Source organism: Bradyrhizobium diversitatis (assembly GCF_016031635.1).
In the GTDB taxonomy this organism is placed as follows: Bacteria; Pseudomonadota; Alphaproteobacteria; order Rhizobiales; family Xanthobacteraceae; genus Bradyrhizobium; species Bradyrhizobium diversitatis.
Genome location: NZ_JACEGD010000033.1, coordinates 1 through 57671, shown reverse-complemented (window position 1 = coordinate 57671; position 57671 = coordinate 1). Strand labels below are relative to the sequence as shown.

Genomic DNA, 57671 nt, shown 5'->3' with positions numbered 1-57671 from the left:
AAGAAGGTCGCGCCATAGACATTGCCGGCGAAGGAGAACGCCGCGTGGCTGTACTCATAGGCCTGCACGCAGGTGAAGAGCGCACCGAGCACGACGGTGAGGATCAGGCCGTATTTCAGGCCCTGGCGGTCGTTCTCGAGCAGCGCATGGTGCGCCCAGGTCACGGTGGTGCCGGAAGTGAGCAGGATCAGCGTGTTCAGGAGCGGCAGATGCCAGGGATCGAACGTCTCGATGCCCTTCGGCGGCCAGGTGCCGGGAACAGAGCAGGCGCCGGGCTGCGTGCCGAGGCCGCAGCCGAACACAGCATCGCGGGTGGCATGGACGGCGTCGGCCGGAAACAGCGCGGCATTGAAATAGGCCCAGAACCAGGCGACGAAGAACATCACCTCCGAGGCGATGAACAGGATCATGCCGTAACGGTGGTGCAGCTGCACGACCCGGGTGTGGTCGCCCTTGTACTGGGCTTCCTTGATCACATCGCCCCACCAGCTCGCCATGGTGTAGAGCACGCCCACGGTGCCGACGCCGAACACGATCGGCGCGGCCGAGAACATGTGGTGCATCCAGGCGATCGCGCCGACCGCCATGATGAAGGCCGAGAGCGAGCCGACGGCCGGCCAGGGAGAGGGATCGACCAGGTGATAGTCGTGATGCTTGGTGTGCGCCGTAGCCATTCCGTCTCTCTCCTCAATCCCGTGCCTGTCAGGCACTTATCCCCTTGTTTCCAACCGCCTGACCGTGAGCCTGGCGGTCAAAGATTTCCCTTGCGTTTGTTGTCCTCGCTGGCGGCGAGCGGCTTCACCACGGGATCGCGCACCGGATAGAACGTGTAGGACAGCGTGATCGAGCTCAGCCCGTCATTCTCGTGGTCGTCGACGATCGAGGGATCGACGTAGAACACGACCGGCATCTCGCGCTTCTCGCCGGGCGCCATGGTCTGCTCGGTGAAGCAGAAGCAGTTGATCTTCTGGAAATAGGAGCCGACCGTCAGCGGCGCGACGTTGTAGGCGGCCTGGCCCGCGGTGGTGCGCGCGGCCTGGTTGGTCACGGTGTAGAAGACGGTCACGACTTGGCCGATATTGACCTCGATCTCGCTCTGCTCCGGCTCGAACTTCCAGGGCAGGCCGGGCGCGACGTTGGAATCAAAGCGCACCGAAATCCTCCGCGAGATCGGGCCGGTGGCCGGCGCGGAGGTCGCGACCTGCGTCGTGCCGTTGAAGCCCGTGGCACGGCAGAACCAGTTGTAGAACGGCACCGCCGCGTAGGACGCACCGACCATCAGCGCGACCACGCCGCCGCAGATCGAGGCGACCAGCGCGTCGCGGCCAAGGCCACTGAAACCAAGGCCACTGAAACCAAGGCCACTGAAACCAAGGCCACCGAGACGACGCTTCGTGTCCGTCCGGTTCTGATCCCGCGATATGGTCGGCTCGTGATCCATGTTACCTACATCGGCCGCACTAGCACTGCCGGTCCCTTGACCATAGTGACGGCGAAGAACAGCACCACGAGCACGCCGAGCGCGAGCGCGATTGCGATCGAACGCTGACGACGGCTCCTCCGCTGCGCCTCTGTGAGGACGATTCCATCTGGCTCGGGTTTGTCAGCCATTCCTGCCTCATGCGCCCCCAACCATCGGAGCAAGCGCCCGGTACACGACCTCGGCCAGCAGGGTCGCGAACAGCGCGAACAGATACAGGATCGAGAAGGCAAACAGCTTGCGGGTCGCGCGCAGCGACTGGCTGCGTTCGCGACGCATATAGACGTTGATCGCGAGCACCAGCATGCCGGCGCCGAGGATCAGCGAGACGATGCCGTAGACGGCATCGAAATAGCCGAGCGCCCAGGGCGCCGCGGCGACCGCGATCAACACGATGGTGTAGAGCAGGATCTGGAGACGGGTCGCGTCGGGGCCGGCGACGTTGGGCAGCATCGGAACGCCGGCGCGCGCGTAGTCGTCGGAGCGAAACAGTGCCAGCGCCCAGAAATGCGGCGGGGTCCAGAAGAAGATGATGGCGAACAGCAGCAGCGGCTCGACGTCGACCGTGCCCGTTACCGCAGCCCAGGCTACCACCGGTGGCAGCGCGCCGGCGGCGCCGCCGATCACGATGTTCTGCGCGGTCCAGCGCTTGAGGCACATCGTATAGATCACGACGTAGAAGAAGATGGTGAAGGCAAGCAGGCTGCCTGCGATCCAGTTGACGAGAATGCCGAGCGTCATCACCGAGAAGAAGGCGAGCGTCATGCCGAACGCCATGGCTTCGGGACGGGTGATACGGCCGCGCGGGATCGGCCGGTTCGCGGTGCGCGACATCTTGGCGTCGATGTCGCCTTCGAGCGCCATGTTGAGGGCCCCGGAGGCGCCCGCACCGACCGCGATGCAGAGCAGCGAGGTGATCGCCAGCACGGGATGGAAATGCCCGGGCGCCATCGCCATCCCGACCAGCGCGGTGAAGATGACCAGCGACATCACCCGGGGCTTGAGCAGCGCGATGTAATCGCCGACCTCCGCTTCGGAGATGCGGGGATTGATGTCGATGGCGTTCTGGTCGAGGACGGACACTTAGATCTACTCGCTTCGTTATAGCACCGCGGCGCCCGTCACGGGCGCCGCGGAAGATTGCTTACTGCACGCGGGGCAGCACTTCGAACTGGTGGAAGGGCGGCGGCGAGGACAGCGTCCACTCCAGCGTGGTCGCGCCGGCACCCCAGGGGTTGTTGCCCGCCGGTACCTTGCGGGCGAAAGCGTCGATCACGCAGTAGAGGAAGATCAGCACGCCGAAGCCGGAGATGTAGGAGCCGAGCGACGAGATCAGATTCCAGCCCGCGAAGGCGTCGGGATAATCGACGTAGCGGCGCGGCATGCCCGACAGGCCGAGGAAGTGCTGCGGGAAGAACACCAGGTTGACGCCGATGAAGGTGACCCAGAAGTGCGCTTTGGCGAGCCCTTCATTGTACATGTAGCCCGACATCTTCGGGAACCAGTAGTACCAGCCCGCGAAGATCGCGAACACCGCGCCGAGCGACAGCACGTAATGGAAGTGCGCGACGACGTAGTAGGTCTCCTGCAGCACGCGATCGACACCCGCGTTCGCCAGCACGACGCCGGTGACGCCGCCGATCGTGAACAGGAAGATGAAGCCCACCGCCCAGATCATCGGCGCCCGGAATTCGATCGAGCCGCCCCACATCGTGGCGATCCAGGAGAAGATCTTCACCCCGGTCGGAACCGCGATGACCATCGTCGCCGCGACGAAGTAGGCCTGCGTCGCCGAGGACATGCCGACCGTGTACATGTGGTGCGCCCACACCACGAAGCCGATGCCGCCGATCGCGACCATGGCGTAGGCCATGCCGAGATAGCCGAACACGGGCTTGCGCGAGAAGGTCGAGACGATCTGGCTGATCATGCCGAAGCCGGGCAGGATCAGGATGTACACCTCGGGGTGACCGAAGAACCAGAACAGATGCTGGAACAGCACGGGGTCGCCGCCGCCGTCGGGGGCGAAGAACGTCGTGCCGAAATTGCGGTCGGTGAGCAGCATGGTGATCGCACCGGCGAGAACGGGCAGCGACAACAGCAGCAGGAACACCGTCACCAGGATCGACCACACGAACAGCGGCATCTTGTGCAGGGTCATGCCCGGCGCGCGCATGTTGAAGATGGTGGTGATGAAGTTGATGGCACCGAGGATCGACGAGGCGCCCGCCAGATGCAGCGACAGGATCGCGAAGTCGACGGCCGGGCCCGGATGGCCGGAGCTCGACAGCGGCACGTACATGGTCCAGCCGGCGCCGACGCCGTTGGCGCCCGGCTCGCCCTCGACGAAGGTCGACATCAGGAGCAGCGCGAAGGACGCCGGCAGCAGCCAGAACGAGATGTTGTTCATCCGCGGGAACGCCATGTCGGGGGCGCCGATCATTAGCGGCACGAACCAGTTGCCGAAGCCGCCGATCATCGCGGGCATGACCATGAAGAAGATCATGATCAGGCCGTGGGAGGTCACGAACACATTGTAGGTGTGCGTCTCGTGGAAGATCTGCACGCCCGGGTACATCAGCTCGGCGCGGATCGCGATCGACATCAGGGCGCCGATGACGCCGGCGATGACCGCGAAGACGAGGTACATCGTGCCGATGTCCTTGTGGTTGGTCGAGTAGACGTAGCGCCGCCACCCGGTCGGATGGGCGTGCTCGTCATGTCCGTGGTCTTGCGCGTGATCGCCGTGTGCCGCTGCGCTCGTTGCCATTTTCAAATCCTGCCTTGCGTCCCATTCGGACCTTTGGAGGTCCCGCCCTTTTATCGCTTTTAGTCCCTCAAGCCGTCACCCGACGCTTACTGCGTCGGGCCGGCCGCGGAGGCGTAGGTGCTGGTGCCGCCGCTCGCAAATTTCTTCTTGGCCGCCTCGACCCAGGAGGCGAACTCCTGGTCGTTGACCACGCGGATGGCAATCGGCATGAAGGCATGATCCTTGCCGCACAATTCCGAGCACTGGCCGTAATACATGCCGGTCTTGGTGGCCTTGAACCAGGTCTCGTTCAGCCGGCCCGGAATGGCGTCGATCTTGACGCCGAAAGCCGGCAGCGCGAAGGCGTGGATGACGTCCGCGCCCGTGGTCTGGACCCGAATCACCTTGTTGACCGGCACCACCATCTCGTTGTCGACGCCGAGCAGGCGGGGCTGCTTGTCCTGGGCCATCAGCGAGTCGAACTCGAACTTGCCGTTGTCGGGATAGGCGTAGGACCAGTACCACTGCTTGCCCGTCGCCTTGACGGTCAGGTCCGCCTTCGGAATGTCGAGCTGGAGGAACAGAAGCCGGAACGACGGCACCGAGATGCCGACCAGGATCAGCACCGGAACCAGCGTCCAGGCCACCTCGATCAGCGTGTTGTGAGTGGTCCGCGACGGCACCGGATTGGCCTTCGCGTTGAACTTGATGACCACGATCACCAGCAGCGCCAGAACGAACAGCGTGATCAGGGTGATCAGCACGAACAGGAAATTGTGGAACCAGACGATATTGTCCATCACCGGGGAACCGGACTGCTGCAGCGTCCACTCCCAAGGCGCCGGCTGCCCGAGCTCGGCGAACGCCGCACCACCCGTCCCCAGCGTGACGCCAGCCGCCACCAAGGCGATGGTGGCCAATCCCAGCAATTGCCGGCCCACCCGACCCATCGACATCCTCATGCCGTTCGCGCTCCCCTTACGAAATCACCCCAAGTGCATTCCCCTGCTTCCGGGAAACGCTTATTCGATCCGCCAGTCCGACAAACCGCCACGCAAGAATACCTCTAAGAGGAATTGGGGCCAGATCGCTAGAACGCGAAATCAAGCCTCTCAAACCATAATTCTTGATCTATCGCAATGCAGTCTTGAGCTCGGTCTGTCAGCCATCACCGGCAAGATATTTCCCAGCAACATCAAACAAAAATACCGTTTGCCGGGATGCCGCGGCTTGACAGCGGAATTGCCCGCGGTAGGCACTGGCGGATGGCCGCGCAGGAGCCTGATTCGTGCCGGCGGCGGCGGCGCGAGGCGGCGCGGAATTTGCTTGGGAAGCGCCTTCAAGACGCCGTCATTCCCGTATCAGTCCGCCAGATTGGCCTGCCAGCGCGAGCGACCCAGGCGAGCAGAGGGACCGACCCGATGGGGCTTTCGAGATCGATGGCAAAACCGGCTAGCGGCCTCCTGGCGCTGACCGCCCTCCTGACCGCGATCGTCCTCCTGGCGCTCCCCGGCCTCGCCCATGCGCAGGGCGCGGTGCGCTCCGTCCATGGCGACTGGCAGATCCGCTGCGATACCCCGCCCGGCGCCCAGACCGAGCAATGCGCGCTGATCCAGAGCGTGGTGGCGGAAGACCGCTCCAATGCCGGCCTGACCGTGATCGTGCTGAAAACCGCAGACCAGAAGAGCCGCCTGATGCGCGTGGTGGCGCCGCTGGGTGTGCTGCTGCCCTCCGGCCTCGGCCTCAAGCTCGACAACCAGGACGTCGGCCGCGCCGGTTTCGTCAGATGCCTGCCCAACGGCTGCGTGGCGGAAGTGGTGATGGACGACAAGCTGCTGGGCCAGCTGCGGAACGCCAAGACCGCGACCTTCATCATCTTCGAGACCCCGGAAGAAGGCATCGGCTTCCCGCTCAGCCTGAACGGGCTCGGCGAGGGCTACGACAAGCTGCCGTAGCGGCGGATAGGGCACCGGTGAGCGATCCTATTGTTTCCGTAATGTGAGGCTTGGCGCCTCGCGGAACCGGTCCGAAACCATTATCTTGCCTCACAGCCCCCCGATAATGGACGGACGCATGACCAACCCTGCAACAACCTCCTTGCTCGACCGTGCCAATCTCGACCGCGACCAGGTTCGCCACGAGGTCGCGCGCGGGCTTTCGGGTGCCGACGATGGCGAATTGTTCCTGGAATACAGCCAGACCGAAGCGCTGATGTTCGACAATGGGCGGCTGAAGCAGGCGACCTACGACACCTCGCAAGGCTTTGGCCTACGCGCCGTCAAGGACGATGCGGTTGGCTACGCCCATTCCTCCGACGTGTCGCTGCCGGCGCTGATTCGCGCCGCCGACGCGGTCGCCGCCGTGCGCGGCGGCTACTCCGGCAGCTTCGCGGCGCCGCCGGCGCATACCAACGTGCGGCTTTATAGTGACGACAATCCGCTCGATGCGCCCGGCTTCGAGACCAAGGTCAAGCTGCTCGCCGAGATCGACGCTTACCTGCGCGACAAGGATCCGCGAGTGCGGCAGGTCAGCGTCAGCCTTGGCGCGACCTGGCAGGTCGTCGAGATCCTGCGGCCCGACGGCGAGAGCTATCGCGACATCCGTCCGCTGGTGCGCGTCAACATTTCCGTCGTCGCCGGCCAGGGTGACCGCCAGGAGAGCGGCAGCAAGGGCTATGGCGGCCGTGCCGGCTATGCCGAGTTCATCGAGAGTAGATCCTGGCGCGAGGCCGCCGACGGCGCGCTGCGCGAGGCGCTGGTCAATCTGGAATCGATTCCAGCGCCGGCCGGCGAGATGGACGTCGTGCTGGGCGCCGGCTGGCCCGGCGTGATGCTGCATGAAGCCGTCGGCCATGGCCTGGAGGGCGATTTCAACCGCAAGAAGACCTCCGCCTTTGCCGGCCTGATGGGCCAGCAGGTCGCGGCCAAGGGCGTCACGGTCGTCGACGACGGCACCATCGCCTCGCGGCGCGGCTCGCTGTCGATCGACGACGAGGGCACGCCGACCAACCGCACCGTGCTGATCGAGGATGGCATCCTCGTCGGCTACATGCAGGACCGCCAGAACGCGCGGCTGATGAACATGAAGCCGACCGGAAACGGCCGTCGTCAGGGCTACGCCCATGTGCCGATGCCGCGCATGACCAACACCTACATGCTCGCGGGCGACCGCGATCCCGCCGAGATCCTCGCCTCGGTCAAGAACGGCGTGTTTGCCGCGAATTTCGGTGGCGGCCAGGTCGACATCACCTCGGGCAAGTACGTGTTCCAGTGCACCGAGGCCTACAAGATCGAGAACGGCAAGATCGGCGCACCGCTGAAGGGCGCCATGCTGATCGGCAACGGGCCGACCGACCTGCATCGCATCCGCATGGTCGGCAACGACCTTGCGCTCGATACCGGCATCGGGACCTGCGGCAAGAACGGTCAGGGCGTGCCGGTCGGCGTCGGCCAGCCATCGCTGCTGATGGAACGCATCACGGTGGGTGGAACGGGCGCATGAGCGTGGAAGACAAAGTGACTGTCACCCCCAAGCGGAAAAGCAGCGGCTGGGGTGGGCAACTCGTGCAGCTCGCCGGCATCGTCGCCGCGGTCTTCATCGCCAAGGGCGCGCTCGCCGAGCCGTTCTACGTGCCGTCGGGCTCGATGGAGCCGACGCTGCTGATCGGCGATGCGCTGCTCGCCTCGAAATTCCCCTATGGCTACGGCACCTCGTCGCTGCCGATTCAGATCAGCCTGCCCGAGAGCGGCCGGGTGTTCGCGGAGACGCCAAAGCTCGGCGACGTCGTCGTGTTCCGCTGGCCCGGCGACCGCTCGCAGGCCTGGGTCAAACGCGTCGTGGGGCTGCCCGGCGATCGCATCCAGATGCGGCAGGGCCAGCTCTTCATCAACGACCGCCCGGCCGAGCTGAAGCCCGACGGCGTCGGCGCGGCCGAGGACGACCGTGGCGGCAGCGAGCCTGCCTATCGCTATGTCGAGACGCTGCCGAACGGCGTCTCGCATTTGATCTTCAAGATGCGCGACAACGGCCCGCTCGACAACACGCCTGAAGTGACGGTGCCGGCCGGGCATCTCTTCGTGCTCGGCGACAACCGCGACAATTCCGCCGACAGCCGCGTGCCGCTGCGCGCCGGCGGCGTCGGCCTGTTGCCGATCGACAATCTGATCGGCCGTGCCGATGCCGTGCTTGGCTCCTGGGATCTCGGCATGCGCGGTCAGCCGGTGTGGACCTGGCTGTCCGGGTTCAGGCTGGCAAGGTTCTTCACCGCCGTGCATTGAGCGGAGGTCTCTCCCCTTCACGATGAACCGTGACGAATTCCTCACGCTTGCCCTGAGAAATCCCGTCAACGCTGCGATTGCCGACACCCTCGCGCAGCCTGCGCTGCCGGATGCCTGGCTGGTCGCGGGTTGCCTGGTGCAGACGGTGTGGAACGTGCTCACCGGCCGTGCGATCGGTCACGGCATCGCCGACTACGACGTGTTCTACTTCGATCCCGATACGTCGTGGGAGGCGGAAGACGCAGTGATCCGCAGGCTGCATGCGCGGCTCGCGCATCTCGGCGCCAAGATCGAGATCCGCAACCAGGCGCGGGTGCATCTGTGGTACCCTGGCAAGCATGGCCTGCCCTATCCGCCGCTGACGCGCTCGACGGACGGCATCGACCGTTTCCTCACCGAGAATACACAGCTGGGTATCCGACCCGCCGGTGGAAATTTCGACGTCTATGCGCCCCACGGGTTCGATGACGTCGCAAGGCTGATCGTAAGGCCCAACCGGGCGCCGAACTTTTCCGCCGCCAATTACGAGACGAAGGCCGCGCGATGGAAGGCACTGTGGCCCGAGCTCACGGTGATTGCGGCGGATGCATAAGCCCCACGTGTCCCGGACAAGACGCATCGTGAAACGATGCGGCGCCGAGCCGGGACCCATGCGCAACAGAATGCAGTGTGGCATGGGCTCCGGCTCTGCAGCGCAGCGCTGAAGGAGCGCCGCCATAGCGCGTCGAAGACGCGCGTAAACGCGCTGATGGCGCCGGGGCACCAGTACGAATATTACCGCACCACGCCCGACGTGAATCCGGCCTTGCGGCGCGGCGGCTTGATCTCCTTCTTCAGGAAACAGCGCGCCTCGCGCCCGGTGTAGCCGGGGCGGGCATAGGTGAAGGCACGGCATTTGTTGTCGGCGGTGCAGGCGGCCTTGCAGGCCTCCACGCTTTCGCCGTCCTTGAGCTCGAAATTGCGCAAATCACCACCCGGGCGGTCGATCGACGTCTCGACGCCCTCGACCCGCGGCTCGATCACGCCGGCGCCGCGCACCCCGGAGATGCAGCAACTTCCCGGCACGCGCGGCGGCACGGTGTTCTTCAGCCAGCAGACCGCCGAGCCGCCTTCGACGTCGGGATAGCTGAAGCTCCAGGAGCGGCAGCGGCGGTCGCGCTCGCACAGCAGCGCGCAATCCTCGGGATCGCCCGACGTGACCGGCGTGCTGAAATAGTCGCCGCCGGGGCGATCGAACGCCGTCTGGGCAGGCGCCGGCACGCTCGCGAATGCAAGCGAAAACAGCGTCACACATGCCGCGACGCTGGCCATGACGGCCCCGGACAGGCGGCCCTTCCTCATCGGAACAGCTTTCGAGTTATTGACGACGCTCAGGTTTTTTCGGCCGGCCATTTGATCGCCGCAAACCTGTATGGGCGATGAACGGCTCAAATCCCGATCGTTGGCCTAAAGCATGATCCGGAAAAGTGTGACGCGGTTTTCCGAGAAGATCATGCGCAAACAAGCTCTAGAATGCATACTCCGCGTAGACCGGTTCCACCGAGCCCTTCCAGGGACCGTTGAACTTCTCCAGCATCTCCTCCGCCGGCGTCCGGCCGGAATCGATGATGCGATCGAGCGGCTCGAGGTGTCGGGTCTCGTCGCGGCCAAGCTGGTCGATCCGGCCGCGCCGACGCAGGCCGGCATGTGCCAGAACGAGGCACTCCTTGGCGATCTCGAACAGATAGCGATCCTTGATTCGGGCCTTGAAGCCGAAGCGCGGCACGTCATCGCGCAGGGCCTGACGCTCATGCGCGGTCCAGAGCTTCACCATGTCCCAGGCGGCGTCGAGCGAAACGTCGTCGTAGAGCAGCCCGACCCAGAACGCCGGCAGCGCCGGCAAGCGGCCCCACGGACCGCCGTCGGAGCCGCGCATCTCAAGATAGCGCTTGAGCCGCACTTCCGGGAAGATCGTCGAAAGATGGTTGGCCCAGTCCGACAGCGTCGGACGCTCGCCGGGAAGATTGTTGTTGCGGCCCTCGAAGAACGCGCGGAACGAGGAGCCCGACACGTCGATGTATTCCTCGCCGCGCTTGACGAAATACATGGGCACGTCGAGTGCGTAGTCGACATAGCGTTCGAATCCCATGCCGTCCTCGAAGGCCCACGGCATCATGCCCGCGCGCGCGTTGTCGGTGTCGCGCCAGATCTCGGAGCGGAAGGAGAGAAAGCCATTCGGCTTGCCCTCGGTGAACGGCGAATTGGCGAACAGCGCCGTCGCGACCGGCTGGAGCGCGAGCGAGACGCGCAGCTTCTTGACCATGTCGGCTTCGGAGGAGAAGTCGAGATTGGTCTGAACGGTGCAGGTCCGGTACATCATGTCGAGGCCGTACTGACCGACCTTCGGCATGTAATTGGTCATGATCTTGTAGCGGCCCTTGGGCATCACCGGGATATCCGCGCGCGACCAGGACGGCGTCATGCCGAGCCCGAGGAAGCCGATGCCGAGCGGCGTTGCGATCTCGCGCACCTGTGCCAGATGCGCCATCAACTCGCCCTGGGTCTGGTGCACGTTCTCGACCGGCGCGCCGGACAGCTCGAACTGTCCGCCGGGCTCGAGCGAGATCGCGCCGCCACCGGTGACGTCGTAGAGGCCGATGATGTTGCCCCTCTCCATGATCGGCTCCCAGCCGAGCAAGAGCTTCATGCCTTCGAGCAGCGCACCGATGCCGCGCGCGCCCTCGTAAGGCACCGGACGGTGGCCGTCGAGCGTGAACGGCGTCTTCTCGTGCTCGGTGCCCATGCGGAATTCGGACGGGTCCTTGCAGCCGGCCTCGAACCACGCGACGAGTTCGTCGCGTGACTGCAGCGGCGTCATATCGATCTGGTCTCGCGCCATATCAAACTCTAATCAAAAGGCGCTTCGACCGAACGCGCGCGGTGACAGGGATGGCCCGCGAACCCACCGGTTGCGCGGACGAGCGGTTTGCCGCGCGATCATCGCGACGGCATGCTTTCGTTGACGCCCGCGGGCGGCAGTTTCACCTCGCCGCACGAGCAGCCCAGGCGATCGAGCAGATTGCTGAGCTTGACGGCGTCGGCATCGGACAGTTTCGAGCCGACATATTTCTCGATCGCAGCCGAATAGGCGCCCCACATCCGCTTCTGCAACTCGCGGCCGGCTTCCGTGATCTCGACGAACTGGCCGCGCTTGTCGATCTTGCATTCGCGCCGCGAGGCAAGGCCCTCGTCGACCAGGCGGTCGATCAGCCGCGAGGTGGAATATTGCGGGATCAGCATCTGCCGCTCGAGTTCGACCGGCCGCAGCTCGCCCGAGGGCGCCCGCGACAATTCGAGCAGCGCATCATACCAGGCCAGCGGTGGGAAGCCGGCCTTCTTCAAGTCCTGCTCGACGCAATCGAGCACGCGGCTCTGCACCCGCATCAAGCGGATCCAGGCAGCCGTTGCCTCGGTCGATGGTTTGCGTTTCATGGTCCCGCTCAAGTTCGTCGCCCGTCTCTTACTCCATTTGATGCACCTGCATCAATCTTGACTATTTCAAGCAGGTGCATGTAGTTGCTCTTTCGGCCGAACCAAGCATCAGGCGGAATTCCGCGAAACCGCAGGATTCGACCGGTGCCTGCTCGCCGTCCCCCCATGGCCCACCGGTCAGCCGGCCTGCCCTATGAGATGGTCGAGGTCGAATCGGCGCCAAGAAGCTCGAAAATGGGCGAGGACTATCTGAAGCTGACCCCTGGGGGCCAGGCCCTGCGCCGGGCCTCGACAGCGGCGAGATCGTGACCGAAGGCCCGGCGATTGTCCAGAAGATCGCCGTCAGGCTTCGGCCGAGGCGCTCGCGCCGGCCCGCGACAGGTCCGAGCACCACAAGCTGAAATTCCTCACCTCCGAGCTGCGCAGGAGCTTTGGTCCGCCGTTCGCACAGGGCAGGCGAAGCGACGAAGACCGGGATCGATGATCCGGCGCTGTGCTTGCGCCATTCACCGAATCCGAAGATCCGCGATGCACTGACTTCAATTTTACGAGCATTGTCAGGGTTAACAATAACTCTGCGTTGTGCACTCCGCGGCCGTCACTATCCTTGTGAGAGCACTCCACTTGGCTCAGCTTCAGCGCGAGAACACGACGCAGATCACTGGACCGGGAAGCTATTGTGACGGCTGTACTCCTTCTCCTGCTCGCGAGCGCAATCACTGGCCTTGCGACGGGGCTCATCTTCCGAGTCTGGACTCTGCTGCTGGTCTCGCCGGCGACCGCGATCGTTACAGCAACAGTCCTTCAGAGCTCGGGCTTTGGATTTTGGACGGGCGTTCCGATCGTCGTCGGCTGCCTGATTGCCGGCCAGCTCGCCTATTTGGCGGCGACGTTCTACCTGTACAGGGGCGAGCTCTCAATGCAGGACGACATCGACGGCGAGCCAGGCGAGCACGGCCATCGCGATATCGAGAAGGAGAACGAGTAGGACCAGGCCGAACCACGAGGGAATTTTTCTGCGCCGCCGGAGGAGCCCGCGGCGTTGCCACGACCGACCCAGCAGCAGCAGGGGGGCGTATCTTACCGCAACGCCGGCTGCGCTGTCTTGAGACACGGTGGGGATCATTGCGGGACACCTTCGATGCCAATGGGCCATCCGCGGGAAACATCAGCAAGAGCGGTGCCAGGGCGGAGCGCGGCTGCAGCAGGATTTTGGCGTGGATGATCCAGCCTTTTTCATCGTGAACCAAGTGATCGGCGACGGACCGGCCGACCGAATATCGGTGCAGCTACGCCAAGACGAAGCGCGGCGCAGACATCGCTTTCACCAACCAGAATGGCTGGCGTTTCGAAGTGCGCATCGACCGCGGCGACGAAGGCAGCTGGACGGCCAGTCTCGCCGGCGAGACCGTATCGGGGCGCGCATTCTCGCCGTTCGGCGACGGACAATAAAAAGGCCGGATCAATGATCCGGCCTCTTGGCTTTGCGTGCCCGGATTTCGCTCGCGCTCCATCCGGGCTGCAGGTCTCTCTCAGGCCGCCGCCTTCTTCGGCGCGAAGCGGCCGTAGAAGGTCTCGTCCTTCGCCGCCATCTCCTCGAGCAGCTTCGGCGGGGTGAAGCGCGAGCCGTATTTCGCCTCGAGCTTGCGGCAGAGCTCGACGAACTTCTTCGTACCCATGAAGTCGATGTAGGACAGCGTGCCGCCGGTGAAAGGCGCGAAACCGAAACCGAGGATCGAGCCGACATCCGCCTCGCGCGGATCGGTGATGACGTGGTCCTCCACCGTGCGCGCCGCTTCCACCGCCTGCACCACCAGGAAGCGCTGCTTCAGCTCCTCGATGTCGAGCGTATCAGGGTCGAGCTGCTTCGGCTGCAGCGCTGACAAGCCCGGCCACAGGCTCTTCTGGCCTTTGCCCTTCTCGGGGTAATCGTAGAAGCCCTTGCTGTTCTTGCGGCCGAGGCGGCCCTGCTTCTCGACCATCTCCACCATCAGCTTCTTCTGATCGGGATTGATGGCGTTGGGGCCGAGATCGGCCTCCGTCGCCTTCATGATCTTGAGGCCGAGGTCGAGCGCGACTTCGTCCGACAACGAGAGCGGGCCGACCGGCATGCCGGCCATCTTGGCGCAGTTCTCGATCATCGCCGGCGGCACGCCCTCCAGGAACATCTCGTTGCCTTCGGCGACGTAGCGGCCGACGCAGCGGTTGGCGAAGAAGCCGCGAGAGTCGTTCACGACAATCGGCGTCTTGCCGATCTGCCGGACGTAGTCGAGCGCTGTCGCGAGCGCGACATCGCCGGTGTTCTTGCCGAGGATGATCTCGACCAGCATCATCTTCTCGACCGGCGAGAAGAAGTGGATGCCGATGAACTTGCCCTGGTCCTTGAAGCCCTCGGCCAGCGAGGTGATCGGCAGCGTCGAGGTGTTCGAGGCGAAGATCACGTCCGGCTTCAGATATTGCTGCGCCTTGGCGAAGGTGTCCGCCTTCACCTTGCGGTCCTCGAACACGGCCTCGATGACGAGGTCGACGTCCTTCAGCGCGGCATAGTCCGCGGTCGGCGTGATGCGCGCGAGCAGCGCTTCGGCATCGGTGGGCTTGGCGCGACCCTTCTTGATCTGCTCCTCGATCACCTTCTGCGCATGCGCCTTGCCCTTGTCGGCGCTCTCCTGGTCGCGGTCGATCAGGATGACGTCGAGGCCGGCGCGGGCCGAGACGTAGCCGACGCTGGCGCCCATGAAGCCGGCGCCGATCACCGCGATCTTCTTCACCTTGGTCGGCGGCACGTCCTTGGGACGGCGCGCGCCCTTGTTGAGCTCCTGCATCGACAGGAACAGGCTGCGGATCATCGCCGCCGCTTCCTTCGAGCGCAGCACCGAGGCGAAGTAGCGCGACTCGACGCGCAGCGCGGCGTCGATCGGCAGCTGCAGGCCCTCATAGACGCAGCTCATGATGGCGCGCGCGGCCGGATAATTGTCGTAGGTCTCGCGGCGGTAGATGGCGTTGCCGGCCGGGAACATCATCATGCCGGCCTTGGAGAACACCGGACCGCCCGGAAGCTTGAAGCCTTTCTCGTCCCAGGGCGCGACGGCCTTGCCGCCGCCCTTGATCCAGTCCTTGGCGGCCTTGACGAGATCGGCAGCGGGAACGACGGCGTGAATCAAATTCAGCGCCTTGGCCTTCTCGACCGTAACAGGATCGCCCTTGAGCAGGATCGTCATCGCATCCTGCGGCGGCACCAGGCGCGGCACGCGCTGCGTGCCGCCGGCGCCGGGGAAAAGGCCGACCTTGACCTCGGGCAGGCCGAGGCGCGTCTTGGGATTCTCGGCCGCAACGCGATAATGGCAGCACAGCGTGATCTCGAAACCGCCGCCGAGCGCGAGGCCGTTGATCGCGGCCGCCCACGGCTTGCCCGACGTCTCGATCGAACGCAGCACCAGCGAGAAGCGGCGGCTCTGCTCGAACAGCATCTGGTTCGCCGCGGTCTCGCCCTGTTCCTTGAAGACCTTCGCATAGGCCTGGTTCATGCCTTCGAGCATCGACAGGTCGGCGCCCGCACAGAACGCCTCTTTCGCGGAGGTGATGACGACGCCCTTCACCGCGGCATCCGCCGTGGTCGCCTTGACGATCGCCTCGAGCTCGTTGGTCGAGGTTTCGTCGAGCACGTTCATCGACCGGCCCGGGATGTCCCAGGTGACGAGCGCGATGCCGTCTGCGTCGGTCTCAACCTTGAAGTTCTTGTACGACATGTTGGTTGCTCCTCGGTGCCGCAGCCGATCCCAGGCGCGGCGGTTGACTCTGAATTCGTAGGGTGGGTTAGCGAAGCGTAACCCACCACGGTCTTTCGCTGCGGGGACAGAAGAGGTGGGTTACGCCTGCGGCTAACCCACCCTACGAACCTACACCCGCTCGATGATGGTCGCGGTGCCCATGCCGCCGCCGATGCACAGCGTGACCAGGGCGGTCGACTTGTTGGTGCGCTCGAGTTCGTCGAGCACGGTGCCGAGGATCATCGCGCCGGTCGCGCCAAGCGGATGGCCGAGCGCGATGGCGCCGCCATTGACGTTGATCTTGGCGCTGTCGATGTCGAAGGCCTGGATGTAGCGCAGCACGACGGAGGCGAAAGCCTCGTTGAGCTCGAACAGGTCGATGTCCGACTTCTTCATGCCCGAGCGCGCAAACAGCTTCTCGGTGACGTCGACCGGACCGGTCAGCATCATCGCCGGCTCCGAGCCGATATTGGCGAAGGCGCGGATTTTTGCGCGCGGCTTCATGCCGTACTTCGCGCCCGCTTCCTTGCTGCCGAGCAGCACGGCGCCGGCTCCGTCGACGATGCCCGACGAATTGCCGGCGTGGTGCACGTAGTTGACGCGCTCGATCTCGGGATGCGACTGCACCGCGACACCGTCAAAGCCACCCATCTGCGCCATCATGGTGAACGACGGCTGCAGCTGCGCCAGCGACTGCATCGTGGTCGAGGGACGCATGTGCTCGTCCTTGGCGAGGATGGTGAGGCCGTTGATGTCCTTCACCGGCACCACCGACTTGTTGAAGCGGCCCTCGTCCCAGGCCTTGCCCGCGCGCTGCTGGCTCTGCACCGCGTAGGCGTCGACGTCGTCGCGCGAGAAGCCGTATTTGGTCGCGATCAGATCGGCTGACACGCCCTGCGGCATGAAATAGGCCGGCACCGCGATCGAGGGGTCCACCGGCCAGGCGCCGCCGGAGGCGCCGATGCCGACGCGGCTCATCGATTCGGCGCCGCCGCCGATCACGAGCTCATGCTGGCCGGACATGATCTGCGCCGCAGCGAAGTTCACGGCGTCGAGGCCGGAGGCGCAGAAGCGGCTGATCTGCACGCCGGGAACGGCTTCTCCGAGGCCGGCCTTCAGCGCAGCAAAGCGCGCGATGTCGGATCCGGCTTCACCGACCGGATCGACCACGCCGAGGATGACGTCGTCGACTGAATCTTCCGGAAGGTTGTTGCGGTCCTTCAGCGCCTTCAGCGGCACGGTGGCCAGCGCGAGCGCCGTGACCTCGTGCAGCGCACCGTCCGGCTTGCCGCGGCCGCGCGGGGTGCGAACGTGGTCGTAGATGAATGCCTCAGGCATGACGCCCTCCTGGTGTGTTGTTCGATACGATTGGGAGCAGGCAGCGGAACGCAGGCTCAGAACGCTTCCGCCGGCAATTCCATGATGGTGGCGCAACCGGCCTGGATACGCGCCAGATTGGCGGCCGTCTCCGGCAGCATCCGCTCCATGAAGAAGCGGCCGGTGACGAGCTTGGTCGAGAGATAGGGCGTCGCCCCGCTCTCGGCAATCTTGGCATTCGTCACCTTCGCCATCTTCGCCCACATATAGCCGAGCGCGACGAAGCCGAAGAGATGCAGGTAGTCGGTGGCGGCCGCGCCGGCATTGTCCGGCTTTGCCATCGCGTTCTGCATCAGCCAGGTGGTGGCCTGCTGGAGATGGCCGAGCGAGGTGGAGAGCGGCGTGATGAAGGGCTTGAGCCCCTCGTCGCCGCCATTCTCCTTGGCGAAGGCCATCACCTCGCCGAAGAAGGCCATGATGGCGCGGCCGCCGTCGCGCGGCAGCTTGCGGCCGACGAGGTCGAGCGCCTGGATGCCGTTGGCGCCTTCATAGATCATGGCGATACGCGCATCGCGCACGAACTGCTCCATGCCCTGCTCGGCGATGTAGCCGTGGCCGCCATACATCTGCTGCGCCTGCACCGCGTTGGCGAAGCCGTAGTCGGTGAGGAAGCCCTTCAGCACCGGCGTCATCAGGCCCATATGGTCGTCCGCGGCCTGGCGGTCCTTGGGATCCTCGGAGCGGTGGGCGACGTCGCTCTTCAGCGCGGTCCAGATCACGAAGGCGCGCGCGGCCTCGTTGAAGGCGCGGATCGACAGCAGCGTGCGGCGCACGTCGGGATGCACGATGATCGGATCGGCCGGCTTGTCCGGCGCTTTCGCGCCGGTGAGCGCGCGGCCCTGGATGCGCTCGCGGGCATAGGCGACGGCGTTCTGATACGCCACCTCGGACTGCGCGAGGCCCTGCACGGCGACGCCGAGCCTAGCCTCGTTCATCATCACGAACATGCCCTGCATGCCCTTGTTCTCTTCGCCGATCAGCCAGCCGGTGGCGTTGTCGTAGTTCATCACGCAGGTGGAATTGCCGTGGATGCCCATCTTGTGCTCGATCGAGCCGCAGACGACGCCGTTGCGGGCGCCCACCGAGCCGTCGGCGTTCACCAGGAATTTCGGCACCACGAACAGCGACACGCCCTTGATGCCGGCCGGCGCGCCCTCGATGCGGGCGAGCACGAGGTGGATGATGTTGTCGGCGAGATCGTGCTCGCCGGCCGAGATGAAGATCTTGGTGCCGGTGATCCTGAAGCTGCCGTCCGCCTGGCGCACCGCCTTGGTGCGGAGCATGCCGAGGTCGGTGCCGCAATGCGGCTCGGTGAGGTTCATGGTGCCGGTCCATTCGCCGGCAACCATCTTCGGGACGTAGGTCTTCTTCTGCTCGGGCGTGCCGTGCACCAGCAGGGCGGCGGTCGCGCCCATGGTGAGACCGCCATACATCGAGAACGCCATGTTGGCGGAAATCTGGAATTCGTTGACCGCCTGGCTCAGCGTCACCGGCAGGCCCTGGCCGCCATATTCGGTCGGCGCCGACAGGCCGAGCCAGCCGCCCTCGACCACCTGCTTGAACGCTTCCTTGAAGCCTTTCGGCGTGGTGACGCTGCCGTCCTCGGCGCGCTTGCAGCCTTCGAGATCGCCGATGCGATTGAGCGGCTGCAGCACCTCTTCGGCGAGCTTGGCGGCTTCGCCGAGGATCGCCTCGCGCACGTCGCTCGACGCATCGGAGAAGCCCGGCAGATTGTCGTAGCGGTCAATCTGGAAGACGTCGTTGAGCAGGAAGTTCACGTCTTCGACGGGGGCTTTATAGATCGGCATGGGGTTCTCCCGGCATAGCCTCGAGGGGATGATGTTGCGCTTATGATTGGGCGGCGGCCAGCTGCTCCGCCATCAGGCGGTGCAGCATGTTGATCGCCTTGAGCGGACGCACCATCACCTTGAAGTGCGTGATGCGTCCCTCACCGTCGAAGCTGATGATATCGACGCCGTTGATCTCGATGCCGTCGATCATGGCCTTGAATTCGAGCACGGCGCCGTTGTCGCTGCGCCATTCACCGACATAGGTGAAGCCGGGGCCGCCGAGCACCTTCTCGGCGCTGGCGAGGTATTTGAAGGTGATGTCGCGGCCGCGCTGCGGCGTGTGCACCACGGGGCTTTCGAACACGGCGTCGGGGTGCAGGAGGTCCCAGAGCGCGGCGCGGTCATGAGACTTCATGTAGGCGTACCAGGAATCGAGGCCGGTCATTTTCAGGTGCCTCCCTAGGCCAAGGGCAAAAGTGCGAAAACAACCCCATGCACAGTAGCAGTCGGGTTGATTCTGCTGGATTTTTTCAGTCGGGACTTGTCTCGACTGCTCACTGCCTCATATGCACATTGACGCATATGCGCCGATGCGCATAAAGTCAAGCCACAAGGTCGAGAACAGGAGACCGGTCATGGCACTGGGCGACGCAATCCTCGCATGCCTGACGGAACGTCCGATGACGGGCTATGAGCTCGCCAAGACGTTCGATTCCTCGATCGGCTTCTTCTGGAAGGCCGACCACCAGCAGATCTACCGCGAACTCTCCAAGCTGCGCGACCGCGGCTACATCCAGGGCCGCGAGGTCGTCCAATCGGGCAAGCCCAACAAGCTGGTTTATACGCTCACTCCGGAGGGCCGAACAGCGCTGCGGCACTGGGCCGCGCGGCCCAGTACGCCGGCCTCGACCAAGGACGACCTCCTGGTCCGCCTCCACGCGCTCGACAGCATCGACATCGAGCCGCTTCGCGCCGATTTGATGGCTCGGCTCGAGCACCACCGCGACCGCCACGCCAATTACGAGCGCATCCTGAAGAAGCGTTTTCCGGACGGCACGGCAGAAGGCAAGCTCGACCTCGGCAACCTGCTCCTGCTCCGCCTGGGGGCCCGGCACGAGCAGATGGTGGCCGATTTCTGCGAGGAGGCACTGGAGGCGCTGTCGGCGATGAGCGGCAAGGCCACGGTGGTGCCGCTGGAGGATAGCAAGCGCGAGGGGAAGGGCTGAGGCTGCCGAGCCCGACCAAGAATTGGCGCCCCGCCCTTGAATATCATTCCGACACTTGTCATATTTTGAGCGACAAGTGGCGAGACTGATGCTGATGGACGAACTTGCTCAATCCCCTGAAATTGCCCGGCTGGCGGCCGTCACACGGCTTCTCGGGGGAACCTCCACCTTTCGGAAGATGCCCAAGAGCCCACTAGAGGCTCACGAAATTCTCGTGAGTGGCCTCCCATCCAAGGCGCTGGTGTATCTGGTCGCAAATTTCGCATTTCTCCGCTGGGACGATTCTTTCGCCAAGGCGATCGGAATGAGCCATAGAACCTACCAGCGGCACACGGCTGAAAATATCCGGCAGCTCAGCCCTGAACAGAGCGGGCGCGCGTGGAAGCTCGCCGAAATTTTGGCGAAAGCCACTTCGGTCTTCGGATCGAAGGAGGAGGCTGAGCAGTGGCTGGAGCGCCCGGCCATTGGCCTCGATCAACGCAGGCCGATTGATCTGTTAGCCACACCTGCCGGTGTTGAACTCGTCGAGGATTTTCTCGCACGCCTTGAGTATGGCGTTTACGCGTGACACCGCTCCCCGCATCGCTCGGCGGCTCCGAGCTGGTGGCCTGGCGTCTGGATCAATCCAAATATGCTGCGACCTGGGACAGTGGAGAGGGCGCGTTTCTCGTCGGAGGCCGCTGGAACAGCAAAGGAGTTCGCACGGTTTACTGTTCGATTGATCCCGCGACGGCGATTCTGGAGGTCGCCGTTCATAAGGGATTTCGCGCGTTGGACATGGTGTCCCATGTGATCACGGCCGCAGCGATCGATCCAGCGGGTGTATTCGTCGTCGAGCCCAATACCGTTCCAAATCCCAACTGGCTGAGGCCGGGGATACCGAGCGCCGGCCAGCAGGCATTCGGGGATGAGCTGCTTGCGAAACACAGGTTCATCGTGATTCCGAGCGTGGTCTCGACGGCGAGCTGGAATTTGATCTTCATCGCTGCAAAGGCCACCGGAGCCTACAAGCTGAGATCGCAGGATCCGTTTGCGCTGGACACGCGGCTGCATCCGCCGGGCCGGTAGGTGCGTCTGCGATCAGCGGCAAGACCATGGTGTTGCCGCCGGAAGACGGCAAGCGCAAGGGGAAGGGCTGAACTCTCTCAAGCGTCATGGCCGGGCTTGTCCCGGCCATCCACGACCTGTCGCGCAGCACAGAAGAACGTGGATGCCCGGGACAAGCCCGGGCATGACGAGCACCGAAGGTTCCCCCGCCCAACTTTAAGACACCCGCGCCGCATTCCTTAACTCGTTATTTACCGTAACAGGAAAAAGTCGGTTTTCGAGGCAGACGACCCGCGCCAAATTCGATTGTCTTTGCAACCGGGGCGCGTGGGGAGGCTGGAGGCGCCGGGTGGGGCGCCGGAGTCGGAACCGGACAGAGTCATGAATTCGCGCGTATCGTGGAGTGTTGACGGCATCGATCCATCCGTCCGGGAGCGGGCCGAAGCTGCTGCGCGCAGAGCCGGCATGTCACTCAACGATTGGCTGAGCTCCACGCTCGGCGAGACAGCCCCGCCGAACTTTCGCGCAGCCTACGACCAGCGTCCGCAGCACATGCCGAGCCAAGGGCCCAGTCAGGAGAGCCGCGAAGTCGCCGACATCCACCAGCGGCTCGATGCGATCACCCAGCAGATCGAACGGATTTCCAAGCCCGTCCCGCGCCAGGACTCTTCAAGACCAGACGTCTCGCGCGAGCAGGGCGTCGCGCGTCAACTCAACGATGCGATCTCGCGGCTCGATGCGCGCCTGTCGCAAATCTCCCGCCCGCAGCGGCAACTGCAGCAGCCGCAGGCTCCGCGCCCCGCCCCGGTCGACACGCGCCAGAGCCAGGCCGATGCGGTCGAGCGCGCGGCCGCGCAGGTCTATCGCAGCTCACCTCCCCTGAGCCCGGCTTCGTTCGACGTTGCGGTCGCCGAGATCACCGCGCGCCAGAGCGAGCTCGACGGCTTTGCGCCCAGGCAGATGCCGCCGCGTGCCGCGCCGTCGCGTGCGCCTGCCGCTCCTTACGCCCCGCCCATGGCCCCGCCGGCGCCTGCCTACGCGCCGCCGCCACCGCAGCCGGGGCCGGATTTTTCATCGCTCGAGCGCCACCTGCTCAAGATCACGAGCCAGATCGAGTCGCTGCAGCGCCCTGATAATACCGAGCAGGCGATCGACGCCTTCCGCAGCGAGCTTGCCGAAATCCGTGCCGCCATCACCGAGGCGATGCCGCGCCGCGCGATCGAATCGATCGAGAACGAGATCCGCTCGCTGCACCGTCGCATCGACGAGACCCGGTCCAACGGCACCGACGGCCAGGTCCTCTCCGGCATCGAGCATGCGCTGTCCGACATCAAGCAGGTGCTGCGCACGTTGACGCCGGCCGAGCAACTCACCGGCTACGACGAGGCGATCCGCAATCTCGGCGCCAAGCTCGATTTGATCCTGCGCGCCAATGACGATCCCTCGACGGTGCAGCAGCTCGAAGGCGCGATCTCGGCGCTGCGCGGCATCGTCTCCAACGTGGCCTCCAACGAGGCGCTGGCACGGCTTTCCGAGGACGTGCAGCTGCTGTCGTCCAAGGTCGACCAGATCACCCGCGCCTCCGGCCACGGCGACAGCTTCGCGGTGCTGGAGCAGCGCATCGCCGCGCTCACCGCCGCGCTCGAGACCCGCGAACGGCCGCAGCCATCCGAGAGCACCGAGCACCTCGAAGCCGCGATCCGCGCGCTGTCGGACCGCTTCGACCGCATGCAGGTCGGCAGCGATTCCGCGTCCACCTTCGCGCATCTCGAACAGCGCGTCTCCTATCTGCTGGAACGGATCGAAGCCGCCTCCGATCCGCACAACGGCAATTTGAGCCGCGTCGAGGACGGGCTGCACAACATCCTGCGGCATCTCGAGCGGCAGCAGGCGACCTATGCCGCGCTGGCCGAGAGCCGCAACTCCGCACCGCCCGCCGATTCCGGCATGGTCGATCTCGTCAAGCGCGAGCTCTCCGACATCCGCTTCAGCCAGGCCGAGACCAACCGGCACACCCAGGACTCGCTCGAGGCCGTCCACGGCGCGCTCGGCCACGTCGTCGATCGCCTCTCGATGATCGAGGGCGATCTGCGCGCGGTGCGCACCGTGCCGGCGCCGCAGCCGATGCCGATGGCCGCTCCGATGGAGCCGGCGCCGATGGCGCGCGAGCCGCGGCCTCAACCGCAGCAGCCGAAATACGATCCAAAGCCCGAGCTGCCCAATCCCGCCGCCGCGCAGGGTGCGCAAGCCGCCTTCGTCGCCGCGCCGCGCGAATTCCACGCAGCCGCGCCGGTTGCGCCGCCGCCGGTGCCGGCGGCACCGCAAGTCGCACCACCCTTGCCGCCGCGTGCGATCAGCGAAATCCTGGAGCCGCACACCGCGCCCGCGCGGGCCGCGCTCGCGCCGGAACTGCCACCGGATCATCCGCTCGAGCCGGGCACACGGCCGGGCGGACGCCTCGCCACGCCGTCGGAGCGCATTGCCGCCTCCGAGAGTGCAATCAGCGGAATCGCCACCGCGCCGAAAGAGCCGGTGTCGTCGTCGAGCTTCATCGCGGCCGCACGTCGCGCCGCGCAAGCCGCCGCCGCGCAGCCGGAAAAGACCGGCCGCGCCGCCAAGGCAGGGGCTGACCGGTCCAAGGACAAGGGCAAGGACGGCGGTTCGACCATCACCGCGAAGATCCGCTCGCTGCTGGTCGGCGCGAGCGTGGTCGTGATCGTGCTCGGCACCTTCAAGATGGCGATGAACCTGCTCGAAGGCAGCCCACCGCCGGCGCCACAGGCCATGGACGATACGTCCAGCCAGCCGGCGCCGCTGGCCCCGCCGCCCCCGGTCGAGACAAAGCCCGCCACGCCCGAGCAGATCACGCCGTCGATGACGTCGCCGACGCCGATCGGACGGCAATCCCAGAACAATGCCGCGCCGCCGCCCGCCGCCAATCCGGCCAGCTCGGCCTCGGTCGAAATCCCGTCCGCACCCGCCGCGGCCGCGCCGCCGCCGGCCTCCAGCGACGTCACCGGCGCGCTGTCGGGCACGAGCCGCGCCAAGCTCGGCCTCGTCCAGGTGCCGCCGAGCGAGAGACTGCCCGACGGCATCGGCGGTCCGGCCTTGCGCACCGCCGCGATGAAGGGCGATGCGACCGCGGCCTACGAGATCGGCGTGCGCTTTGCCGAAGGAAAGGGTGTCGCCACGAACTACGACGAAGCGGCGAAGTGGTACGACCGCGCCGCGCAGGCCGGCGTGGTGCCCGCGATCTTCCGCCTCGGCACGCTCTACGAAAAGGGCCTTGGCGTGAAGAAGGACGCCGACATCGCCCGCCGCTACTACACCCAGGCCGCCGAGCGCGGCAACGCCAAGGCGATGCACAATCTCGCGGTGCTCGACGCCGACGGCGGTGGGCGCGGCGCCAATTACAAGAGCGCGGCGCAGTGGTTCCGCAAGGCGGCCGATCGCGGCGTCGCCGACAGCCAGTTCAACCTCGGCATCCTCTATGCCCGCGGCATCGGCGTCGAGCAGAACCTCGCCGAATCCTACAAATGGTTCAGCCTGGCGGCCGCGCAGGGCGATGCGGACGCGGCCGGCAAGCGCGACGACGTCGCCAAGCGCCTCGACCCGCAATCGCTCGCCGCCGCCAAGCTCGCGATCCAGACTTTCAGCGCCGAGCCGCAGCCCGACGACGCCGTCAATGTCGCAGCGCCCGCCGGCGGCTGGGACACCGCGCCGCAGGCAAGTGCAAAGCCGGCGCCGAAGCAAGTCGCGACCAAGCGCTCGGCCTCGGCGGCGCATTAAGCGGCTTCTTGTCGTCGCCCGGCTTGACCGGGCGACCCAGTATTCCAGAGGCCGGCGTTGAGGAGCTCGCTGTCACAACAACGGGCGCGGCGTACTGGATGCCCCGGTCAAGCCGGGGCATGACAGCGGAGAAGGTGGCAGGAGCCGCGGCGCGCGGTGACCAGCCGAATGATCTCACTTGACGCATTCACCACGCGCGAAGTTCCCGGTCCCGCCCGCAGGCAAAGTCCGCTATTGAGGGGCGCGGCAATCGTTCCGTCCTTTCCGCGAGCATTCCGCGTTCGTCGATCCGTCTCGCCGGTGCGTGGTTCAATGCAGCTCTACCTTCCGATCGCCGATCTTCCGGTCAACGTCTTCCTGGTGCTCGCCATGGGCGCCGCGGTCGGCTTCGTCTCGGGCATGTTCGGAATCGGCGGCGGCTTCCTGATGACGCCGCTGCTGATCTTCATCGGCATCACGCCGGCGGTGGCGGTCGCTTCCGTCGCGAGCCACATCGCGGCCTCGTCCTTTTCCGGCGCGCTCTCATATTGGCGGCGGCGCGCGATCGATCCGGCGCTGGCGAGCGTGCTGCTCTGCGGCGGCGTCACCGGCACCACGCTCGGCGTGTGGGCCTTCACCCAGCTGCGCGCGCTCGGCCAGCTCGACCTGATGATCGCGCTGTCCTACGTCGTGCTGCTCACCACGGTCGGCAGCCTGATGTTTTCCGAAGGCCTGCGCGCCTTGATGCGGACCCGGCGCGGCGCGCTGCCGCCGCGACGCAGCCACAACTGGATCCACGGCCTGCCGCTAAAGATGCGGTTCAAGCGCTCGAAGATCTATCTCTCGGTGATTCCGGTTGTGGTGGTCGGCATCGTGATCGGCTTCATCGGCGCCATCATGGGCATCGGCGGCGGCTTCATCCTGGTGCCGATCATGATCTATCTCTTGAGGGTGCCGACCTCGACGGTGATCGGGACCTCGATGGTGCTGACGCTGGTCACGATGTTGTTCGCGACCATGTTGCACGCGGTGACCAATCACCTCGTCGACGCCGTGCTGGCGCTGATCCTGATGGTCGGCGGCGTCACCGGCGCACAGTTCGGCGCCCGCGCCGGCCAGAAGATCCGCGGCGAGCAGCTGCGGTTGCTGCTCGGCCTTTTGATCCTCTCGGTCGGAATCCGCTTTGCGATCGAGCTGGTGATCCAGCCCTCGGATCTCTTCACCATTCGCGAGCTGGGAGTGAGCGGATGACGCGCACGCTTCTCGCAATCGTTCTCGTCCTGCTGCTCGGCGGCGCCGCGCGGGCCGAGCGGCTGATCGTGTCGGTCTCCAACCACCGCGTCACGGTCACACCGAACTATTCCGGCGAGGAGCTGGTGCTGTTCGGCTCGGTCGAGAGGGACGCCACGACGCCCGCCGACCGCACGGCTTACGATCTCGTCGTCACCGTGAGGGGCCCGCGCGCCGACATGGTGACACGGCGCAAGGAGCGCACCTTCGGCATCTGGATCAACACCGACTACCGGCAGTTCCTGCAGGTGCCGAGCTATCTCGCGCTGTTCGCCAACCGTCCCTTCGACGCCATCACCTCGCCCGAGATCGCCCGGCGGCAGCAGATCGGGCTCAACAACGTGCTGCTGACGCAGCGGGTCGGCGGCGATTACGCCGACGTGGTGCCGAACGATGCGTTCCGCTCGGCCTTCATTCGCTTGCGCACCCAGCGCGGCCTCTATCGCGAGGACCCGAGCGCGGTGACGTTCCTGACGCCGACGCTGTTCCGCACCGGCATTCCGCTGCCCGGTGAGGTGCCGATCGGGACCTATGAGATCGAGATCAAGCTGTTTGCGAACGGCGCATTCATCGGCAAGACCGAGACCGCGTTCGAGATCGTCAAGGTCGGATTCGAGCAGTTCGTGGCCACCACGGCGCGGCACAACGGGTTGCTGTACGGTCTTGCCACAGTGGCGATGGCGCTGATGACGGGCTGGATGGCGTCGATCGTGTTCCGGAAGGATTGAGCCACACACTCCGTCATTGCGAGCGCAGCGAAGCAATCCAGGCTGCCTCCACAGAGAGATTCTGGATTGCTTCGCTGCGCCCGCAATGACGATTGTGGAGATAGCGAAGCCTTCAACTCACGACGCCGCCTTCGCCGGCCGCGTCACCAGATAGATGCCGAGCGCGACCGGAATGATGCCGAGCAGGTCCGGCGCCTCGACGTGCTCGCCGAGCACGAGGAAGGCGAACAGCATGCCGAGCGGCGGCATCAGGAAATGATAGGCGCTGGCGGCGGTGGCGCCGCACACCTTGAGCAGGTGAAACCAGAGCCAATAGGCGAGGATCGAGCCGCCGAGCACGAGGAAGGCGAAGGCGCCGATCAGGCTCGGCGTATAGTCGACCGCATGGATATCGGCGAAGGTGAGCGCGACCGGCGTCAGCACAATGCCCGCGGCGAGGTTCTGCACGCCGTTACCGATCCACAATGACCCCTTCGGCGCCAGCAGCTTGAACAGGATGGTGCCGGCCACGAGCGAGGCCAGCGAGGCCAGCGTGAAGACGATGCCGTGCAGCGAATCGGTGCCGACCGAGAGGCGGTGCCAGACGATCGCCGTCACGCCGAGCACGCCGAGCAGCAGGCCGCTCGCCTTGCGCCAGGTCATACCTTCGCCGAGCAGGATCGCGGCGAGCGCCGCCGTGAACACCGGATTGGCCGAGACGATCAGGCCGCCGAGACCGGCGGAGACCGATTGCAGCCCGGTATAGCCGAGGCCGAGATAGAGCGCGTTGTTGGCGATGCCGAGCACGGCGAAGATCGCGGCGTCGCGCCAGGACAACGACCAGGCCTCGCCGCGGATCAGCGTGGCGCCGAGGATCAGGATGCCGGCGAGCGAGAAACGCGCGGCAAGCAGGATCAGCGGCGGGCAATGGGTGACCCCGATCTTGCCGGCGACGAAGGCGTAGCTCCAGAGCAGGCAGAACAGGCCGATGGCGAACGGCAATGTGTTGAAACGGCTGGGGGCTGCGGGAAGCGAGGTGGCGAGCGACATGAGGGCATTCTCCAGAATGCCCTCGATCTAGAGAGGCCGCTTGTCATTTGGAAATTAAATGATTAACTCCATATCAGTGGATTTTCCAATGGAGGCCGGCATGCTCGATCTGGAGCTCCTGCGCAGCTTCGTCTCGGTGGTCGAGGCCGGCGGCTTCACCCGCGCCGGCGCCCGCGTCCACCGCACGCAGTCGACCGTGAGCCAGCAGATCAAGCGGCTGGAGGAGGATGTCGGCCAGCTGCTGCTGCACCGCGACGGCAAGGACGTGCGGCCGACCGAGGCCGGCGAGCGGCTGCTCTCCTATGCGCGCCGATTGCTCTCGCTCGCCGAGGAGGCGCGCGACGTGCTGCGCCAGCCTGACAGCGAAGGCGCGATCCGGCTCGGCATCCCCGAGGATTTCGCGGCGTACCGGCTGCCCAGATTGTTGGGTGCGTTCTCGCGCTCGCATCCGGGGCTGCGGCTCGACGTGCGCGCCGACCAGAGCAAGCACCTCGCCCGCGATCTCGAACGCGGCGAGCTCGATCTTGCGCTCTACAAGCGCGAGGCCGGCGGAAAGGACGCGATCGCGGTATGGCCCGAGCGCGTGCACTGGGTCACCAGCAAGAGCCATCCGGTCGACGTCGCCGTGTCGTCGGTGCCGCTGATCGGCTTTCCGCTCGGCTGCCTCTATCGTGCCGGCGCCATCCACGCGCTGGAAAGCGCCGGCCGCGCCTGGCACACCGCTTATACGTCATCGAATCTCGCCGGCATCCAGGCCGCCGTCGCCGCCGGCATGGGCTTGAGCATCCTGTCGGAGATGTCGATCCAGTCCGAGCACCGCGTGCTGACGGCGAAGGAAGGCTTTGCGCCGATCAACAAGACCGAGCTCGCACTGATGGCTTCGCCGAATGCGAGCCCGGCAACGCTGCGGCTTGCGAATCGTCTCGCGGAGTTTTGCGACACGGTGCAGACGAAGGCGGCTTGAGTCCGCCGGATCTCCGACGGCTTTCAATTCGCCGCGGACAGCAGCTTGTCGCCGCACGCATTTGCGTAGAACTTGCCGCCGCATTGGCGCTTGATCGCGGCGCAGCGGGCTGCGGGCGACGCGTTCTGCGGGACCGTGAATCCGCAACTGAGACCGTCGGCGCTGCGACCGGATTTGCCAGCGGCAAACGCCGCGCCGGAGGCGCCGATGCAGACGACGAGCAGGGCCGCAGCGGCGATTTCGATCGGCAGTCGCGTCAGCAGTCTCATGGGATCTTCTCCACACTGATGGCTGAATCTTTCGTAATCTAGCACGGAAATCCCGGTTTCTCCGTGCTCGCCCGGGTTCCCAATTCGGCCCGTTCCTTGCATAAATTTGCGCCAGCGCAGTGCACCAGCGCACGGGCGGCAGTTCCGGTGCAAGGGCAGGACGCGTAGATTGGTAAGAGTTCTTTCGACCCAGGAAGTGACGGCTTTGCAGGATTCATCGTTCCAACCCAGTTCTCCGGCCCCCGGACAGCCCATCGACGAACTCGCGCTGGCTGAGATCAAGGGCGCGATCCTGGCAAAGCTGCGCCTTGCCATCGGCAAGGACGCGGGCATGGCGACGAAGCACGACTGGTACCAGGCCGCGGCGCTGGCGCTGCGCGACCGCATTGTGCATCGCTGGCTGACGGCCGAGAAGCACAGCTACGATGCGGGACGCAAGCGGGTCTATTATCTCTCGCTCGAATTCCTGATCGGCCGCCTGTTCACCGACGCGCTCAACAACATGGGGCTGCTGAAGATCTTCGAGGTCGCGCTCGGCGATCTCGGCGTCTCGCTGCCGGAGCTGCGCAAATGCGAGCCGGACGCTGCGCTCGGCAATGGCGGCCTCGGCCGCCTCGCCGCCTGCTTCATGGAAAGCATGGCGACGCTGTCGATTCCCGCGATCGGCTACGGCATCCGCTACGATTACGGCCTGTTCCGCCAGATCATCAACCAGGGCTGGCAACAGGAGTATCCCGATGAATGGCTGAGCTTCGGCAACCCCTGGGAATTGCAGCGGCCCGAGGTGATCTACGACGTCAATTTCGGCGGCGGCGTCGAGCATGTCGACGACAAGGGCCGCGACCGCGCGATCTGGCATCCGGGCGAGACCGTGCAGGCGATCGCCTATGACACGCCGATCGTCGGCTGGCGCGGCCATCACGTCAATGCGCTGCGCCTGTGGTCGGCGCGCTCGCCCGATCCGTTGAAGCTCGATGCCTTCAACAAGGGCGACTATGTCAGCGCCAGCGCCGAGCAGTCGCGCGCGGAGGCGATCTGCAAGTTCCTCTATCCGAACGACGAGAGCCCGGCGGGCCGCGAGCTGCGGCTGCGCCAGGAATATTTCTTCGTCTCCGCCTCGCTCCAGGACCTGGTGAAACGGCATCTCGCCTCCGACGGCCAGCTGCGCAACCTCGCAGGCAAGGTCGCGGTGCAGCTCAACGACACCCATCCGAGCCTTGCCGTCACCGAGCTGATGCGCATCCTGGTCGACCTCCACAATTTCCGCTGGGACGAGGCCTGGAAGATCACCGTCGCCACCCTCTCCTACACCAACCACACGCTGCTGCCCGAGGCACTGGAGACCTGGCCGGTCGAGCTGTTCGAGCGGCTGTTGCCGCGGCATCTGGAGATCATCTACCGGATCAACGTGCAGCATCTGGCGCTTGCGGAGGCGCGCTGCCCCGGCGACATCGACTTCCGCGCCTCGGTCTCGCTGATCGACGAGAAGAGCGGCCGCCGCGTGCGCATGGGCCAGCTCGCCTTCGTCGGCTCGCACCGCATCAACGGCGTCTCGGCGATGCATTCAGACCTGATGCGCGAGACCGTGTTCCACGATCTCAACCATCTCTATCCCGGCCGCATCACCAACAAGACCAACGGCATCACCTTCCGCCGCTGGCTGATGCTGGCGAACCCGAAGCTGACCGACCTCTTGCGCGAGACCTGCGGCGAGGCCGTGCTCGACGATCCCACTCAGCTCTCGCTGATCGAGGCGCGCGCCAGCGACGTCGAGTTCCAGAAGAAATTCCGCAGCGTCAAGCACCACAACAAGACTCAGCTCGCCCGCCTGATCGGCGAGCGGCTCGGCATCAAGGTCGATCCGAGCGCGCTGTTCGACGTGCAGATCAAGCGCATCCACGAGTACAAGCGCCAGCTGCTCAACGTCATCGAGACGGTCGCGCTGTACCAGGCGATCAAGGACGACCCCAACGGCAATTGGGTGCCGCGGGTGAAGATCTTCGCCGGCAAGGCGGCGGCGAGCTACCGCTACGCCAAGCTGATCATCAAGATGATCAACGACGTCGCCGAAATCGTCAACAACGATCCCGCGATCGGCGGCAAGCTCAAGGTCGTGTTCCTGCCCGACTACAATGTCAGCCTCGCCGAGGTGATCATTCCCGCCGCCGATCTGTCCGAGCAGATCTCAACCGCGGGCATGGAAGCCTCGGGCACCGGCAACATGAAGCTGGCGCTGAACGGCGCCATCACCATCGGCACGCTCGACGGCGCCAATATCGAGATCCGCGACCATGTCGGCGCGGAGAACATCGCGATCTTCGGCATGGAGGCCGGCGACGTGATGATCCGGCGCAAGCAAGGGCTGGATGCCTCCGACGTGATCCGCCGGTCGCCGAAGCTGCAGCGCGCCATCAATGCAGTCGGCGCCGGCGAGTTCTCGCCCGGCGACCCCGGCCGCTTCGAATCGATCGCGCATGCGCTGCGCTATCTCGACCATTACATGGTCAGCGCCGATTTCGATTCCTATTACGAGGCGCAGCGCGCGGTCGATGCGCGCTGGCTGGTCTCGTCGGCCTGGACCCGCGCCTCCATCCTCAACGTCGCGCGTATGGCGTGGTTCTCCTCCGACCGCACCATCCGCGAATATGCCGAGGAAATCTGGAACGTGCCGGTGAACCCGACGACGCCGCTGCTGCCGGATCTGCGCGACGCCGCGGGCTGATTTTCCGCGGCGTGAAACGGCGTTTACCTGCGAGGTTATTGCATCCTTCGCGCGGGATGATGATATGATCGTTATCATCCCCAAGGCGGCGCCGGTGACACGCCGCAGCAACCTCGACCAGCGTCATTGCGAGCGCAGCGAAGCAATCCAGAATCTTTCCTAGGAGACAGTCTGGATTGCTTCGCTGCGCTCGCAATGACCGGCGGGGAGACACCGAGGATTCCAATGCACGCCAAGCTTCCCCACCCCTTCGACGACGCCACGCGCATCACCGCCGGTGACAGCAGCTGGCAGGGGCACACCAGCGATGACTACTGGGCCTTCGTCGGCCCGTTCGGCGGCGCCACCGCCGCGACCATCTTGCGCGCGCTGATCGAGCATCCGCAAGCCGCCGGCGATCCGCTCGCACTCACCGTCAACTACTGCGCGCCGATCGCAAAGGGGCCGTTCGATCTCGACGTGCGGCTGGTGAAGGCCAACCGCTCCAGCCAGCACTGGAGCGTCGAGCTCAGCCAGGGCGGCGGCGAGGTGGCAACGCTCGCCACCGCGGTGTTCGCCGAGCGGCGCCCGTCCTGGGAGCACCGGGTGGCGCAATATCCGGACGCCAGGCCGTTCGAGCAGACGCTGCCGTTCCCGAAGATCTCGGCGTCCTGGGCCAACCAGTACGAATTCCGCTTCGTCGAGGGCGAGATGCGGATCGGCCCGCCGCAGCCCGAGCTCGCCAGCACCTACTCCAAGATCTGGATTAGCGACCGCACTCCGCGCAAGCTCGACATGCTGTCGCTGATGTCGATGTCCGATGCCTTCTTCGGCCGCATCTTCCACGCGCGCCGCGAGCTGGTGCCGTTCGGCACGGTGTCGCTGACGACCTATTTCCACACCGACAGCGCAGAGCTCGCCACTGAAGACATCACGCGCGTGCTCGCGACGGCGGATTCGAAGATCATGCACAAGAGCTACGCCGACCAGAACGCCGAGCTGTGGTCGCCGAACGGCAGGTTGCTCGCGACGAGCACACAGATCGCGTATTTCAAGGCGTAGCCACACTCGTCGTCCCGGACAAGCGCAGCGAAGCGAAGCGCAGATCCGGGACCCATAGCCACAGGAAGTGGTTTGACGAAGACTCGGAGTTGCCAGCTCGCGCAACAACTTCTCCCTGGGGTTATGGGTCCCCGCCTTCGCGGGGACGACACCGAGGGTGCGGTTCGCTCTGGCGACTCCAAACAAAAAGGGCGGCCATTCAGCCGCCCTTTTGCATTGAAGACGGAGCAACGATTACTCCGCCGCCAGCTTCACCTCCGGCGCGGCGGCGCGTACCTCGGCGTCGACCTGGGCTTCGAACTTGGCAAAGTTCTTCTGGAACATGCCGACCAGGGCGCGGGCGGTCTTGTCGAACTCGTCCTTGTCCTTCCAGGTGTTGACCGGGTTGAGGATCTCGCTCGGCACGCCCGGCAGCGCGGTCGGGACCGCGAAGCCGAAATATTTGTCGGTGCGGAATTCGACGTTGCGCAAGCTTCCGTCGAGCGCGGCGGTGAGCAGCGCGCGCGTCACCTTGATCGGCATGCGGCTGCCTGTGCCGTACTTGCCGCCGGTCCAGCCCGTATTGACCAGCCAGCAATCGACATTGTGCTGGGCGATGAGGTCACGCAGCATGTTGCCGTAGACGCTGGGGTCGAGCGGCAGGAAGGGCGAGCCGAAGCAGGTGGAGAATTCCGGCTGCGGCTCGTTGCCGAGACCGCGCTCGGTGCCCGCGACCTTGGCGGTGTAGCCGGAGAGGAAGTGATACATCGCCTGCGCCGGCGACAGCTTTGCGATCGGCGGCAGCACGCCGAAGGCGTCGGCGGCGAGCATCACCACGTTCTTCGGCTGCGGCGCGCGGCCGGTGCGCGAGGCGTTCGGGATGAACTCGAGCGGGTACGCCGAACGCGTGTTCTCGGTCTTGGAGCCATCGTCGAAATCGACCACGCGGGTGTCTTCGTCGAGCACGCAGTTCTCGAGCACCGCGCCGAAGCGGGTCGAGGCCGCATAGATCTCCGGCTCGGCCTCCTTCGAGAGCTTGATGCACTTGGCATAGCAGCCGCCCTCGAAATTGAAGACGCCGTTCGGGCCCCAGCCGTGCTCGTCGTCGCCGATCAGCGTGCGGTTGGGATCGGCCGACAGCGTGGTCTTGCCGGTGCCCGACAGGCCGAAGAAGATCGCGGCGTCGCCCTTGGCGCCGACATTGGCCGAGCAGTGCATCGGCATCACGCCGCGCTCGGGCAGATAGTAGTTTAGCGTGGTGAAGACCGACTTCTTCATCTCCCCGGCATAATAAGACCCACCGATCAGGACGATCTTGCGGGTGAAATCGATCGCGACCACGTTCTCCGAGCGCACGCCGTGGCGTTTAGGATCGGCGCGGAAGCTCGGCATGTCGATGATGGTGAGCTCCGGCACGAAGGTCGACAGCTCGATCGCCTCGGGGCGGATCAACAGGGTGCGGATGAACAGAGAGTGCCAGGCGAGCTCGGTGAAGACGCGCGTCTTGATCCGGTAGGCCGGGTCGGCACCACCGTAGAGATCCTGCGCAAACAGCTTCTTGCCTTCGGCGTGCTTGAGGAAGTCCTGGTAGAGCGTTTCGAACTGCTCCGCGGTGATCGACTGGTTGCCGGCCCACCACATCTTCTTGTCGGTGGTGGCGTCACGGACCGTGAACTTGTCCTTCGGGCTGCGGCCGGTGAACTCGCCCGTGTCGGCGCAGAGCGCACCGTCAGCGGACAGCACCGCCTCACCCGCTGCGAGCGAGTATTGATAGAGTTGCGGCGCACGGAGATTCCAGTGCAGCTGCTTGAGATTCCTTAAGCCGAATTTGTCGGCGCCGAAGGCACCGTTGCGCACGCCCGTCTCTTGCACGAAAGAATCCTCCTAGAACCCGCGACACTCAGCGCGACAAGTTTGGCGCCACCACGGTCACCTTGATCAATGGGCCGTTCAGCCTCGGCTGAACGACGTAATAATCATGAACGCTGGCCTTGCCAAGCTGATCCCGCAGGATTTGGTTTATTCAAGGACCGCGCCAAACGTCACGCATGTCAGCTCTGAGCAGCCGCGGCAAAAAAGTACGAATGATCGCGCAACCAAACGTGCATTTGCGCGTTACTCGGGGTTATTGCGATGCACAATCGCCGCGGCGCAATCTCACCTGACCTCACCTTCGCCGATCAGTGCGAACGGCCCCCACATCGCGGGATAGGCATTGCGCGGCGACGAGGCGTCGTCGAGATAGGTTAACATCGCACGGCGCAAGGCTTCGGCACGACCGATCCTTGGTTCGTTCTTGAGCAGCGCGAACGTCGATGTGGTCAGGCGGGTGGCAGCTTCCGAATCCACGGCCCAATGCGAAACCAGCAGCGCGCGGGCACCTGCATAGAAGAACGAGCGCGCCAATCCCGACAGCGCCTCGGCGCCGGGCTTGTCGCCCGCAATGGTGTTGCAGGCCGACAGTACCACCCAATCGGCGTTGAGCCTGAGCTGGGCCACTTCACTCGCGGTGAGCAGACCATCGTCGAGCTCCGACGGCTGATCCGGGATGGAGAGTGCAAGCGAGGGCTCGCCCAGTCCCTTGACGTCGCCGGCAACGAGGCCGTGGGTGGCAAAGTAGATGATGCCGTATTGGGCAAGCGCTGCACGCTTCAGCGTCGTTTCGCTGGCATCGCGTCCAAGATGGATATCGGCCGCGGCGGCGCCGACGTCCCTCGCCACCGCATTCAGCTCGTCGGCGGTGTCGGGCAGCTGCGGCAGCGCCTGCGCCAGCCGCGCGCGATCGACGCCTGCGCCGCGCCAGAACTCGGCATAGGCCATCGTCGCGATGCTGCGCGCGGCGATCTTGCTGCTCGCGGTGCGCCGGTCGGCAGGACCTTCGGCTGCAGGGTTGAACACGGGATCGCCGAAACCGGTCATCGGCTTGACGCCGTGGTCCCTGCGGGCAAAGCCGCGCAGCGATTTCAGGCTGATCACCGACGGCAGCACCGAGACGGCCTGCCGCCGCAGCAGCCAGGCGGCATCGCGATAGCCTTCGGGCCTGTCCGGAATCGCCGCCTGCGGCTTCTCCGTGACCAGCAGATGAAACGGCAATGCGGTCAGCGCGGCCGACGGTACGACCAGCAAGCTGCGCTTGTCCTTCGTCAGCGCCTCGACCGGGCCGAGCAGCGCGGCATAGAGCTCGTTCGCGAGCGCAAGATCGAACAGTCCCGATTTGCCGGAGGCATCAAGCGCCTTGCCGACATCCAGGCCCCTGCGGAAGGCGGCCACCTTCTGCGCCAGCGCATCCGCTCCGAGAGAAATCTCCTTCCAGTCGACGCCCTCGCGCGTGATCGCGACGACACAGCTCTGACTGTCGACGACGGAGTAGATCACCATCGCCTCATCGGCCGAGAGCAGCGGCTGGATCTCCTTCACCGTCAGAGGCAGCGGGTTGGAAAGCGAGGCATAGTCGGGAAACTCGACAGCGAGCGTCTTCTGCAATCCATTGCGCGCGCTCGCGATCGCCGCGATCCGCGCGCGGCTGCGCTGCTCGGCCGCGACGTCGCGCTGCGCGGGCGGCTTCGACACCGCGGCGACGATCGCCTTGTCGAGCGCGTCAGATTCGGCCGCAAGATCCTGATCCTTGCGCACGAGCTCCGCGAGCCGGTCGCTGCCGGCAGCGAGCCGCACCGCGAGCTTGTTCACGGCGGAGGCGGCGGACGATTGCGTGCCGCGCTGGATCGCACCGAGCGCGTCATCGAGCGCCCTGTCGTTCGTCAGTAGCGATTGCTGCCGCGCTGCGAACAGGATCGGCAACACCACACGCAGCTGGGCACGATTGGCGGCGAGCGTCTTCTGCGCGAATGGCAGAGCGTCCGCAGTGCGTCCCGTCGCCTGTAGGAAATGGGCGAGATTGCTCGCGGAAGTCGCGACATCGGGATGATCCGGTCCGAGTGCACGCTCGCGGATCGCCAGGGCGCGACGATAAAGCGGCTCGGCCTCGGCATGGCGCTTCTGGTGCTGGTAGAGCCCGGCAAGATTGTTGAGCGAGCGCGCGACATCGGGATGTTCCGGCCCCAGCACCTTTTCGCGGATCGCGAGCGAGCGCTTGATCGGAGCTTCGGCATCGGCGTCGCGATGGAGGTCGCGATCGACCTGACCGATGTTGTTCAGGACGGTCGCGACCGCGGGATGCTCGGGCCCGGCGGCTTTCTGATAGATCGCAAGTGCACGCCGGAACAGCGGCTCGGCGTCGGCAAAGCGCTCCTGCTTCACATAGAGCGCGGCGAGATTGTTGAGGGCCCGGCCGACATCGGGATGCTCGCGCGACAGGCTCTTTTCGCTGACCGCGAGCGCGCGCTTGAACAGCGGCTCGGCTTCAGCGAAGCGGCCCTGCCGTTGATACAGCGCGGCGAGATTGTTCAGCTCGGGCGCGATCAAGCCGGTGTCGAGGCCGAGCGACTTCTCCATCAGCGCGATGGCGCGCTTGTAGACCGGCTCGGCCAGATCGTCGCGGCCCTGGCCGGCATGGACCTGGCCGAGATTGTTGAGCGCGGCGGACAATTCGCGACCGTCGTTGGCCTTCTCCAGGCTCGCGACCATGGCCTGCGCCAGGGGCAACGCTTCCGCATATCTGCCGGCCTGATTGAGCGCGTTGATCCGCGCCCCCTGTGCGGCGAGATCGCCCTTCTGGGCGAGGGCCGGGGTGGCAAGCAAGATGGTGATCGCGAGCGCCAGACCCACGGCCCATGCCATACGATGACGCGCCATGACCCCTCTCGCTGCAAGCCCGAAAACCATCACGGTCATGGGTCGCAGCGACGGGTCGCGGCGTTCAAGTCGTTGCGCTCTGGTCCATCTTCATGCGCGCTTCGCCAGCGAGGCGGACCAGCATCTTGCGCAAGCCCGTGCCATCCGTCACCCGCTCCGGGAAGTCCAGCCGCAGTGTGGTCTGGCCGTCCTGCATGTCGAGGCCCTCGGGGTCGCAGCCGGTGCAGCGCCAGTCGCCCTCGGCGGCGTCGAGGAGCTTCGTTGCATAGAGGTTCATGGTGTCGCGATGGTCGGCATTCATGTGCTCGACGGCGCCCTCTTCCGCCGCCAGCAGGTCGTCGGCGCCCGTGAGGTCCGTGAGAAACTGATCGGGCCTGAGGTCGACGATCCGGCCGAAGCCGGCAACCAGGTGGGTCCCCGTGGGACGGATCCGGAAGAAGGCGAAATCCTTAAACGAAACAAAGCCCTCCGCCGATGGATGGGCACTGAGATACCGTCGCCGCACCAGATCCTTGTCGCTATCGGCCTCCTCCGCCCGGCCGGACAGCATGATCCGGGCGCCTTCCAGGGGATCGCCGGCCACGCGCTCGTCCAGCATCAGCGAGACCCGGTTGTCGGCGAGGATGTTCCTTGTGTGCACGGCGAGGCGCGAGATCAGCAGGATCGGCGATCCATCGGGGTGGCTGGCGAGATTGACCAGGGAACAATAGGGATCGCCGCTGCCGGTCATCAGCGTCGCCAGAGCCCCCTGCCGGGACCGCCGCAGCAGCGATTTGGCGAGCTTTCCGGGGTCGAAATCGGGAGTCGGCTGCATCGGCTTTCTCGGGTCAGGTGGTTGCATGAAGGGCCTTCTTTCGGGTAAACGAGAGTCCGGTTATGGGTCGAGATGCGGCGAATCTGCCGCGTTTCGTGGAACTTGGTCACACTTCAGCCCAGCTTGCATTGCTCGGTGACAAGGTTCGAACGCCAACTTCGGCACCCATGTATGTATGCGGCGCATCACTGGATTGCTCGCCGTTTCAAGCCACGACCCAAACGGAAAGCAGAAAGCAGAGGCTCATGCCCACAATCGCTTTGGTCGACGACGACCGCAACATTCTCACATCCGTCTCGATCGCGCTGGAAGCCGAAGGCTACCGCATCATGACCTACACCGACGGCGCCTCCGCGCTCGACGGTTTCCGCACCACCCAGCCCGATCTCGCCATCCTCGACATCAAGATGCCGCGCATGGACGGCATGGAGACGCTGCGCCGCCTGCGGCAGAAATCCGACCTGCCCGTGATCTTCCTGACGTCCAAGGACGAGGAGATCGACGAGCTGTTCGGCCTCAAGATGGGCGCCGACGACTTCATCCGCAAACCGTTCTCGCAGCGCCTGCTGGTCGAGCGCGTCAAGGCCGTGCTGCGCCGCTCGGCGCCGAAGGACCCGACCGTCGCGCCGAAGGAGAACGACGCCAAGGCGCTCGACCGCGGCCTGCTGCGCATGGATCCTGAACGCCACACCTGCACCTGGAAGAACGAGCCGGTGACGCTGACCGTCACCGAATTCCTGATCCTGCAGGCGCTCGCGACCCGGCCCGGCGTGGTGAAGAGCCGCAACGCGCTGATGGACGCCGCCTATGACGACCAGGTCTATGTCGACGACCGCACCATCGACAGCCACATCAAGCGGCTGCGCAAGAAGTTCAAGGTGGTCGACAACGAGTTCGAGATGATCGAAACGCTCTACGGCGTCGGCTACCGTTTCAAGGAAGCCTGAAGCGGCTGGCCCCCTTCACGAAGATCGATGTCATCTCCGGTTCTCGTTCCATCGGGACCAGGATCGCTCTAGGATGCGGGGACCTTCGCACGAGCTGTCCTAACGCGGGCGTGAGCATTGCTTGACCGAACGCAGCCTGACTCAGACCAGAGCGCCGGGGATCTTGCATCCAACGGCGTTCCGGAGCACGTCATTGATGAAAAGCAGCAGGGCTGGCGACCGCTGAACTGGCTGAAGCGCGCCGGGCAGTTCTTCTTCGCGCTGTCCTTCTCGAGCCTGACCCGCCGCATCGTCTCGCTCAACCTTGCCGGCCTCGTCGCGCTGGTGGCGAGCATCCTGTACCTGTCGCAATTTCGTGCCGGGCTGATCGACGCGCGCGCACAGAGCCTTTTGGTGCAGGCCGAGATCATCGCCGGCGCGATCGCGGCCTCCGCGACCGTGCAGACCAACGCCATCACCATCGACCCCGACCGGCTGCTCGACCTCAAGCCGGGCGAGACCTATGGCGGCTCGGACGAATATTCGCCGCTGGACTTCCCGATCAATCCGGAGCGCGTGGCGCCGGTGCTGCGCACGCTGATCTCGCCGACCAAGACGCGCGCCCGCATCTACGATCCGAACGGCAGCCTGCTGCTCGACAGCCGCAACCTCGAAAACGTTCTGCGCTTCGATCTGCCGCCTCCGGCCGAGAAGCCCGGTTTCGTCGAGCGCGGCTTGGTCGCGGTGCGCACCTGGCTGAACCGCGGCGACCTGCCGCTTTATCGCGAGCTCGGGCCCGAGAACGGCAATGGCTATGCGGAGGTGGGGGACGCGCTGCAGGGCCAGAAACGCTCGATGGTGCGGGTCAATGTACGCGGCGAGGTGATCGTGTCGGTCGCGGTCCCGGTGCTGCGCTCGCGCGCGATCCACGGCGCCTTGATGCTGTCGACGCAAGGCGACGACATCGACCAGATGGTCACCGCCGAGCGCCTCGCCATCCTGAAGGTCGGCGGCGTCGCCGCCGCCGTCATGATCATGCTGTCGCTGCTGCTCGCGAGCACGATCGCCGGACCCGTGCGCCGACTCGCCGACAGCGCCGAGCGCGTCCGCCGCCGCATCAAGGCCCGCATCGAGATTCCCGACTTCACGCGCCGCCGCGACGAGATCGGGCACCTCTCCGGCGCGCTGCGCGACATGACCAGCGCGCTCTACAGCCGCATCGAGGCGATCGAGATGTTCGCCGCCGACGTCGCCCATGAATTGAAGAACCCGCTGACCTCGCTGCGCTCGGCGGTCGAGACGCTGCCGCTGGCGCGCAACGAGACCAGCCGCGCGCGCCTGCTCGAGGTGATCGAGCACGACGTCAAGCGGCTCGACCGGCTGATCTCCGACATCTCCGACGCCAGCCGCCTCGATGCCGAATTGCAGCGCCAGGATGCGATCCCCGTCGATCTGCGCCGGCTGCTGACGACGCTGGTGTCCGTCGCCAACGAGACCAAGCTCGGCCACGACGTCGCGGTCGAGACGCGCTTCGAGGGCCGCAGCCCAACCGACTCCTTCGCCGTGAGCGGCCATGATTCACGGCTGGGGCAGGTGGTCTCCAACCTGCTCTCCAATGCGCAATCGTTCTCGGAGGCCGGCAGCAAGGTGCGTCTCACCTGCCGCCGCGTCCGCGGCGAGATCGAGATCGTGGTCGACGACGACGGCCCCGGCATTCGCGACGACGCGCTGGAGCGCATCTTCGAGCGCTTCTACACCGACCGTCCGCATCAGGGTTTCGGCCAGAACTCCGGCCTCGGCCTGTCGATCTCCAAGCAGATCATCGACGCCCATGGCGGACGCATCTGGGCGGAGAACCGCCCTGGCCCGCTGGATGCCGACGGGGCTCCGACGGTTGCCGGCGCGCGCTTCGTGGTCAGGCTGCCGGCTCTATGAGCGACGGCGGGCCAAGCGTTCACGCCTCCGCCGTCAAGGTCGGATCTCTGGCGGTGCTGATCCGTGGGCCGTCGGGCTCCGGCAAGTCGCGCCTTGCCTTTGATTTGATCATGGCGGGACGCTCGGGCGTGGTCGAAAGGGCCGTTCTGGTCGGTGATGACCGTGTCCATCTGGCGACAGTCGGCCATGAAATTGAGGTGCGCCCCGCGCCGGTATTGGCTGGCTTGATCGAGATCCGGGGCTTGGGAATTCGTCGCTGCGACTTCGTGGAGCATGCGACCGTCGGTCTCGTGGTCGATCTGGACGCGGCGGACGCGGAGCGCCTGCCTGCGGCGGAATCGTTGAAAACCAGCCTTTTTGGTGTCGAAATACCGCGAGTCCCCGTCGGCCGCGACCATTCGCCCCTCCCGCTGGTTGTTGCGGCCTTGACCACTACCAAGAGTTCATCTTCCGTTAACCCTACCGGCGATTGTTCGAAGGGAAATGGTAACCATATGAACCCCAGTATCGCGACCGAGTAGACCGGCGCAGCTCCCATTATCCATCCGTCTATATTCAGGGAGATACGCAACATCCCCTCTTGCGCGGGGGCTCTGGATGGTCAAAGTGGCGCGTTCGTGCGGTGCACCAAAAGCGCCCGCGAGGAGTTTTCCGATGATTGGTCTAGTACTTGTGACCCACGGGCGCCTTGCCGACGAATTCAAGGCAGCGCTTGAGCATGTCATGGGTCCACAAAAGCAAATCGAAGCGATCACGATCGGTGCCGAAGACGATTCCGATCTCTGCCGAAGCGACATCATCGAGGCGGTCAATCGCGTCGATTCCGGCGACGGCGTTGCGATCCTCACCGACATGTTCGGCGGCACGCCGTCAAACCTTGCAATATCCTGCATGAGCCGGCCCAAGGTCGAAGTGCTCGCAGGGATCAACCTTCCCATGCTGGTCAAGCTCGCCAAGGTGCGCGAGGAGCGTTCGCTGCCCGACGCGATCGCGATGGCTCAGGAAGCGGGCCGCAAATACGTCACCATCGCCAGCCGCGTGCTCGCCGGCAAATGAGCGGCGAGGCGCCACAAGCGGGGACAGGCGTGCCCGCGGGCGCGATCTCCAAGGATCTCCTGATCATCAACAAGCGCGGCCTGCACGCCCGCGCCTCCGCGAAATTCGTCCAGGCGGTCGAGCGCTTCGATGCGCAGGTGTGGGTGACGCGCGGCGGCGAGACCGTCGGCGGCACCTCGATCATGGGCCTGATGATGCTCGCCGCCGGTCCCGGCACGACGATCACGGTATCCGCCGCCGGCACGGATGCCGAAGCCGCGCTCGCGGCGATCACCGAGCTCGTCGAGAGCAAGTTCAACGAGGAAGGGACTTAGGCCCGATTGTCATTCCGGGGCGATGCGCAGCATCGAACCCGGAATCTCGAGGTTCTCAGGTGCGCAAATGCGCACCGTAGCTCACGCTTCGCGTGCCCCGGAACGACAATAACCCTCACTTCCCCGGCGCTGCGATATAGACGTTCCAGGTCATCGACGGGCCCGCCTTGCCGTGGGTGAAGCGGCGCGTCGTCATCACGATGCGCTCGGCGTTCGGCGCGGTCTCGGACACCCATTTCTCGAACTTGGGCAGGCGTTCGTCGGTCGCATCGAACACGCCGATGAAGCCGTATCTCTTGATGTCGTCGAGCGAGGTCAGCCCGGAAGCCCAGGCTTCGTTCGGCGTGAACGGGCTGGGGTGATCGGGGCTGTAGAACACCATCGGCTGTATCGTCTCCATCGTTCCCGCGACGACGGCCCAGCGCGACGCGAAGCGCGCGTGCCAGGCCTGGGTCAGCTCGTGCGCCAGCTCCGAGCGCGCGCCATAAGTCGCGGTGTTGCCGCCATTAACCGCCATCTCGCGCGCGGCGATCCAGGGCGAAGCGGCGAGCGTCGCAGCGCTGAGCACGAGCCAGATCGCGGCGATGTTGAACAGCACGGCGCTCTGCACCCGCAGCGCAGGAATCGCGACCAGCGCGAGCGGGACCAGGAAGAACAGCGAGATGCCCCAATCGGTCTTCATGTAGATGCTGAAGACCAGCGCGCCGAGCGGCGGGCCGACCGCGACGATGATCTGGATCATCCAGACGTTCAGCGCCTGCGAAAGATTGACGCCGGGATTGCCGCCGCGCGCCCAGGCCCGCGTGACGATGCGCGAGGGCGCGCGCAGCAGCAACTTGACCCAGGGCGGCACCAGCGCCATGGCCAGCGCTGCGAGCGCAACCGGCAATGCCAGCAGGCCGAAATTATGCAGCACGTAGCCGGCGACGAGCTGATGCACCTGACCGCTGTCCTGGAGGCTGTAGGTGTCGCCGGCATAGGTCAGCGGCACGAAATGCGCGTCCGCCAGCCAGACGATGTGCGGGATCATCGCCGCGATCATGGTCACGATCGCCACCCACGGTGCGGGCGACGACAGGAATCGCAACCGGTCGGGATGGATCAGCGCGGCGAGGCCGATGGCGCCGACCATGGTCAGCACCCAATATTTGGTCATCAGCGCCAGCGCGCCGGCGAGGCCGAGCAGGAGTCCGGATTGCCAGGTCCGCTTCTCGAATGCGTTGAGATAAGCGAGCACCAGGAGCGGCAGCGTGACGAGCTGGAGCAGGTCCGGGTTGTACTTGAAGCCCTTGAAATTGAAGATCGGGTAGAGTGCGATCATCACGACGACGAGGAACGCGCGTCGCGCATCCACCACCCGCAAGCTCACGAACCAGCAGATCACCATGCCGACGCTCACCGTCGCCATCGCCAGCGCATAGGTCGCCCAGTCCGCCGCCGGGAACACCTTGAACCACAGGCCGGCCACCCAGCCCGACAGCGGCGGGTGCTTGCCATAACCCCAGAGGAATTTCTGGCCCCAGCCATAGGCTTCTGCGACGTCCATGTGAACGTCCTGCGCCGCCTTGAGATTGATCAGGATGAAGGTCCAGAGCACGGCATGCAGGATGGCGAGCTGGATCACCAGCCACAGCCGCGCCTCGGGACGGACCGCGCAGGCAACCAGCCAGGCCCGGAAGCGGTTGTAACTCAAGCGGGTCTTCGCCCGCGCTCTGGCGGATGGGATCGAGGTGGTGGACATGCGCCGTTGCGTAGCGCGTTTTGGCCTGCCGTGGAATCAGCTTGGCGTGAAGAAAGGCCCTGAAAATACAGCAATATGGTTGCCGCACGAGGATGTGAGTGGTATCCCGCGCCCATGACGACCGTCCCCATTTCCAACATCCGCAATTTCTCCATCGTCGCCCATATCGACCATGGCAAATCGACGCTGGCCGACCGCCTGATCCAGATGACGGGCGGCCTCTCCGACCGCGAGATGGCGGGCAAGGAGCAGGTGCTCGATTCCATGGACATCGAGCGCGAGCGCGGCATCACCATCAAGGCGCAGACGGTGCGCCTTCAGTACCGCGCCAAGGACGGCAAGGATTACATCTTCAACCTGATGGACACGCCCGGCCATGTCGACTTCGCCTACGAAGTCTCGCGGTCGCTGGCGGCGTGCGAGGGTTCCCTCCTGGTGGTCGACGCCAGCCAGGGCGTCGAGGCGCAGACGCTCGCCAACGTCTACCAGGCGCTCGACAACAATCACGAAATCGTCCCGGTCCTGAACAAGGTCGACCTGCCCGCCGCCGAGCCCGACAAGGTCAAGCAGCAGATCGAGGACGTCATCGGCATCGACGCTTCGGATGCGGTGATGATCTCGGCCAAGACCGGCCTCGGCGTCCCCGACGTGCTGGAGGCCATCGTCACCCGCCTGCCGCCGCCGAAGGGCGATCGCGACGCCACGCTGAAGGCCCTGCTGGTCGACAGCTGGTACGACGTCTATCTCGGCGTCGTCGTCCTGGTGCGCATCGTCGACGGCACCATGAAGAAGGGCCAGCGCGTGCGCATGATGGGCACCGGCGCGGCCTACGACGTCGAGCGCGTCGGCTTCTTCACGCCGAAGATGCAGCAGGTCGACGAGCTCGGTCCCGGCGAGATCGGCTTCATCACCGCCGCGATCAAGGAAGTCGCCGACACCCGCGTCGGCGACACCATCACCGACGACAGGAAGCCTGTTACGGAAATGCTGCCGGGCTTCAAGCCGGCGATCCCCGTGGTATTCTGCGGCCTGTTCCCGGTCGATGCCGACGACTTCGAAACGCTGCGCGCGGCGATGGGCAAGCTGCGCCTGAACGACGCCAGCTTCTCCTTCGAGATGGAGACTTCCGCCGCGCTCGGCTTCGGCTTCCGCTGCGGCTTCCTCGGCCTGCTGCACCTCGAGATCATCCAGGAGCGGCTGTCGCGCGAATTCGACCTGAACCTGATCGCGACCGCGCCGAGCGTCATCTACAAGATGAAGCTCACCGACGGCAGCGAGCTCGAGATCCACAATCCCGTCGACATGCCCGACGTGGTCAAGATCGCCGAGATCCAGGAGCCCTGGATCGAGGCCACGATCATGACACCCGACGAATATCTCGGCAGCGTGCTGAAACTGTGCCAGGACCGCCGCGGCGCGCAGAAGGAGCTGACCTATGTCGGCTCCCGCGCCATGGTGAAATACGACCTGCCGCTCAACGAGGTCGTGTTCGACTTCTACGACCGCCTGAAGTCGGTGTCCAAGGGCTACGCCTCGTTCGACTATCACCTGACCGACTACAAGCCGGCCGATCTCGTCAAGATGCAGATCCTGGTCAATGCCGAGCCGGTCGACGCGCTCTCGATGCTGGTCCACCGCACCCGCGCGGAGGGCCGCGGCCGCGCCATGGTCGAGAAGATGAAGGAGCTGATCCCGCCGCACATGTTCCAGATCCCGATCCAGGCGGCGATCGGCGGCAAGGTGATCGCCCGCGAGACGGTGCGCGCGCTGCGCAAGGACGTCACCGCAAAATGCTACGGCGGCGACATCACGCGTAAACGAAAGCTTCTGGAGAAGCAGAAGGAAGGCAAGAAGAAGATGCGGCAGTTCGGCAAGGTCGACATCCCGCAGGAAGCTTTTATTGCCGCGCTGAAGGTGGATAGCTGAGGCGGGGGCGGGCCGGTCTCCGGGGCCGGGAAAAAGGCGGCGTCCGGGCGGCAAAACAAAAGTGCGAAAACAACCCCATGCACAGTAGCCGCCGCCTTGGCGGCATTGCGCTTTTTCGATTTTTGCGAGTTCGGTTTGACCCGTCGGGCAAAACAGGGGTATGGTGGCAGCATCGGGCGGTGCGTAGTCGGTTGGGCCGAGGCGTTTTCCCGATCACCTTTTGATAGGGTGTGATCACGCGAGGCCCGTCATCACATCATCCGAGCGCCGGGATTGCGCTCGCTTCGACCATGCTGCCGCCTTTGTCGACCCAAAACGGAAGATCGCTCCAGCGGGTTTCCGCGGCGTAGTAGCCCTCGCGCATCTTGAGATATTCGGCGAATGACTGCTGGCGCGAGGCATCCATGTCCTCCCTGGCCGTCGTCGTGAAATCATCCCGCAGCAGCCGCTCGGAGACTCGGGAGGCATCCTGCAAGGCGCTGTACATTCCTGATGCCGACAACGGATCGCGCGATTCAGCGACGTCGCCCAGAAGGCACCAATTCTTCCCTGCCGTTGGAGTCGCGAGGCCCGAATGAGCCGTGCCGGCAAACCACTTCACGTCCTCGTTCCGATCGCCGCTTACATCCGAGAAAAGCGTCGACAGACGGTCACAGCATGCGAGCGTCTGACGCAGCGAACCAACCGTGCGGCGGCACGGCGGTCCCATTCGAGCGTCGAAGAACACGTAGATCACGCTTGCGTCGCTGGGAACCGGTGTCACGTAGACCCACCCATTTTCGAAGCACTCAATGAAGGGCCGATTGTCTTTCGACACGCGAGGAATATGAACCGCCAGGAAGGCCAGCCGATCGTATCTCCTTCTGCGAAAATTCACCCTCGGATGAAACGACTGCCGGCCAGTCGCCAACAGCAGATAGCGCGCCTCGCAATGCCGCACGTCCTCTCCGTTGCCCAGCGTGATCCGCCACTGCTCATCAGAACAGGGTTCGATCGCTCGCGCGATCCAACCCATCCGCGTGTCGGCTCGGCAACCGACCGCAGCTTCGAGCAATTGTCCTTCAAAGCGCCGCCGATCCAGAGCCAGCGCGTATCCATTGGGATGGAAAATGAAGTCAGTTTCTTGTGAGATGGCGGATGCCCAGCCGTTCACGAAGCCATGAACAGGCAGGTGCGCTTCTTCCCATCTCTCCGGCAGCAGCGCCAGTCGATGAACGAACGACCTGACGCTGGGGTGAATGAACTCACCCGCCCTCGGACCTCGGGCTCTGGCCGCATCAACGAGCAGCACGCCCGCGCCGCCACGAGCCAGCAGCGCCGCAGCGGCCAAGCCGGCAGGCCCGCCGCCGACCACAGCGAAGTCAAACGTCGCCACCTCTAAACTTCGACAATCGTGCGATCGACCTCAAAGACTCCATCCTGGCCGGCAATGCGTCGCGACACGAAGCCCAGCTCCATCGCGCGCGCGACCAAGTCCCGGTGATCGGCAATTCCGCGATCCCACTCGATCTTGACCGTGGGAGCATCGGACCGCCGAACGTGGATGGGTCGCTGCGCGGGCCACCAGATCCTTTCAGGCCCCTGCCATTTGCACTCCCAAAAGTCGGCTTGCCACGGGCACGCCATGTTGCGCGTCAGGAAGCCGGCCGAGGGCGCAAATCCGCGTCCATCGTGCTCGAAAGGCTGGCGGGCAACACGGAATGGAGACCCGTACAGCTCCTTGTAGGTCGTGATGATGCCGGCTTCGATACCTGGAAAGAATCCACCGCCGGCACCTTGTGTCAGGCTTGCTTCATCGAGACCTTCCGGGTGGACCGCTATTGGCGGATCCTGCGCTGCGAAATCCTCGACGAAGGTCCCATTCTTCCACAAATCGAGCATTCTGATCTGGGTTCTCGTGAACGACAGGTTTGCGACAAGAGCCGGAACGTCATTCAACTTCTTTCGCGTCTTCGCGCGAAGGTCGACGCTGCTTTTCGACCCAAGTGCAGCCCAATCCCTCGGGAAGTCTTCCCAGAAGGAGAAATCGGATACCCAGCGATAATTGGAGACTGCTTGCAGAATCGGAAGGATGTGCCGCTTGAACGAGGGCTCCGCCGGCGCGGATAGCATACCGTTGGCAATCGCAGCGTGAAGCGCGACGTCATAAAGCGTCGTCACCGCGCGCGTATAGGGAGCGAAGTCGGGCGGCGCGACGATCACCCAGGCGTCGTTCACCTGAACAGGCGGGTTTCCCGCAATCGTTACAGTCGCGGATACGGGCCCGTCCGCAATGTCGTCGTACCAGAACTCGTTGTTAGCGAAGTTGTTCTGGCTTGGATTATTTTCGTCGCCGATGGGCTTGCCAGCGGGAACGCTCGCCGAGCGGCCGCGACCGCCGAGAACGATGAGCCGACCCTTGTGATCGGTGCGGAGTTCTCCGAGATAGACCTCCTCGTTCTTGAATCGTCCGGCCTGCGATGCGGTAACGGTTCGGTTCTCGCCGGCGATAGGAGGAAAGACCGGCCGGATCACGAGCTGGTCGGACGCGACGCCCGGGTTACGCTTGGTGTCGCTTTCGGGCGTATCTTCAGAAGCAAATCTTCCTGCATCGGCCTTCTGGTTGGCAAGCTCGACCCGCCACTCGATCGTTGCTTCGTCGGACGTGATCTCCCGGTGGTGAGTTATCGTCCCCGTTGCGTCGAGTTCTAGTTCGTAGATACGAAATCTCGCGCCCTGTCGCCGGACCTGCCCATTGGCGCGACACGTTGCAACGACGGAAACGCTGTCGTCAGCGGTCAATTCCAGCGGGCCGATTCCAGGAACTTCCGGACTGAGAAAAAAGGCGTCGGGATGGTTTCCCAGGCGGGCGATACCGATACCAGGGTAGATTCTGAGCTGCTTCGCCATGCAATTCTCCCTTAAATATCGGGATAGCGGTCCCGGTCCGTCGCCGCGATCTTGGCAATGACATCCGCATCGAATCCGAGCGCGACCAATGCGTCGATGGATTGTTTGGCACGGGTATGCAGCGCGCGATTTTCCCGCTCGAGCGCATCGAAGTCGTCAGACAATGAAACATTTCCAAGCTCGAATGTCGGGCCGGCGCAAAGTTCCTCGGCGTCTCCGCCGATCTTGCAGGGCTGATCGACGATCTCTGACGTGAGCTTTGGGATCGAATATTTCATCTCGTAGAAGGCCCAGGACACGAGCACCTGACGGCGCTCGTTCTCGCTTGCATCTTGGCGATTCCGACGCAAAGCCGCCGCAACTGAAACGAGCATGATCTGGTAGCGGTCGTTCAGGATCTGGCAGAGGGCACGCGCGATGGGGTGAGAAATTTCGGTCTGACCGTCGGCGGTCGACGTGCAGGGATTTTCTGGAACGGGAAAGAATTCGGATGGCTCAAGTTCACCATGGGTCTTCAGCGCGCGAAAGAAGATCCAGAAATGCGAATTCGCGCCACCGGACGCCAGACCTTCACCCTGAACGGCGATGCTGTAGATCGCACGTAGAGCCGTCGCCCGGGAATCCACTTCGGCGAACGCTCCTTCACCGCTGTAGTCCTGCCACCAGATTTCCCCCTTCTCTCCGTCCGCTCGCGCCCCCTTCTCCTCGCGTGATGCCTGTCTCGTACCAAATGTCGGCGCGCCGGGAAAATCAGTTACGTGCCATTGCGGCAGCGGACCGATGTCGCCGGTGTTGCTGACATCTGTCCAATCTCCCTCCGGGTTTGAGGTTTGCTGAAACAACCAGTAAATCCGTGCATACAGAATACCCACGCGATGAAATTTCGATTGCGGATCAATCCTGCTCTTGATGTCCAGGATCGCGGCGCGATCGGCTTCCTTGAGCGTTTCCAGAACGGGCATTTCTGCCAGGACAAATGCCTCGAGCGTTTCCTTCCCTCGAAGACTTTTCAACCCGAATGGAAAGGGATCCAGGTCCGGATTTGGAGAGATGTCGTAGCGTTCGAGATAGGGATCGGCTCCGAGAAGCAGCAGCAAATTCTGCACTGCAAGGAAGTGCGACATCTCCTGGATGGCGATGTTGATCAGGGTTTTTCGCGTTGCGGACGGCCGGACAGAGAATGCCGCATAGAGGTATTGGATCAGCAGCGCGTGCTCGATTTCGGCGGCGGCTTGCAGCAATTGCTTTGCTTCGTCTTGCGCCGAGACCGCCACAACGACTGGAACGTTTTCCGACATTGCCCGCCTCAGTGGCGAAGCCAGCCTTTCCCGACGGGATTTCGTTTCAAAGCCCAGTACCCACGGAATTGTTTCACTGAAGAAAGTACCGATGCGTCGGCTGGTAGGCCGTTCGCTGTCCGCGTGCCGAACCCATTTTACCGAGCGAAGCGATGACTTTCGGCCCACGTGACGTGTTCCAGAATGAATAACTAAAACGAGAATTGCACAATTGTTATCTCTTTGGTTGCGTGCGTCAAGGTTGTTTCAATGGAACAATGTTCCGTCGAGGTGGCAGCCATCCTCACTAACCGGCCAGCGATTTATCGCCTGCTTCCCAACCGAAACGCGAAATTGGCGTTTGTTGTCATTTTCGGAGGGATGCGCCTGCGCCGTGCGAGGGGCATCGGGCAAGTGGTTGTTGGCTCGGGTCGGCGCTCGCGTTATTGTGGCTGAGCCTCAATGAGAGGAGGTGTCATGCAGCGACGCGAATTTCTCGCACTGATCGGTGCCGCAGCGGCCTGGTCACCCCTTGCTCGCGCGCAGCAACCAAAGAAAGTCCCCCATATTGGCTTCTTGACCACCGGCTCGATCGAGCAAACCCGCACTTCGATGGCTGCCTTTCATCAAGGACTACGCGAACACGGTTATATCGACGGAGAGAATATCATCGTAGAGTTTCGAGCAGCCGATTCAAAGGTCGAACAACTCCCGGCCTTGGCGAGTGACCTCGTCCGTCTCAATCCTGCTCTCATAGTTGCACAGAATTCACTTGCTGCGCGGGCAGTGCAGCAAGCTACCAAATCGATTCCTGTTGTTGTGCCAGTTATGGGCGACCCAATCGAAGACGGACTCGTCGCCAGCATCGCCCGACCAGGAGGCAACATCACCGGACTAACCTTCATCGGCCCGCAGCTTGTTCCCAAGCGGCTTGCGCAATTGAAGGAAGCATTGCCCATGGCGTCCCGGATAGCAGCAATTTGGCACCCGGCTGCATACGGCAAGACTACAACTCAAGGCATGATCAGCGGTGCGGAGTCCGCATCAAAAGCCGTGGGCGTTCATTTGCAACTCATTGCCGTCCAAGATCCCGACGGGCTGGGCGAGGCGTTTTCCGCGCTTGCGGGCGCCCGTGCCGATGCAGTCTTCCTGTTTCCCAGCCCCATGTTCTTCATTGCACGCAAGCGCATCGCCGGCCTCGCCGCAGAACATCGGCTGCCGCTATTTGCCATTGGCAAGGAATTTGTTCAACTTGGTGCGCTCCTGTCCTACGGAGCGGATATCATCGACTTGAACCGGCTATCCACTAGTTACGTCGATAAAATCCTCAAGGGCGCCAAGCCCGGGGATTTACCGGTCGAGCAACCAACCAAGTATGAACTATTCGTCAACCTCAAGACTGCAAAGACACTCGGGATCGAACTACCTGCTACATTGCTGGCCCACGCGGACGGTGTGATAGAATGATTGATTGATGCAAGTCGATGCATTCATGCCCGCGAACGACCGGTCTTTTCGAGACCTCGTCCCGTTCCCGACAGAGGGGGCGCGATCAGCCGTCCGGCCCTCAAGGCGAAGGAGGTGGCCTGGGTCCCGTCAAAGGTCACCCCACATCCCGTCGGCACATTCCTGCACCCAGTCAAGCTCTAGGGCCCACGCGCCACCCGCTCGTGTGCCGTCGGGAGAGTGGTGGGCACGGCGCTTTGCGCCTTTGCCCACCTTACGAAAGCCGTGCTCGCGTCCGCTCCTCGAGGCACACCCTCACGGCATCTTCTTCTTCGCCTCGACGTACCGTGCAAAGCTGTCGAGGATCGCCTGCCAGCCGCCCTGCTGCTGCTCGACCGAGTGCGTGGTTTCGGCATCGAAGACGACGCGGACGACAACGCCGTTCGGGCCGGGTACGAACTCGACCTCGGCCTTCCGATCGCCGAACGCGTATTCGATCCGCTTGTGTTCGACGATTTTCGTGTAGGTGCCGGCGAAGTCAAAGCCCATGCTGCCGTCCTTGGCTTCCATGCGCGAGGAGAAGGCGCCGCCTTCCCGCAGGTCGACCGTCGCCCTGGTCGTATGCCAGTCGTCGGACGCGGCATTCCAGTTCACAATGTCGGCTGGCGTCGTATAGGCACGCCAGACCTGATCGATCGGGGCGGCGACGCTGGTTTCGACGGTGATCCTCATGGGTATTGCTCCAGTTCAATTCTTGTAGTCGAGGTGCGACATCACGTCCCCACGTGCCGAGCCGTTCGCGGCCCTTTTCGGGAATTGTAGACCAAGGACGATCGAACCCCGTCGGCACCGACATGGTCATCGCGAATATCTGGGATTCAAGACACCATCAGGTCGTCACTGCCCGAGCTGTTGAAGCACGGCGAACCACAACGCGAGCGGCTCTCTGAGCGCGCCGGACTCGAACGGCTTTTGGCGAACGGCCGTGTGCACCATGACAAGCTTGGACGCGGGATCGACCAGGATGACCTGACCGCGGATGCCGAGCAGGGCAAATCGACGCTGCTCGCCGGGGAGGAGCCACACCTGATAGCCGTAGCCGAAATAGGGCGTGGCCACGCGCGGGACGAGGTGGCCATCGGCCGGCCGCACGGTCGTGGCATCCAGCAGCCATTGCCGAGGGACCAGCTGCCGGCCTTCCCAGGCGCCGTCATGGGCCAGCAACCGGGCGAGGCGCGCATAGTCGCGCAAGATTGCGTTGAAGCAGCAAAAGGCGATCTCCTGCCCGCTGCCGTCGATCACCCAGGAGGCGTCCGCCTCGGTGCCGATGGGGTCCCAGATCCGGTCGTGAAGATAGTCGGCAACCGCCGTGCCGGTGGCGGCGCGCAGGACCAGCCCGAGTATCTCCGTTTCAACGCTGGCATAGTGGAATCGGGAGCCGGGCGGCGCGGTCCGGGTGTTGAACTGCGCGACGACGGCGGCGGGGTCCTTTGGCTCACCAGAGAACAGCGCTCGCCCAAGCCGGGCGATGTCGTCGTTCCCATCATAGACTTCCGAGAATTCGACGCCCGAAGACATGTTCAACAAGGCGCGGATGGATGTGTTGCCATATTCCGTGCCTGCAAGGCCGCCGACGTAGCTCGAGACCAAGTCGTCGATCGACTTGATCCGTCCCTCCGAGACCGCGATCCCGATTAGCATGGCCACCAGCGTCTTCGCCATGGACTGCGAGACAAAGCGGTGATGGTCGGTCCGCGCATATTGATAGCGCTCGTAGAGGATGGTGTCGTCCCGGGCGATCAGGAGTCCCGTCACCGGGTTGCGCTTGAGGTAGTCCGCGATGCTCAGCTTTTCGGTACCAAAACTGTAGGTGACCTGCGGCTCCGGCGCGCGCTTGAATTGCCAGGGCGCCGTCGCGCGACCGACCCGGCGCGAGGGATAGATCTCGCCGAAATGGCTGTAGCTCCCGACGAGCCTGTCGAGCTGAGGGGGCGCGCCCCGCTTGCCAACCGGGTAGCCCTCGGCCGCGCCGTAGAGTTCGGCATCGGGGCCGCTATCCGAAAAGACCGGCCCCGGCTCGCCGCGGAGGTCCTGTGCGCAGGCCAGAGGCGCCCAGAGCGCGGAGACGAAAATGACGGGCAAGAACAACTGGCGGCACACGCGTAGCCTGCACAAGGCTCCCCATTTCATGGCGCTTGCTTCCTCGCACGCTCGTGTCTGCGTGCGCTTGCGAGAACGACACCGAGCGGCATGCTACCACTCCAGGCCGACGGCGTCAGCAAGCGCTGACCCATGCTTGCAATTTGAGGTAGATCACGCCCGAGCGATTTCGGCTCGCCCTATCGATCCGACGAGCGGCGACCGACAGCCCGTTGACGAGGCCGCGCTCCCAACGCTAAATGACCACGTCGGAAAAGGCAGACTTGGTCTGGTGAGCCCAAGTCCTTTCGGTAACGAAAGCTCTGGTCTTTGGCCTCGTGCCCGGGATCCCCACGACGAACAACGGTCGCCGTTCAGGCGGCTCATGGTTCGTCCGTGAGGTCCTAAAGGTTCGGGAAACGCTCCGGTCGAACAGCGACAGTCGAAGATCGACAACGGAGCATTTATGCAAAGTCCCGACACCGCTCTTTATGACGTCATCATCGCCGGCGCCGGTCCCGTCGGCTTGTTCCTGGCCTGCGAGCTGCGGCTTGCGGGCTCTTCGGTGCTGGTGCTGGAAAAAGCGCCGGAGCCGCATTCACCGCTGAAGGGCTTGCCGTTCGGGCTGCGCGGACTTTCGGTGCCGACCATCGAGAGCCTGGATCGCCGCGACCTGCTGAACGAGCTCACGCGCCGGGCGGTCGGCCGCGACACGCCGGCTGCCGCGCACTGGATGCAGCAGCAGCGCCGCCCAGGCGGTCATTTCGCCGGAATCCAGTTCTTCCACGATCAGATCGACAGCACGCGATGGCCCTATCGCCTGCCCGGTCCCATCGGCAGCATCGCGGCCGATATGGCAAGCATCGAGGCTGTCCTCGCGATCCGCGCGGAGACGCTGGGCGTCGAGATCCGGCGCGGGTGTGGCGTCCAGTCTCTCCCGCAATCAGACGACAGCGTCACCGTTGAAACAGCCGACGGAATGGCCCGGGGCCGCTGGCTGGTCGGCTGCGACGGCGGACGCAGCACCGTGCGAAAGGCGGCGGGCATCGGCTTTGTCGGCACCGATCCGGAATTCACCGGCTATTCCGTGCAGGCCGAACTCGCCGATCCGGCCGCGCTTGAGCCCGGTCGCCATTACACGGCGTCGGGCATGTACACCTATGCGGCGCCCGGCACGATCGCGATGGTCGATTTCGATGGCGGCATGGCTCATCGCACCGAGCCGAAACGCGACCAGATCGAGGTCGTGCTGCGCAAGGTCTCGGGCCTGGATGTGACCTTGACGAGCCTTCTGCTCGCCACCACCTGGACCGACCGCGCCTGTCAGGCGACCGGCTATCGCAAGGGCCGTGTGTTGCTGGCGGGTGATGCCGCGCATATCCATTCACCGCTGGGAGGCCAGGGCCTCAACCTCGGCCTTGGTGACGCGATGAACCTCGGCTGGAAGCTCGCGGCGACCATTCGCGGCGACGCGCCGGCCGACCTGCTCGACACTTTTTCGGCTGAGCGGCATCCTGTGGGAGCACAGATCCTCGACTGGTCGCGCGCCCAAGTCGCGCTCATGCGTCCCAGCAGGAGCTCGCGCGCGCTCGAGGCGATCATCCGCGATCTCATCGACACGCGCGACGGCGCGACCTATTTCGCCGAACGCGTGTGGGGCATCTCTCTCCGCTACGATCTCGGCGATACACATCCGCTTGTCGGCCGCAGCGTGCCGGAGTTCACGTTCGCCGATGGCACACGTCCCGCCGAGTTGCTCCGGACCGGACAAGGCCTGTTGCTGGACTTCGACGTCCGGCCATCGCTCAAGGCGCTTGCACGCCGCTGGACCGGCCGGATCAACTATGTCGCAGGCGACGCCGGGAATCGATTCGGTGTGACCGCCTTGCTCGTACGGCCGGACGGCATCGTGGCGTGGGTCAGCGAGCAGGCGCCTCACCTCGATGACGCAGCTCGAGCCGCGATGCGATGGTTCGGTGCACCTGAAGCGAGCGATTGTCGTTGATTCCATCCGTTGCGAGGATGAGTCTGGCGGACCTTCGCCTCGACGAGCGAACAACGCATGGCACCCAGCCTTGCCCTCCGCCACCCAATGGGTCACCATCCCTCCCGCGCACCGTCAACAACACCAAAAGCGCTGAGGAAACGCATGAGCAAGGCATCACGCTTCGACTATGGCTGGGTCGTTGTCGCCGCGGGTGCGCTGATGACTTGCGTCGGGTTCGGCACGATGCTGTCGCTGGCGGTGTTCTTGCAGCCGATCTCGGAGGCGATGGGCTGGTCGCGCGCCGGCGTGTCGGCGGCGGCGACGCTGGATTTCCTCTGCATGGGATTTGCCGCATTCCTATGGGGCGCGCTGTCGGACCGGTTCGGCACCCGCATCGTGGTGCTTTCGGGCAGCCTGCTGCTGGGGCTCGGCCTCGTCACCGCGAGCCAGGCCACACATCTGTGGCAATTCCAGCTGAGCTTCGGCGTCCTGATCGGCGTTGCCGCCGGCAGCTTCTACGCGCCGATGATGGCGCTCGCGAGCGCCTGGATCGAGAAGAACCGCAGCCTTGCGGTGGCGCTGGTCTCCGCCGGCATGGGCGTGTCGCCGGTGACGATCGCACCGGCCGCGAGCTGGCTGATCACGGCCTATGACTGGCGGACCGCGATGCTGGTGATCGGCTGTGCTGCCTGGGCGCTCTTGATCCCCGCCTGCTTCCTGGTGCGTCCGGCTCCGGCAGCGGCAGGCAACACGAATGCGGACGCCGCTCCTGACGTGGAGCTGAGCGCGGCGCAGGCGCTGCGCACGCCGCAATTCATCGCGCTCGCGGCGGCACATTTCGCCTGCTGCGCCGCGCATTCCGGCCCGATCTTCCACATGGTGTCCTATGCGATGGTCTGCGGCATCGCTCCGCTCACGGCGGTGACAGTCTACAGCGTGGCCGGCGTCTCCGGCCTCGGCGGGCGCCTGCTGCTGGGCGCGGCTGCCGATCGCATCGGTGCAAAGCCCGTGCTGGTCGGCGGCCTGCTGGTGCAGGCGATGTGCATCGCGGCCTATCTGGCGGTGGGGCAGCTCGGCGAATTCTACGCGCTCTCGGTGGTGTTCGGCCTCGCCTATGGCGGGGTGATGCCGCTCTATGCGGTGCTGGTCCGCGAATTCTTCGGCGCGCGCATCATGGGCACGGTGTTCGGCGCGGTGTCGGCCTTCGCCAGCCTCGGCATGGCGCTCGGTCCCTGGGCCGGCGGGCTCGTGTTCGACAACTTCCAGCGCTACACATGGCTGCACGCCGGCTCGTTCGCGATCGGACTCGCCGCCGTCGCGGTGGCGCTGAGTTTCCCGACTAGGCGCCGGCCGTCGCTCGATCTCGGCCGCGGTGCGGCCGTCACACCAGGGGCTTTCCGCGGCTAGAGCCAGGGCTCCAGCTGCAAATCGGTCTCCAAGGGAACGTTCGCGCCAGAGGCTGCTTCGGTGTTTTCGACGGGTTTGCCGTTGCGGT

General features: G+C 64.7%; 47 protein-coding genes (1 of these 47 running past the window's edge). 23 read left to right on the top strand and 24 right to left on the bottom strand.

Annotated elements, in window-relative coordinates; all coding sequences use genetic code 11:
- The 6 genes from H1B27_RS30385 to coxB form a co-directional block, all read right to left on the bottom strand.
- Positions 1-674, bottom strand: partial view of a cytochrome c oxidase subunit 3 gene (locus H1B27_RS30385; protein ID WP_197968579.1) — the 5' portion only. The gene continues 223 nt to the left of window position 1, outside the view; the window shows 674 of its 897 coding nt (coding positions 1-674); the start codon lies at positions 672-674; its stop codon lies beyond the left edge, outside the window.
- Between the two features lie 77 nt (positions 675-751).
- Positions 752-1441, bottom strand: a complete 690-nt coding sequence (locus H1B27_RS30380) for a cytochrome c oxidase assembly protein (RefSeq protein WP_197968578.1) — start codon at positions 1439-1441, stop codon at positions 752-754.
- 5 nt (positions 1442-1446) lie between these two features.
- Positions 1447-1611, bottom strand: a complete 165-nt coding sequence (locus H1B27_RS30375) for a cytochrome c oxidase system small membrane protein (protein ID WP_131872116.1) — start codon at positions 1609-1611, stop codon at positions 1447-1449.
- Between the two features lie 7 nt (positions 1612-1618).
- Complete coding sequence (locus tag H1B27_RS30370; protein WP_061882493.1) at positions 1619-2563, bottom strand: heme o synthase; 945 nt, start codon at positions 2561-2563, stop codon at positions 1619-1621.
- Between the two features lie 61 nt (positions 2564-2624).
- Positions 2625-4250, bottom strand: a complete 1626-nt coding sequence (gene ctaD / locus H1B27_RS30365; protein ID WP_061882494.1) for a cytochrome c oxidase subunit I — start codon at positions 4248-4250, stop codon at positions 2625-2627.
- Between the two features lie 86 nt (positions 4251-4336).
- Positions 4337-5191, bottom strand: coding sequence for a cytochrome c oxidase subunit II (gene coxB / locus H1B27_RS30360; RefSeq protein ID WP_061882495.1), 855 nt, complete (start codon positions 5189-5191; stop codon positions 4337-4339).
- A 459-nt stretch (positions 5192-5650) separates the two neighbouring features.
- Here coxB and H1B27_RS30355 point away from each other — a divergent pair, with 459 nt between their 5' ends.
- The 4 genes from H1B27_RS30355 to H1B27_RS30340 all read left to right on the top strand — a co-directional run bounded on the left by H1B27_RS30355 (position 5651) and on the right by H1B27_RS30340 (position 9098).
- Positions 5651-6184: an invasion associated locus B family protein gene (locus tag H1B27_RS30355; RefSeq protein WP_061882701.1), complete on the top strand. Its 534-nt coding sequence runs from the start codon at positions 5651-5653 to the stop codon at positions 6182-6184.
- Between the two features lie 118 nt (positions 6185-6302).
- The gene (gene tldD, locus H1B27_RS30350) at positions 6303-7730 is read left to right on the top strand and encodes a metalloprotease TldD (protein WP_197968577.1); all 1428 of its coding nucleotides are present in this window, start codon (positions 6303-6305) and stop codon (positions 7728-7730) included.
- Positions 7727-8506 carry a signal peptidase I gene (lepB, locus tag H1B27_RS30345; RefSeq protein WP_061882496.1) on the top strand — a complete coding sequence of 260 codons (780 nt, stop codon included), beginning with the start codon at positions 7727-7729 and terminating at the stop codon, positions 8504-8506. The genes tldD and lepB overlap by 4 nt, the downstream gene beginning before the upstream one ends.
- A 22-nt stretch (positions 8507-8528) precedes the next feature.
- Positions 8529-9098 carry a nucleotidyltransferase family protein gene (locus H1B27_RS30340; protein ID WP_197968576.1) on the top strand — a complete coding sequence of 190 codons (570 nt, stop codon included), beginning with the start codon at positions 8529-8531 and terminating at the stop codon, positions 9096-9098.
- Between the two features lie 182 nt (positions 9099-9280).
- Here H1B27_RS30340 and H1B27_RS30335 read toward each other — a convergent pair whose 3' ends face one another.
- The 3 genes from H1B27_RS30335 to H1B27_RS30325 all read right to left on the bottom strand — a co-directional run bounded on the left by H1B27_RS30335 (position 9281) and on the right by H1B27_RS30325 (position 11977).
- Positions 9281-9847 carry a PAN domain-containing protein gene (locus H1B27_RS30335; protein ID WP_061882703.1) on the bottom strand — a complete coding sequence of 189 codons (567 nt, stop codon included), beginning with the start codon at positions 9845-9847 and terminating at the stop codon, positions 9281-9283.
- A 166-nt stretch (positions 9848-10013) separates the two neighbouring features.
- The gene (locus H1B27_RS30330) at positions 10014-11384 is read right to left on the bottom strand and encodes a glutamate--cysteine ligase (RefSeq protein ID WP_061882498.1); all 1371 of its coding nucleotides are present in this window, start codon (positions 11382-11384) and stop codon (positions 10014-10016) included.
- A 98-nt stretch (positions 11385-11482) separates the two neighbouring features.
- Complete coding sequence (locus H1B27_RS30325; protein ID WP_061882499.1) at positions 11483-11977, bottom strand: MarR family winged helix-turn-helix transcriptional regulator; 495 nt, start codon at positions 11975-11977, stop codon at positions 11483-11485.
- 679 nt (positions 11978-12656) lie between these two features.
- Here H1B27_RS30325 and H1B27_RS30320 point away from each other — a divergent pair.
- Positions 12657-12965 (top strand): hypothetical protein, encoded by a 309-nt coding sequence (locus H1B27_RS30320; protein WP_061882500.1) that lies wholly within the window; start codon positions 12657-12659, stop codon positions 12963-12965.
- A gap of 544 nt (positions 12966-13509) precedes the next feature.
- Here H1B27_RS30320 and H1B27_RS30315 read toward each other — a convergent pair.
- The 4 genes from H1B27_RS30315 to H1B27_RS30300 form a co-directional block, all read right to left on the bottom strand.
- A complete protein-coding gene (locus H1B27_RS30315) occupies positions 13510-15723 on the bottom strand; it encodes an FAD-dependent oxidoreductase (RefSeq protein ID WP_061882501.1) in 2214 nt (737 codons plus the stop codon).
- Between the two features lie 150 nt (positions 15724-15873).
- Positions 15874-17082 (bottom strand): acetyl-CoA C-acetyltransferase, encoded by a 1209-nt coding sequence (locus H1B27_RS30310; protein WP_197968575.1) that lies wholly within the window; start codon positions 17080-17082, stop codon positions 15874-15876.
- A gap of 56 nt (positions 17083-17138) precedes the next feature.
- The gene (locus tag H1B27_RS30305; protein WP_197968574.1) at positions 17139-18929 is read right to left on the bottom strand and encodes an acyl-CoA dehydrogenase C-terminal domain-containing protein; all 1791 of its coding nucleotides are present in this window, start codon (positions 18927-18929) and stop codon (positions 17139-17141) included.
- Positions 18930-18969: 40 nt separating this feature from the next.
- The gene (locus tag H1B27_RS30300) at positions 18970-19356 is read right to left on the bottom strand and encodes a nuclear transport factor 2 family protein (protein WP_197968573.1); all 387 of its coding nucleotides are present in this window, start codon (positions 19354-19356) and stop codon (positions 18970-18972) included.
- 190 nt (positions 19357-19546) lie between these two features.
- On the opposite strand from H1B27_RS30300, the gene H1B27_RS30295 reads away from it, so the two are divergent.
- The 6 genes from H1B27_RS30295 (at position 19547) to H1B27_RS30270 (ending at position 26970) form a co-directional block, all read left to right on the top strand.
- Entirely contained in the window at positions 19547-20137 is a 591-nt protein-coding gene (locus H1B27_RS30295) for a PadR family transcriptional regulator (RefSeq protein ID WP_197968572.1), read from the top strand.
- Between the two features lie 94 nt (positions 20138-20231).
- Positions 20232-20705, top strand: a complete 474-nt coding sequence (locus tag H1B27_RS30290; RefSeq protein ID WP_061882705.1) for an Xre family toxin-antitoxin system antitoxin — start codon at positions 20232-20234, stop codon at positions 20703-20705.
- Positions 20702-21205 (top strand): RES family NAD+ phosphorylase, encoded by a 504-nt coding sequence (locus H1B27_RS30285; RefSeq protein WP_061882505.1) that lies wholly within the window; start codon positions 20702-20704, stop codon positions 21203-21205. The genes H1B27_RS30290 and H1B27_RS30285 overlap by 4 nt, the downstream gene beginning before the upstream one ends.
- A gap of 360 nt (positions 21206-21565) precedes the next feature.
- Positions 21566-24973: an SEL1-like repeat protein gene (locus H1B27_RS30280; protein WP_197968571.1), complete on the top strand. Its 3408-nt coding sequence runs from the start codon at positions 21566-21568 to the stop codon at positions 24971-24973.
- Positions 24974-25285: 312 nt separating this feature from the next.
- A complete protein-coding gene (locus tag H1B27_RS30275; protein ID WP_061882507.1) occupies positions 25286-26203 on the top strand; it encodes a sulfite exporter TauE/SafE family protein in 918 nt (305 codons plus the stop codon).
- A complete protein-coding gene (locus tag H1B27_RS30270; RefSeq protein WP_197968570.1) occupies positions 26200-26970 on the top strand; it encodes a TIGR02186 family protein in 771 nt (256 codons plus the stop codon). Before H1B27_RS30275 ends, H1B27_RS30270 begins: the two co-directional genes overlap by 4 nt.
- 117 nt (positions 26971-27087) lie before the next feature.
- Here H1B27_RS30270 and H1B27_RS30265 read toward each other — a convergent pair whose 3' ends face one another.
- Positions 27088-27999: a DMT family transporter gene (locus H1B27_RS30265; RefSeq protein WP_197968569.1), complete on the bottom strand. Its 912-nt coding sequence runs from the start codon at positions 27997-27999 to the stop codon at positions 27088-27090.
- A gap of 100 nt (positions 28000-28099) precedes the next feature.
- On the opposite strand from H1B27_RS30265, the gene H1B27_RS30260 reads away from it, so the two are divergent.
- Complete coding sequence (locus H1B27_RS30260; RefSeq protein WP_197968568.1) at positions 28100-28963, top strand: LysR substrate-binding domain-containing protein; 864 nt, start codon at positions 28100-28102, stop codon at positions 28961-28963.
- Positions 28964-28986: 23 nt separating this feature from the next.
- On the opposite strand, the gene H1B27_RS30255 is transcribed toward H1B27_RS30260, so the two are convergent.
- Positions 28987-29232, bottom strand: a complete 246-nt coding sequence (locus H1B27_RS30255; RefSeq protein ID WP_061882510.1) for a hypothetical protein — start codon at positions 29230-29232, stop codon at positions 28987-28989.
- Between the two features lie 205 nt (positions 29233-29437).
- Between H1B27_RS30255 and H1B27_RS30250 the strand changes: the two genes are divergently transcribed.
- Entirely contained in the window at positions 29438-31954 is a 2517-nt protein-coding gene (locus H1B27_RS30250) for a glycogen/starch/alpha-glucan phosphorylase (RefSeq protein WP_197968583.1), read from the top strand.
- Between the two features lie 225 nt (positions 31955-32179).
- Complete coding sequence (locus tag H1B27_RS30245) at positions 32180-32995, top strand: acyl-CoA thioesterase (RefSeq protein ID WP_197968567.1); 816 nt, start codon at positions 32180-32182, stop codon at positions 32993-32995.
- A 234-nt stretch (positions 32996-33229) separates the two neighbouring features.
- Here the strand turns inward: H1B27_RS30245 and H1B27_RS30240 are convergent, their stop codons facing one another.
- The 3 genes from H1B27_RS30240 to H1B27_RS30230 all read right to left on the bottom strand — a co-directional run bounded on the left by H1B27_RS30240 (position 33230) and on the right by H1B27_RS30230 (position 38540).
- Complete coding sequence (locus tag H1B27_RS30240; protein ID WP_061882513.1) at positions 33230-34846, bottom strand: phosphoenolpyruvate carboxykinase; 1617 nt, start codon at positions 34844-34846, stop codon at positions 33230-33232.
- 285 nt (positions 34847-35131) lie between these two features.
- On the bottom strand, positions 35132-37726 hold the full coding sequence (locus H1B27_RS30235) for a CHAT domain-containing tetratricopeptide repeat protein (protein WP_197968566.1): 2595 nt from the start codon (positions 37724-37726) through the stop codon (positions 35132-35134).
- A gap of 64 nt (positions 37727-37790) precedes the next feature.
- Entirely contained in the window at positions 37791-38540 is a 750-nt protein-coding gene (locus tag H1B27_RS30230) for a HugZ family pyridoxamine 5'-phosphate oxidase (protein WP_197968565.1), read from the bottom strand.
- A gap of 245 nt (positions 38541-38785) precedes the next feature.
- Between H1B27_RS30230 and H1B27_RS30225 the strand changes: the two genes are divergently transcribed.
- From H1B27_RS30225 to H1B27_RS30205, 5 genes are all read left to right on the top strand, one after another.
- A complete protein-coding gene (locus H1B27_RS30225; RefSeq protein ID WP_008542552.1) occupies positions 38786-39487 on the top strand; it encodes a response regulator transcription factor in 702 nt (233 codons plus the stop codon).
- A 117-nt stretch (positions 39488-39604) separates the two neighbouring features.
- Complete coding sequence (locus H1B27_RS30220; RefSeq protein ID WP_197968564.1) at positions 39605-41401, top strand: sensor histidine kinase; 1797 nt, start codon at positions 39605-39607, stop codon at positions 41399-41401.
- Entirely contained in the window at positions 41398-41922 is a 525-nt protein-coding gene (locus H1B27_RS30215) for an HPr kinase/phosphorylase (RefSeq protein WP_197968563.1), read from the top strand. The genes H1B27_RS30220 and H1B27_RS30215 overlap by 4 nt, the downstream gene beginning before the upstream one ends.
- A 133-nt stretch (positions 41923-42055) precedes the next feature.
- Positions 42056-42457, top strand: a complete 402-nt coding sequence (locus H1B27_RS30210; protein ID WP_024339151.1) for a PTS sugar transporter subunit IIA — start codon at positions 42056-42058, stop codon at positions 42455-42457.
- Positions 42454-42771, top strand: coding sequence for an HPr family phosphocarrier protein (locus H1B27_RS30205; RefSeq protein WP_197968562.1), 318 nt, complete (start codon positions 42454-42456; stop codon positions 42769-42771). Before H1B27_RS30210 ends, H1B27_RS30205 begins: the two co-directional genes overlap by 4 nt.
- A gap of 115 nt (positions 42772-42886) precedes the next feature.
- Here the strand turns inward: H1B27_RS30205 and H1B27_RS30200 are convergent, their stop codons facing one another.
- Positions 42887-44512, bottom strand: coding sequence for a glycosyltransferase family 39 protein (locus H1B27_RS30200; RefSeq protein ID WP_197968561.1), 1626 nt, complete (start codon positions 44510-44512; stop codon positions 42887-42889).
- A gap of 114 nt (positions 44513-44626) precedes the next feature.
- Between H1B27_RS30200 and lepA the strand changes: the two genes are divergently transcribed.
- Complete coding sequence (gene lepA / locus H1B27_RS30195; RefSeq protein WP_061882520.1) at positions 44627-46438, top strand: translation elongation factor 4; 1812 nt, start codon at positions 44627-44629, stop codon at positions 46436-46438.
- A gap of 256 nt (positions 46439-46694) precedes the next feature.
- Here the strand turns inward: lepA and H1B27_RS30190 are convergent, their stop codons facing one another.
- Genes H1B27_RS30190 through H1B27_RS30180 form a run of 3 tightly spaced genes read right to left on the bottom strand, consistent with a single transcriptional unit; the run spans position 46695 to position 50625 of the window.
- A complete protein-coding gene (locus H1B27_RS30190; protein ID WP_197968560.1) occupies positions 46695-47813 on the bottom strand; it encodes an NAD(P)/FAD-dependent oxidoreductase in 1119 nt (372 codons plus the stop codon).
- 2 nt (positions 47814-47815) lie between these two features.
- The gene (locus tag H1B27_RS30185; protein WP_197968559.1) at positions 47816-49327 is read right to left on the bottom strand and encodes a LodA/GoxA family CTQ-dependent oxidase; all 1512 of its coding nucleotides are present in this window, start codon (positions 49325-49327) and stop codon (positions 47816-47818) included.
- A gap of 11 nt (positions 49328-49338) precedes the next feature.
- Positions 49339-50625, bottom strand: a complete 1287-nt coding sequence (locus H1B27_RS30180; RefSeq protein WP_197968558.1) for a ferritin-like domain-containing protein — start codon at positions 50623-50625, stop codon at positions 49339-49341.
- 456 nt (positions 50626-51081) lie between these two features.
- Between H1B27_RS30180 and H1B27_RS30175 the strand changes: the two genes are divergently transcribed.
- Positions 51082-52071 carry an ABC transporter substrate-binding protein gene (locus H1B27_RS30175; protein WP_197968557.1) on the top strand — a complete coding sequence of 330 codons (990 nt, stop codon included), beginning with the start codon at positions 51082-51084 and terminating at the stop codon, positions 52069-52071.
- Positions 52072-52365: 294 nt separating this feature from the next.
- On the opposite strand, the gene H1B27_RS30170 is transcribed toward H1B27_RS30175, so the two are convergent.
- Both H1B27_RS30170 and H1B27_RS30165 read right to left on the bottom strand, forming a co-directional pair.
- A complete protein-coding gene (locus H1B27_RS30170; protein ID WP_197968556.1) occupies positions 52366-52782 on the bottom strand; it encodes an SRPBCC family protein in 417 nt (138 codons plus the stop codon).
- A gap of 165 nt (positions 52783-52947) precedes the next feature.
- The gene (locus tag H1B27_RS30165; RefSeq protein ID WP_246515806.1) at positions 52948-54192 is read right to left on the bottom strand and encodes a serine hydrolase domain-containing protein; all 1245 of its coding nucleotides are present in this window, start codon (positions 54190-54192) and stop codon (positions 52948-52950) included.
- A 463-nt stretch (positions 54193-54655) separates the two neighbouring features.
- On the opposite strand from H1B27_RS30165, the gene H1B27_RS30160 reads away from it, so the two are divergent.
- Together H1B27_RS30160 and H1B27_RS30155 are read left to right on the top strand one after the other, a co-directional pair.
- The gene (locus tag H1B27_RS30160) at positions 54656-56194 is read left to right on the top strand and encodes an FAD-dependent monooxygenase (protein ID WP_197968554.1); all 1539 of its coding nucleotides are present in this window, start codon (positions 54656-54658) and stop codon (positions 56192-56194) included.
- A 144-nt stretch (positions 56195-56338) separates the two neighbouring features.
- Positions 56339-57583: an MFS transporter gene (locus tag H1B27_RS30155; protein ID WP_197968553.1), complete on the top strand. Its 1245-nt coding sequence runs from the start codon at positions 56339-56341 to the stop codon at positions 57581-57583.
- The last annotated feature ends 88 nt before the right edge of the window (positions 57584-57671 follow it).

Coding starts and splice junctions, on each gene's coding strand:
- H1B27_RS30160 (WP_197968554.1), top strand. CDS start 54,656: ATGCAAAGTCCCGACACCGCTCTTTATGACGTCATCATCGCCGGCGCC.
- H1B27_RS30155 (WP_197968553.1), top strand. CDS start 56,339: ATGAGCAAGGCATCACGCTTCGACTATGGCTGGGTCGTTGTCGCCGCG.
- lepA (WP_061882520.1), top strand. CDS start 44,627: ATGACGACCGTCCCCATTTCCAACATCCGCAATTTCTCCATCGTCGCC.
- tldD (WP_197968577.1), top strand. CDS start 6,303: ATGACCAACCCTGCAACAACCTCCTTGCTCGACCGTGCCAATCTCGAC.
- H1B27_RS30315 (WP_061882501.1), bottom strand. CDS start 15,723: ATGTCGTACAAGAACTTCAAGGTTGAGACCGACGCAGACGGCATCGCG.
- H1B27_RS30330 (WP_061882498.1), bottom strand. CDS start 11,384: ATGGCGCGAGACCAGATCGATATGACGCCGCTGCAGTCACGCGACGAA.
- H1B27_RS30210 (WP_024339151.1), top strand. CDS start 42,056: ATGATTGGTCTAGTACTTGTGACCCACGGGCGCCTTGCCGACGAATTC.
- H1B27_RS30355 (WP_061882701.1), top strand. CDS start 5,651: ATGGGGCTTTCGAGATCGATGGCAAAACCGGCTAGCGGCCTCCTGGCG.
- H1B27_RS30205 (WP_197968562.1), top strand. CDS start 42,454: ATGAGCGGCGAGGCGCCACAAGCGGGGACAGGCGTGCCCGCGGGCGCG.
- H1B27_RS30340 (WP_197968576.1), top strand. CDS start 8,529: ATGAACCGTGACGAATTCCTCACGCTTGCCCTGAGAAATCCCGTCAAC.
- H1B27_RS30185 (WP_197968559.1), bottom strand. CDS start 49,327: ATGGCGAAGCAGCTCAGAATCTACCCTGGTATCGGTATCGCCCGCCTG.
- H1B27_RS30310 (WP_197968575.1), bottom strand. CDS start 17,082: ATGCCTGAGGCATTCATCTACGACCACGTTCGCACCCCGCGCGGCCGC.
- H1B27_RS30290 (WP_061882705.1), top strand. CDS start 20,232: ATGGACGAACTTGCTCAATCCCCTGAAATTGCCCGGCTGGCGGCCGTC.
- H1B27_RS30265 (WP_197968569.1), bottom strand. CDS start 27,999: ATGTCGCTCGCCACCTCGCTTCCCGCAGCCCCCAGCCGTTTCAACACA.
- H1B27_RS30375 (WP_131872116.1), bottom strand. CDS start 1,611: ATGGCTGACAAACCCGAGCCAGATGGAATCGTCCTCACAGAGGCGCAG.
- H1B27_RS30255 (WP_061882510.1), bottom strand. CDS start 29,232: ATGAGACTGCTGACGCGACTGCCGATCGAAATCGCCGCTGCGGCCCTG.
- H1B27_RS30200 (WP_197968561.1), bottom strand. CDS start 44,512: ATGTCCACCACCTCGATCCCATCCGCCAGAGCGCGGGCGAAGACCCGC.
- H1B27_RS30300 (WP_197968573.1), bottom strand. CDS start 19,356: ATGACCGGCCTCGATTCCTGGTACGCCTACATGAAGTCTCATGACCGC.
- H1B27_RS30335 (WP_061882703.1), bottom strand. CDS start 9,847: ATGAGGAAGGGCCGCCTGTCCGGGGCCGTCATGGCCAGCGTCGCGGCA.
- H1B27_RS30325 (WP_061882499.1), bottom strand. CDS start 11,977: ATGAAACGCAAACCATCGACCGAGGCAACGGCTGCCTGGATCCGCTTG.
- H1B27_RS30170 (WP_197968556.1), bottom strand. CDS start 52,782: ATGAGGATCACCGTCGAAACCAGCGTCGCCGCCCCGATCGATCAGGTC.
- H1B27_RS30230 (WP_197968565.1), bottom strand. CDS start 38,540: ATGCAGCCGACTCCCGATTTCGACCCCGGAAAGCTCGCCAAATCGCTG.
- H1B27_RS30180 (WP_197968558.1), bottom strand. CDS start 50,625: ATGTCGGAAAACGTTCCAGTCGTTGTGGCGGTCTCGGCGCAAGACGAA.
- H1B27_RS30280 (WP_197968571.1), top strand. CDS start 21,566: ATGAATTCGCGCGTATCGTGGAGTGTTGACGGCATCGATCCATCCGTC.
- H1B27_RS30245 (WP_197968567.1), top strand. CDS start 32,180: ATGCACGCCAAGCTTCCCCACCCCTTCGACGACGCCACGCGCATCACC.
- H1B27_RS30295 (WP_197968572.1), top strand. CDS start 19,547: ATGGCACTGGGCGACGCAATCCTCGCATGCCTGACGGAACGTCCGATG.
- ctaD (WP_061882494.1), bottom strand. CDS start 4,250: ATGGCAACGAGCGCAGCGGCACACGGCGATCACGCGCAAGACCACGGA.
- H1B27_RS30175 (WP_197968557.1), top strand. CDS start 51,082: ATGCAGCGACGCGAATTTCTCGCACTGATCGGTGCCGCAGCGGCCTGG.
- H1B27_RS30235 (WP_197968566.1), bottom strand. CDS start 37,726: ATGGCGCGTCATCGTATGGCATGGGCCGTGGGTCTGGCGCTCGCGATC.
- coxB (WP_061882495.1), bottom strand. CDS start 5,191: ATGAGGATGTCGATGGGTCGGGTGGGCCGGCAATTGCTGGGATTGGCC.
- lepB (WP_061882496.1), top strand. CDS start 7,727: ATGAGCGTGGAAGACAAAGTGACTGTCACCCCCAAGCGGAAAAGCAGC.
- H1B27_RS30305 (WP_197968574.1), bottom strand. CDS start 18,929: ATGCCGATCTATAAAGCCCCCGTCGAAGACGTGAACTTCCTGCTCAAC.
- H1B27_RS30380 (WP_197968578.1), bottom strand. CDS start 1,441: ATGGATCACGAGCCGACCATATCGCGGGATCAGAACCGGACGGACACG.
- H1B27_RS30260 (WP_197968568.1), top strand. CDS start 28,100: ATGCTCGATCTGGAGCTCCTGCGCAGCTTCGTCTCGGTGGTCGAGGCC.
- H1B27_RS30275 (WP_061882507.1), top strand. CDS start 25,286: ATGCAGCTCTACCTTCCGATCGCCGATCTTCCGGTCAACGTCTTCCTG.
- H1B27_RS30225 (WP_008542552.1), top strand. CDS start 38,786: ATGCCCACAATCGCTTTGGTCGACGACGACCGCAACATTCTCACATCC.
- H1B27_RS30270 (WP_197968570.1), top strand. CDS start 26,200: ATGACGCGCACGCTTCTCGCAATCGTTCTCGTCCTGCTGCTCGGCGGC.
- H1B27_RS30215 (WP_197968563.1), top strand. CDS start 41,398: ATGAGCGACGGCGGGCCAAGCGTTCACGCCTCCGCCGTCAAGGTCGGA.